The organism is Halosegnis sp. (genome assembly GCF_042216475.1).
Taxonomy (GTDB): Archaea; Halobacteriota; Halobacteria; order Halobacteriales; family Haloarculaceae; genus Halosegnis.
The window spans coordinates 1-55151 of sequence record NZ_JBDGTV010000014.1 but is presented as its reverse complement, the minus strand read 5'-3'; the positions used below and the strand labels follow the sequence as shown (position 1 = coordinate 55151).

General features: G+C 66.6%; 55 protein-coding genes and 2 tRNA genes (1 of these 57 running past the window's edge). 32 read left to right on the top strand and 25 right to left on the bottom strand.

Going from position 1 to position 55151, the window contains the following annotated elements:
• The 4 genes from infB to ABEJ63_RS09915 form a co-directional block, all read left to right on the top strand.
• Positions 1-984, top strand: the 3' portion of a protein-coding gene (gene infB / locus ABEJ63_RS09930) for a translation initiation factor IF-2 (RefSeq protein WP_375796210.1). The gene continues 831 nt to the left of window position 1, outside the view; only the last 984 of its 1815 coding nucleotides appear in the window; its start codon lies off the left edge, out of view; it ends in the stop codon at positions 982-984.
• 226 nt (positions 985-1210) lie between these two features.
• The gene (locus tag ABEJ63_RS09925) at positions 1211-2980 is read left to right on the top strand and encodes a nitrite/sulfite reductase (RefSeq protein ID WP_375796209.1); all 1770 of its coding nucleotides are present in this window, start codon (positions 1211-1213) and stop codon (positions 2978-2980) included.
• A gap of 24 nt (positions 2981-3004) precedes the next feature.
• Positions 3005-5089, top strand: a complete 2085-nt coding sequence (gene nasA / locus ABEJ63_RS09920; protein ID WP_375796208.1) for an assimilatory nitrate reductase NasA — start codon at positions 3005-3007, stop codon at positions 5087-5089.
• 25 nt (positions 5090-5114) lie between these two features.
• Positions 5115-5282 (top strand): hypothetical protein, encoded by a 168-nt coding sequence (locus tag ABEJ63_RS09915; protein ID WP_375796207.1) that lies wholly within the window; start codon positions 5115-5117, stop codon positions 5280-5282.
• On the opposite strand, the gene ABEJ63_RS09910 is transcribed toward ABEJ63_RS09915, so the two are convergent.
• Both ABEJ63_RS09910 and ABEJ63_RS09905 read right to left on the bottom strand, forming a co-directional pair.
• Positions 5283-5606, bottom strand: coding sequence for a DUF5811 family protein (locus ABEJ63_RS09910; protein WP_375796206.1), 324 nt, complete (start codon positions 5604-5606; stop codon positions 5283-5285). It lies immediately after the preceding gene.
• A 61-nt stretch (positions 5607-5667) separates the two neighbouring features.
• A complete protein-coding gene (locus ABEJ63_RS09905; RefSeq protein ID WP_375796205.1) occupies positions 5668-6144 on the bottom strand; it encodes a pyruvoyl-dependent arginine decarboxylase in 477 nt (158 codons plus the stop codon).
• 86 nt (positions 6145-6230) lie between these two features.
• On the opposite strand from ABEJ63_RS09905, the gene ABEJ63_RS09900 reads away from it, so the two are divergent.
• Entirely contained in the window at positions 6231-6530 is a 300-nt protein-coding gene (locus ABEJ63_RS09900) for a hypothetical protein (RefSeq protein ID WP_375796204.1), read from the top strand.
• A gap of 6 nt (positions 6531-6536) precedes the next feature.
• On the opposite strand, the gene aceB is transcribed toward ABEJ63_RS09900, so the two are convergent.
• From aceB to ABEJ63_RS09880, 4 genes are all read right to left on the bottom strand, one after another.
• On the bottom strand, positions 6537-7838 hold the full coding sequence (aceB, locus tag ABEJ63_RS09895; RefSeq protein ID WP_375796203.1) for a malate synthase AceB: 1302 nt from the start codon (positions 7836-7838) through the stop codon (positions 6537-6539).
• Positions 7839-7945: 107 nt separating this feature from the next.
• Positions 7946-8956, bottom strand: coding sequence for an isocitrate lyase (gene aceA, locus ABEJ63_RS09890; RefSeq protein ID WP_375796309.1), 1011 nt, complete (start codon positions 8954-8956; stop codon positions 7946-7948).
• Positions 8957-9193: 237 nt separating this feature from the next.
• Positions 9194-9265: transfer RNA gene (locus ABEJ63_RS09885), tRNA-Thr, on the bottom strand.
• Between the two features lie 29 nt (positions 9266-9294).
• Positions 9295-9933, bottom strand: a complete 639-nt coding sequence (locus ABEJ63_RS09880; RefSeq protein WP_375796202.1) for a hypothetical protein — start codon at positions 9931-9933, stop codon at positions 9295-9297.
• A gap of 60 nt (positions 9934-9993) precedes the next feature.
• On the opposite strand from ABEJ63_RS09880, the gene ABEJ63_RS09875 reads away from it, so the two are divergent.
• The 4 genes from ABEJ63_RS09875 to ABEJ63_RS09860 are packed head-to-tail and all read left to right on the top strand — an operon-like array spanning position 9994 to position 12442.
• Positions 9994-10695, top strand: a complete 702-nt coding sequence (locus ABEJ63_RS09875) for an enoyl-CoA hydratase/isomerase family protein (protein ID WP_375796201.1) — start codon at positions 9994-9996, stop codon at positions 10693-10695.
• 26 nt (positions 10696-10721) lie between these two features.
• A complete protein-coding gene (locus tag ABEJ63_RS09870) occupies positions 10722-11333 on the top strand; it encodes a hypothetical protein (RefSeq protein ID WP_375796200.1) in 612 nt (203 codons plus the stop codon).
• Positions 11334-11384: 51 nt separating this feature from the next.
• On the top strand, positions 11385-11924 hold the full coding sequence (locus ABEJ63_RS09865) for a hypothetical protein (protein WP_375796199.1): 540 nt from the start codon (positions 11385-11387) through the stop codon (positions 11922-11924).
• A gap of 38 nt (positions 11925-11962) precedes the next feature.
• On the top strand, positions 11963-12442 hold the full coding sequence (locus tag ABEJ63_RS09860) for a DUF5812 family protein (protein ID WP_375796198.1): 480 nt from the start codon (positions 11963-11965) through the stop codon (positions 12440-12442).
• Positions 12443-12448: 6 nt separating this feature from the next.
• Here ABEJ63_RS09860 and ABEJ63_RS09855 read toward each other — a convergent pair whose 3' ends face one another.
• Entirely contained in the window at positions 12449-12763 is a 315-nt protein-coding gene (locus ABEJ63_RS09855) for a hypothetical protein (RefSeq protein ID WP_375796197.1), read from the bottom strand.
• Between the two features lie 75 nt (positions 12764-12838).
• Between ABEJ63_RS09855 and secF the strand changes: the two genes are divergently transcribed.
• Together secF and ABEJ63_RS09845 are read left to right on the top strand one after the other, a co-directional pair.
• On the top strand, positions 12839-13696 hold the full coding sequence (secF, locus tag ABEJ63_RS09850) for a protein translocase subunit SecF (RefSeq protein ID WP_375796196.1): 858 nt from the start codon (positions 12839-12841) through the stop codon (positions 13694-13696).
• The gene (locus tag ABEJ63_RS09845; protein ID WP_375796195.1) at positions 13693-15231 is read left to right on the top strand and encodes a preprotein translocase subunit SecD; all 1539 of its coding nucleotides are present in this window, start codon (positions 13693-13695) and stop codon (positions 15229-15231) included. Before secF ends, ABEJ63_RS09845 begins: the two co-directional genes overlap by 4 nt.
• Here the strand turns inward: ABEJ63_RS09845 and rnhB are convergent.
• The 3 genes from rnhB to ABEJ63_RS09830 form a co-directional block, all read right to left on the bottom strand.
• The gene (gene rnhB / locus ABEJ63_RS09840) at positions 15228-15857 is read right to left on the bottom strand and encodes a ribonuclease HII (protein WP_375796194.1); all 630 of its coding nucleotides are present in this window, start codon (positions 15855-15857) and stop codon (positions 15228-15230) included. The two genes, ABEJ63_RS09845 and rnhB, sit on opposite strands and share 4 nt — an antisense overlap.
• A gap of 125 nt (positions 15858-15982) precedes the next feature.
• Complete coding sequence (locus tag ABEJ63_RS09835; RefSeq protein ID WP_375796193.1) at positions 15983-16201, bottom strand: hypothetical protein; 219 nt, start codon at positions 16199-16201, stop codon at positions 15983-15985.
• Positions 16202-16308: 107 nt separating this feature from the next.
• Positions 16309-17604 carry a tRNA pseudouridine(54/55) synthase Pus10 gene (locus ABEJ63_RS09830; RefSeq protein ID WP_375796192.1) on the bottom strand — a complete coding sequence of 432 codons (1296 nt, stop codon included), beginning with the start codon at positions 17602-17604 and terminating at the stop codon, positions 16309-16311.
• An 81-nt stretch (positions 17605-17685) separates the two neighbouring features.
• Between ABEJ63_RS09830 and ABEJ63_RS09825 the strand changes: the two genes are divergently transcribed.
• The 4 genes from ABEJ63_RS09825 to glmS are packed head-to-tail and all read left to right on the top strand — an operon-like array spanning position 17686 to position 21788.
• Entirely contained in the window at positions 17686-18489 is an 804-nt protein-coding gene (locus tag ABEJ63_RS09825) for an undecaprenyl-diphosphate phosphatase (RefSeq protein WP_375796191.1), read from the top strand.
• 59 nt (positions 18490-18548) lie between these two features.
• Entirely contained in the window at positions 18549-18773 is a 225-nt protein-coding gene (locus ABEJ63_RS09820; protein WP_375796190.1) for a hypothetical protein, read from the top strand.
• 40 nt (positions 18774-18813) lie between these two features.
• A complete protein-coding gene (locus tag ABEJ63_RS09815) occupies positions 18814-20001 on the top strand; it encodes a sugar phosphate nucleotidyltransferase (protein WP_375796189.1) in 1188 nt (395 codons plus the stop codon).
• Positions 20001-21788: a glutamine--fructose-6-phosphate transaminase (isomerizing) gene (gene glmS / locus ABEJ63_RS09810; RefSeq protein WP_375796188.1), complete on the top strand. Its 1788-nt coding sequence runs from the start codon at positions 20001-20003 to the stop codon at positions 21786-21788. Before ABEJ63_RS09815 ends, glmS begins: the two co-directional genes overlap by 1 nt.
• On the opposite strand, the gene ABEJ63_RS09805 is transcribed toward glmS, so the two are convergent.
• Positions 21789-22025 carry a UPF0058 family protein gene (locus ABEJ63_RS09805; RefSeq protein WP_375796187.1) on the bottom strand — a complete coding sequence of 79 codons (237 nt, stop codon included), beginning with the start codon at positions 22023-22025 and terminating at the stop codon, positions 21789-21791.
• A 57-nt stretch (positions 22026-22082) separates the two neighbouring features.
• Positions 22083-23390, bottom strand: a complete 1308-nt coding sequence (locus ABEJ63_RS09800; protein WP_375796186.1) for a cobyrinic acid a,c-diamide synthase — start codon at positions 23388-23390, stop codon at positions 22083-22085.
• Positions 23391-23685: 295 nt separating this feature from the next.
• Between ABEJ63_RS09800 and ABEJ63_RS09795 the strand changes: the two genes are divergently transcribed.
• Together ABEJ63_RS09795 and ABEJ63_RS09790 are read left to right on the top strand one after the other, a co-directional pair.
• Positions 23686-23913: a hypothetical protein gene (locus tag ABEJ63_RS09795; protein ID WP_375796185.1), complete on the top strand. Its 228-nt coding sequence runs from the start codon at positions 23686-23688 to the stop codon at positions 23911-23913.
• A 38-nt stretch (positions 23914-23951) separates the two neighbouring features.
• Complete coding sequence (locus tag ABEJ63_RS09790) at positions 23952-25256, top strand: cytochrome P450 (protein WP_375796184.1); 1305 nt, start codon at positions 23952-23954, stop codon at positions 25254-25256.
• Here the strand turns inward: ABEJ63_RS09790 and coxB are convergent.
• Complete coding sequence (gene coxB, locus ABEJ63_RS09785) at positions 25253-26020, bottom strand: cytochrome c oxidase subunit II (protein WP_375796183.1); 768 nt, start codon at positions 26018-26020, stop codon at positions 25253-25255. The genes ABEJ63_RS09790 and coxB overlap by 4 nt on opposite strands.
• A 116-nt stretch (positions 26021-26136) precedes the next feature.
• Here coxB and ABEJ63_RS09780 point away from each other — a divergent pair, with 116 nt between their 5' ends.
• Positions 26137-28422, top strand: a complete 2286-nt coding sequence (locus ABEJ63_RS09780; RefSeq protein WP_375796182.1) for a DUF6789 family protein — start codon at positions 26137-26139, stop codon at positions 28420-28422.
• Positions 28419-28934 carry a hypothetical protein gene (locus ABEJ63_RS09775; RefSeq protein ID WP_375796181.1) on the top strand — a complete coding sequence of 172 codons (516 nt, stop codon included), beginning with the start codon at positions 28419-28421 and terminating at the stop codon, positions 28932-28934. Before ABEJ63_RS09780 ends, ABEJ63_RS09775 begins: the two co-directional genes overlap by 4 nt.
• Before the next feature lies 1 nt (position 28935).
• Here the strand turns inward: ABEJ63_RS09775 and ABEJ63_RS09770 are convergent, their stop codons facing one another.
• The gene (locus ABEJ63_RS09770) at positions 28936-29733 is read right to left on the bottom strand and encodes a heme-copper oxidase subunit III (RefSeq protein ID WP_375796180.1); all 798 of its coding nucleotides are present in this window, start codon (positions 29731-29733) and stop codon (positions 28936-28938) included.
• Between the two features lie 90 nt (positions 29734-29823).
• Between ABEJ63_RS09770 and ABEJ63_RS09765 the strand changes: the two genes are divergently transcribed.
• The 5 genes from ABEJ63_RS09765 to ABEJ63_RS09745 all read left to right on the top strand — a co-directional run bounded on the left by ABEJ63_RS09765 (position 29824) and on the right by ABEJ63_RS09745 (position 35882).
• On the top strand, positions 29824-30990 hold the full coding sequence (locus ABEJ63_RS09765) for an NAD-dependent epimerase/dehydratase family protein (protein WP_375796179.1): 1167 nt from the start codon (positions 29824-29826) through the stop codon (positions 30988-30990).
• Complete coding sequence (locus ABEJ63_RS09760) at positions 30987-31922, top strand: NAD-dependent epimerase/dehydratase family protein (RefSeq protein WP_375796178.1); 936 nt, start codon at positions 30987-30989, stop codon at positions 31920-31922. Before ABEJ63_RS09765 ends, ABEJ63_RS09760 begins: the two co-directional genes overlap by 4 nt.
• Positions 31915-32895 (top strand): NAD-dependent epimerase/dehydratase family protein, encoded by a 981-nt coding sequence (locus ABEJ63_RS09755; protein WP_375796177.1) that lies wholly within the window; start codon positions 31915-31917, stop codon positions 32893-32895. The genes ABEJ63_RS09760 and ABEJ63_RS09755 overlap by 8 nt, the downstream gene beginning before the upstream one ends.
• Before the next feature lie 72 nt (positions 32896-32967).
• Positions 32968-34392 (top strand): carotenoid oxygenase family protein, encoded by a 1425-nt coding sequence (locus ABEJ63_RS09750; RefSeq protein ID WP_375796176.1) that lies wholly within the window; start codon positions 32968-32970, stop codon positions 34390-34392.
• A gap of 38 nt (positions 34393-34430) precedes the next feature.
• Positions 34431-35882: a carotenoid oxygenase family protein gene (locus ABEJ63_RS09745; protein ID WP_375796175.1), complete on the top strand. Its 1452-nt coding sequence runs from the start codon at positions 34431-34433 to the stop codon at positions 35880-35882.
• On the opposite strand, the gene ABEJ63_RS09740 is transcribed toward ABEJ63_RS09745, so the two are convergent.
• The gene (locus ABEJ63_RS09740; protein ID WP_375796174.1) at positions 35879-36628 is read right to left on the bottom strand and encodes a hypothetical protein; all 750 of its coding nucleotides are present in this window, start codon (positions 36626-36628) and stop codon (positions 35879-35881) included. The two genes, ABEJ63_RS09745 and ABEJ63_RS09740, sit on opposite strands and share 4 nt — an antisense overlap.
• Positions 36629-36769: 141 nt before the next feature.
• Here ABEJ63_RS09740 and ABEJ63_RS09735 point away from each other — a divergent pair, with 141 nt between their 5' ends.
• Positions 36770-37420: a hypothetical protein gene (locus ABEJ63_RS09735; protein ID WP_375796173.1), complete on the top strand. Its 651-nt coding sequence runs from the start codon at positions 36770-36772 to the stop codon at positions 37418-37420.
• Here the strand turns inward: ABEJ63_RS09735 and ABEJ63_RS09730 are convergent.
• On the bottom strand, positions 37404-37757 hold the full coding sequence (locus tag ABEJ63_RS09730) for a hypothetical protein (protein WP_375796172.1): 354 nt from the start codon (positions 37755-37757) through the stop codon (positions 37404-37406). The genes ABEJ63_RS09735 and ABEJ63_RS09730 overlap by 17 nt on opposite strands.
• Positions 37758-37870: 113 nt before the next feature.
• Between ABEJ63_RS09730 and ABEJ63_RS09725 the strand changes: the two genes are divergently transcribed.
• Positions 37871-38785, top strand: coding sequence for an SDR family NAD(P)-dependent oxidoreductase (locus ABEJ63_RS09725; protein WP_375796171.1), 915 nt, complete (start codon positions 37871-37873; stop codon positions 38783-38785).
• Here ABEJ63_RS09725 and ABEJ63_RS09720 read toward each other — a convergent pair.
• Positions 38782-39591 (bottom strand): aldo/keto reductase, encoded by an 810-nt coding sequence (locus ABEJ63_RS09720; protein ID WP_375796170.1) that lies wholly within the window; start codon positions 39589-39591, stop codon positions 38782-38784. The genes ABEJ63_RS09725 and ABEJ63_RS09720 overlap by 4 nt on opposite strands.
• Positions 39592-39635: 44 nt before the next feature.
• The gene (ppcA, locus tag ABEJ63_RS09715; RefSeq protein ID WP_375796169.1) at positions 39636-41114 is read right to left on the bottom strand and encodes a phosphoenolpyruvate carboxylase; all 1479 of its coding nucleotides are present in this window, start codon (positions 41112-41114) and stop codon (positions 39636-39638) included.
• Between the two features lie 149 nt (positions 41115-41263).
• On the opposite strand from ppcA, the gene ABEJ63_RS09710 reads away from it, so the two are divergent.
• Entirely contained in the window at positions 41264-42805 is a 1542-nt protein-coding gene (locus ABEJ63_RS09710; RefSeq protein ID WP_375796168.1) for a hypothetical protein, read from the top strand.
• Here the strand turns inward: ABEJ63_RS09710 and ABEJ63_RS09705 are convergent, their stop codons facing one another.
• Positions 42806-43582, bottom strand: coding sequence for an MOSC domain-containing protein (locus ABEJ63_RS09705; RefSeq protein ID WP_375796167.1), 777 nt, complete (start codon positions 43580-43582; stop codon positions 42806-42808).
• A 78-nt stretch (positions 43583-43660) separates the two neighbouring features.
• Here ABEJ63_RS09705 and ABEJ63_RS09700 point away from each other — a divergent pair, with 78 nt between their 5' ends.
• Entirely contained in the window at positions 43661-44347 is a 687-nt protein-coding gene (locus ABEJ63_RS09700) for a haloacid dehalogenase type II (RefSeq protein WP_375796166.1), read from the top strand.
• Here the strand turns inward: ABEJ63_RS09700 and ABEJ63_RS09695 are convergent.
• Entirely contained in the window at positions 44344-45822 is a 1479-nt protein-coding gene (locus ABEJ63_RS09695; protein ID WP_375796165.1) for an amidase, read from the bottom strand. The genes ABEJ63_RS09700 and ABEJ63_RS09695 overlap by 4 nt on opposite strands.
• Before the next feature lie 95 nt (positions 45823-45917).
• On the opposite strand from ABEJ63_RS09695, the gene epsC reads away from it, so the two are divergent.
• Positions 45918-46790 carry a serine O-acetyltransferase EpsC gene (epsC, locus tag ABEJ63_RS09690; RefSeq protein ID WP_375796164.1) on the top strand — a complete coding sequence of 291 codons (873 nt, stop codon included), beginning with the start codon at positions 45918-45920 and terminating at the stop codon, positions 46788-46790.
• Between the two features lie 34 nt (positions 46791-46824).
• Here epsC and ABEJ63_RS09685 read toward each other — a convergent pair whose 3' ends face one another.
• The 3 genes from ABEJ63_RS09685 to ABEJ63_RS09675 all read right to left on the bottom strand — a co-directional run bounded on the left by ABEJ63_RS09685 (position 46825) and on the right by ABEJ63_RS09675 (position 50918).
• Positions 46825-47571: a polysaccharide deacetylase gene (locus ABEJ63_RS09685; RefSeq protein WP_375796308.1), complete on the bottom strand. Its 747-nt coding sequence runs from the start codon at positions 47569-47571 to the stop codon at positions 46825-46827.
• Between the two features lie 98 nt (positions 47572-47669).
• Positions 47670-49430, bottom strand: a complete 1761-nt coding sequence (locus ABEJ63_RS09680; RefSeq protein ID WP_375796163.1) for an ATP-binding protein — start codon at positions 49428-49430, stop codon at positions 47670-47672.
• Between the two features lie 63 nt (positions 49431-49493).
• Positions 49494-50918: an amidase gene (locus tag ABEJ63_RS09675; RefSeq protein ID WP_375796307.1), complete on the bottom strand. Its 1425-nt coding sequence runs from the start codon at positions 50916-50918 to the stop codon at positions 49494-49496.
• Between the two features lie 101 nt (positions 50919-51019).
• Here ABEJ63_RS09675 and ABEJ63_RS09670 point away from each other — a divergent pair, with 101 nt between their 5' ends.
• Positions 51020-51769, top strand: coding sequence for a beta-ketoacyl-ACP reductase (locus ABEJ63_RS09670; protein WP_375796162.1), 750 nt, complete (start codon positions 51020-51022; stop codon positions 51767-51769).
• A gap of 339 nt (positions 51770-52108) precedes the next feature.
• Here the strand turns inward: ABEJ63_RS09670 and ABEJ63_RS09665 are convergent, their stop codons facing one another.
• The gene (locus ABEJ63_RS09665; RefSeq protein ID WP_375796161.1) at positions 52109-53416 is read right to left on the bottom strand and encodes a hydroxyacid-oxoacid transhydrogenase; all 1308 of its coding nucleotides are present in this window, start codon (positions 53414-53416) and stop codon (positions 52109-52111) included.
• A gap of 252 nt (positions 53417-53668) precedes the next feature.
• A complete protein-coding gene (locus ABEJ63_RS09660; RefSeq protein ID WP_375796160.1) occupies positions 53669-54514 on the bottom strand; it encodes a hypothetical protein in 846 nt (281 codons plus the stop codon).
• A 93-nt stretch (positions 54515-54607) separates the two neighbouring features.
• Here ABEJ63_RS09660 and ABEJ63_RS09655 point away from each other — a divergent pair.
• Positions 54608-54680, top strand: a tRNA-Pro gene (locus ABEJ63_RS09655).
• Positions 54681-54933: 253 nt separating this feature from the next.
• On the top strand, positions 54934-55151 hold a 218-nt coding region (locus tag ABEJ63_RS09650), incomplete at its 3' end, for a hypothetical protein (protein WP_375796159.1).

Sequence of the window (55151 nt, the reverse complement as noted above, 5' to 3'; positions counted from 1 at the left end):
ATCGGCGGCAAAAACGAGCCTATCGTGACCGATGTGCGCGCGCTGCTCCAGCCGGAGCCGCTGGCGGAGATACGCACGGAAAAACAGTTCGAGAAGGTCGACTCTGTCGCCGCGGCGATCGGTATCAAAATCGCCGCACCGGATATCGACGATGCGATGGCGGGTGCACCCGTCCGGGTCGTCCGCGACCGGCCCGTCGAGGACGTCATTGAGGAAGTGCGGGCGGAACTCTCACAGATTGACGTGGAGACGGCCGAGAACGGTGTTGTGGTGAAGGCGGACACACTTGGGTCGCTGGAGGCCATCGCAAGCGCCCTCGAGGATGCTGAGGTCCCAATCGTCCGCGCCGAGGTGGGCGATGTTGCCCCCCGAGACGTGGCTGTCGCTTCGACGGCCGACGAGCCAACTAACGAGGCGATTCTCGCGTTCAACGTCGACGTCCTTGACGACGCCGAGCGGCAGGCCAACGAGCAGGGCGTCCGGGTGTTCGCCGATGATGTCATCTACCAGCTGGTCGAGGAGTACGAGGAGTTCGTTGCTGGGATCGAAGAGGCTCAGCAGGAGCAGGTACTCGACAAGATTGCCCGCCCATGCCGGTTCCAGATACTGCAGGACCACACGTTCCGTCAGTCTGACCCTGCGGTCGTCGGTGTCGAGGTGCTTGCGGGGACGCTCAAGCGCAACTCGCGGGTCGTCAAGTGGGAAAATAGCGAGACGGCGCGGATTGGCTCACTGAAGTCGATTCAAGACGAGGGCGAGGACATCGACGCGGCCCGCGCCGGTGACCGGGTGGCCGCCTCTATCGACGGGCCCACCGTCGGCCGACAGATCGAGGAGGGCGACGAACTGTGGACGGAGTTGCCGGAGAAACACGCAAAGATTCTCGAGCAAGAGGTCACCGACGAACTGCCGGCCGACGAGCGGGAAGCGCTCTCGATGTATCTTGAGCGCAAGCGCAACCGCGACCCCTTCTGGGGAAAGTAACGAATTTCATATTCTAGATGAGATGTGCGGACGCTCGTCGTGTGAATCTCCGACATCAATCCTAGTACTCCTTCTATCTGCCCGAAGGATAGAAGGATGATCGAATCCCTTCGAGTGGGTTAGGCTCTACCAGCACTAGCCTTTTGTACATCTGTTCGTCCACCACAGACAGAGAAAAGCAGATAGTCGTGGTTTGGACTCGGCTATCTGTGACTAAACGACCACTATGGCACACGAGAAGGAGACGGTCAAGGAGGAACTGTACGGCGACCCAGTCCGGGAGAAGCTCTTGGAGTTCGCCGAGGCAGGCTGGGCGTCCATCCCCGAGGAAGAGCGGGCGGAGTGGTTCTCTCGCTTCAAATTCTGGGGGGTGTTCCACCAGCGCGAGGGCCAAGAGAGCTACTTCATGCTGCGGCTGACTACCTGCGGCGGCGTCCTCGAGCCGGGCCAGCTTCGAGTCATCGGAGAGGTGGCCCGCGAGTATGCCGACGGCCCCGTCGAGAACCCCGAGTTCGGTGACACGTGGGTGGACTTCACCACGCGCCAATCCGTCCAGCTTCACTGGATCAAGCTTGAGGATATCCCCGACATCTGGGAGCGACTCGAGTCAGTCGGGCTCTCGACCCGCTCTGCGGGTGGCGACACGATGCGCAACATCTCTGGCTGTCCGCTCGCCGGCAAGGCCGAGGAGTACGTCGAGACGCGCGACCTGCTCGACAAGATTCAAGCAGGCATCCGCGACGATGACGCACTCTGTAATATGCCCCGGAAATTCAACATCAGCGTGACGGGGTGCAAGCAGGGGTGTGCACAGGACGCCATCAACGATATTGGGCTCGAGCCCGCACATACGTTCCTCGGAGGCGAAGAGGCACGAGGATTCAATGTTCGCGTCGGCGGCGGGCTCGGGAGTCGAGAGCCCCGTGAGGCGCGACCGCTCGACCTATTCGTACGCCCGGAGCAGGCCTACGAGACGGTACGCGCATTCGTCGAACTCTACCACGAGGCAGGCGACCGCGAGAACCGCTCTAAGAATCGTGCGCGCTTCTTCGTCGACGAGCGTGGCACCGACGAGATACGCGAGCGGCTCGTCGACCGACTCTCCTTCGACCCGGCGCCGGCTGGGACGGATTTCCGTGGCGAATACACGTACAACGCCGGCCGACCGAGTGGGCGGGGGGCTCACGACCATGTCGGCGTTCACGACCAAGCGGACGGCCGCAACTACGTCGGCCTCTCGGTGGCTGTCGGTCGGCTACCCGCTGACGAGGTCATCGAACTTGCGGATCTTGCAGATGCATACGGCTCTGGTGAGGTACGGCTCACCCGCCGGCAGAACCCCGTCATCGTTGACGTGCCCGACGACCGGCTCTCGAATCTGCTGACCGAGCCGCTCCTGCAGAAACACCCGCCGGAGCCGACCCCCTTCGAGCGGGGCGCGATGGCGTGTACAGGCACGGAGTTTTGCGGCCTGGCGCTAACAGAGACCAAAGCCCGCACCGCCCGGATGCTCCGCTGGCTGCGAGCCAACACGGACCTCCCACCGGACGTGGACCGCATCAAGATACACTACTCCGGCTGTACGGCCGACTGCGGGCAGGCGATGACAGCTGATATTGGCCTTCAGGGAATGCGTGCCCGCAAAGACGGCGAGATGGTCGAGGCGCTGGATGTGGGCGTGGGCGGCGGGCTTGGCGAAGAGCCGGCGTTCATCGAGTGGGTCCACCAGCGAGTCCCTGCCGACGAAGTGCCTGGTCTCATCGCGAATCTCGTGGAAGCGTTCGCGGCGCTCCGCTCGGATGGCCAGACGTTCCGAGAGTGGGTCGATGCGACGGGCCATGCCGCACTCATCGACCTCGCGGAGCCGGCGGAGACGGACTACGAGGACCCGTGGCTCACCGACGCGAAGCAGTCGTGGTACCCGTTCGACGACGGCGAGAGTCCCGCTCCGACAGCCGCGGATGGCACGCCGCTGGAGGGCCAGGGTGACGACTGATTGGCTGGCGATGAGGGCAGACCGGTGAGTGAACACGTCCGGACCACGTGTATGCGGTGTGCGGTCGGCTGTGGCCACATCCACGAGGGCGTCGACGACGGCTACGGTATCGCGACCGTCCGCGGGGACGTGAGCCACCCAGCCAATCGGGGACTGGCCTGTGCGCGCGGCATCGAAGAGACGCAGACCCCCGACGGGGAGTGGCTCACCCAGCCACTCGTGCGCGAGCGCGGCCGACTCCGCGAGACAACCTGGGATGTGGCGCTCTCGCGAGTCTCCGACGAGTTCCGACGAGCGCTCGAGCGGAGCCACGATGCCGTCACGGTCCTTGGGAGCGGCCAGCAGACCAACGAGGCAGCCTACGCGCTCGGCAAGCTCGCCCGTGGCGGCTTCGGCACCCGCTACTACGACGCTAACACGACGCTGTGTATGGCGAGCGCAGTGACGGCGTACACGGATGCGTTTGGCAGCGACGCGCCCCCATGCACGTACGACGACATCGACGACGCTGACACGCACATCGTCTGGGGTGCCAACCCCGCGGTCGCACATCCCGTGATGTTCCAGTGGATTGCAGCGAGTGCCGACAGCGCCGGCAGCCGACTCATTGTCGTTGATCCCGTCGAGTCAAAGACGGCCGTCGCGGGTGATACGCACGTCCAGCTGGATCCGGGGACGGACCTCGCGCTCGCGCGCGGTGTGCTTGCCCGGGTCTGCGAGCGCAATGCGGTGGATCAATCGTTCGTGACGGCGGCGACGACTGGCTTTGAGGCCCTCCGTGGACGGCTTCCCGAGCCGGCGGCCGCTGCGGCGACGGCTGGCGTCGACGTGGCGACGCTGGACGTGCTGGCGGATGCGCTCGCGGCACCGACGCTCCTCTACTGGGGGATGGGGGTCAACCAGAGTACGCAGGGAACGGCGACAGCGGGCGCCCTCGTAGACCTCTGTCTGGCTACCGGGAACCTCGGCCCGGGGACCGGCCCGTTCTCGCTCACCGGGCAGGCGAATTCGATGGGGACGCGTGTCTGCTCCTCGAAGGGGTCCTGGCCGGGGATGCGCGCGTTTGCCGACCCCGACGAGCGGGCGGTACTTGCTGATGCGTGGGATGTGCCCGCCGCGCGGCTCCCTGATGATTCCGGTCCGGGCCCAGTCGGCCTTGTCACAGCCGTCGAAACCGGGCCCGTCGAAGCGGTGTGGACGGTGGCGACGAACCCCGCCGCGGGGCTCCCGGATGCCGCTCCTGCCCGCGAGCGGCTCGAAGATGCCTTCCTCGTCGCACAGGACGCGTTCCATACGGAGACGACCGAACTGGCGGACGTGGTGCTGCCGGCGGCAACATGGGGGGAGTCATCGGGGACGGTCGTCAACATGGAGCGGCGGGTCTCCCGTGTCCGCCCCGTGATGGCGCCGCCGGCGGGCGTCCGCACCGACTTAGACATCATTGCGGCGGTGGGCGAGCGGGTCGTCCCCGGCTTGCTCGGCGACCTGACGCCGGAGGCAACGTTCGATGAACTGGCCGCGCTCACCGCCGGTACGACCGCGGACCTCTCGGGCGTCAGCTACGCGCGGTTAGACGAGGCTGGTGCGGTCCGGTGGCCTGCCCCCGACGCTGTCTCCGAGGCGGACTACCGCTATCTCGAGGACGGCGAGTGGGCGTTTCCAACACCGTCGGGACGCGCACGCTTCTCGACAGGTACCCACGGCGAACTACCAGAGCCGCCCTCTGAATCGTACCCGCTCACGCTGACGACCGCCCGCGAGCCAGACGGCTACAATACGGGCGTCCGGTCGCGCGACGCTGGCACCCCTGAGCGCCCGCTCGCTCGAGTCGCTCCGACAACGCTCGTCGACGCGGGACTGGCCGAGGCCGACCGCGCCCAAGTCGGCTCCCGGCGTGCGACTGTCGAGGTCCGGCTCAGCTCGGATACGGCTATCCCTGCCGGGCTCGTCTGGCTCCCCATCCACCATCCAGCGACGAACGACCTAACGCTCCCAGAGACGGACCCCCGTTCGGCCGAACCCAATTTCAAGCAATGCGCCGTGTGGCTGGCGGCTATCGACGACTCGACGCCTGAACAGCGTCGGCCAACACCGGGTAATAACATTTAATTAGCGGACGTGTGTTTGATTTGGTGTGCCGACCGACCGCCACGACGCCGTGCTCACAATCCTGCCAGCACCGCTGCTGGCGGGACTCGCCTGGGCGTGGCTCACGAGCGTCGGGACCGCAGTCGCGCTCGGCGCGGGCAGTCTGTTCGCGGTTGCGCCGCTCGCGTACGCGCTGTTCGTCCGGCCGCCCTGATTAGCTGCCCGCTGGCCGGTGGCGGGTGGGCGTTGTCATCGCCTCGAGCGCCGCGCCCGCCGCAATCTGTGTCGCAATGTCTGCGGGGTCGCTCTCGTCGACCTCTGAGAGTGCGAAGCCAGCCGAGACGACGGTGCCGGCGGGCGGTCGCACGGCGACCGTCGCCTGCACGCCATCGTGGCCTTCGACCAGTTCCGTCCCGACGACGAACTCGTCCGGCAGGAGCTCTCGGGTGCGCGCCGCCACCGCTGTCCCCCCAGCGCGGAGCCGGCGGCGCTGTTCGTTCGTCAGTTCGGGACCGTCGTCGAGTGGGTCACGTTGCATCTGGACGGCCTATCTTGCTGAGCAGCCGGCAAAAACCCGTCGGCGCTCCCACGAGATGGACTCAGAGCAGCGACTCGCCGGAGCCGTAGACAGCCAGCACAGCTGCTGCCCGGTGGTCCGTCGAGTCAGCTTCGGCGACGGCGACCCGGTCGTTGCGCCGCTCGATGGGCCAGTCGCGTAGCCGCTCACCGGCTGCCAGCCCATCTTGGACGGTTGCGCGCACGTCTGCTGGGTTCGTCCCCGATGCCTCGTAGAATAGCCCTCCCTCGCGGCCAACCGCCCACGCAAGACCCGCACACGCTGGCTGCTCGTCGCCGGGCCTCGTCGCCGCCCGCGCCTGCACGACGGTGAGCCGGTCGCCGACGGCCCCCAGTTCGGGCGCGGTCCCGACAGGTTCGACGCTTGCGCCCGCGGGCACGACCGACGATACGGTGACGAGATTGTAATCGGCAACGCCGGCATCCGCGAGCGCGGCATCGTATGCTGCCATCGCCGTCGGGGCTGCTCCCGTCCCCCACACGACCCGAATTGGTTCCATATGGACGGTGGGCGACTCGCGGAAAAGCGGGTTACGATTCGCAAGGATCGTAACGCACAGAAGGTCGCCGACCACACCCCACGAGCATGAGCGACGATCTCGAGACGACCCTTGCAGACGCATTCCAAGACCATGGGGCAGACGAGGAGACAGCGGCGGCCGCGGCTGCCCGTGTCGCCGCCCTCCGCGAGGATCACGACGAGGAGTTGACCGCAGCCAAGTTCCTTGACCTGTTCGCAGATGCCGACGCCTACGAGACGTTCGAACATCGGTTCGACCTCGCGGTTGGCGACCTCGCGGCTGCCACGGAGGGGTGTACCGACTCGCGGGCTTACCGACTGTCCGGCTTCGACGAACTGGCTGCAGACCCAGAACAGGGTGGGTAGGGCCGGTTAGTTTCCGACGTTCGTCGCCCGCTCGACGACGTCCTCACTGTACAGCTCCGCCAAGTCCTCGTGCTGGTCCGGGCGGTGCTCGTAGACGTCCTGGAACAGCGTGATGGGCGTCTGGACCGCTTGGTAGGTCGCCTCGTCCCACATCCGGTCGTTGGAGACTTCGACCTCGATGCCATCGATACGGACTGTCGCCGCGCGCGTGATGGCGATGGCACCGCGACCGGCCTCCTTCGCCGCCTCGAACTCTTCCATCGAGTCGACGATGTCGTCCATACTTGGGACATACGACAGCATGTCGAGCAGCTCGTCGGCGAGTTCGTCCTCGTCGAGGTGCTGTTCGTCGCTGCCGACCGTCAGGACGTAGCCGTCGGCCGTCTCCTCAAGGGAGACGCGGTCCCCCTCGTACACCTCGACACCGTCTTCGGTGGTGAGTTCGACCTCGCGGCCGTCGGCCTCAAGCAGCCAGCTTCCCTCCGCGGGCGGGAGCGGGCTCTTGTTCGCCTCGACGACCTGGCCGGGCGTGAGCGACCAGATGCCGGTCATCCCCTTTGCCTGGTTGTCGGTCATCCGCTCGTGGTAGCCCTCGACATCGCGGATGTCGTCGTACGGGCCGTCGACGGCAATACAGCCGGCGGCGCTGGCTCCGCGCGAGGTGTTGTGGCGCAGTTCCGGCCACGGCGGGAGCCCGCCGGTCGGCGTAATGGCGCGCATGTCCTTCGTGTAGTCGACTTCGCCGTCAACCAGCAGGAACAGCCGCTCGAGGGTGTTGTCGGGCTTGCCCATCTCGTCGCGGAGCTTCCGCATGGCGAGCTCGGCCGCACCCGACTCGATGATGACCGACATCGCGAGACTCCCCTCCTCAAGGCCGTGCTCGGCCTCGATAATCTGGAAGAACTCGTCGGCCTTCTTCCAGTCATCGATGCCGCCCACCTCGGGAATGACGAACCCATCAAGATGGTCGACGGCCCCGTGGTCGGGGTCGGCCATCTCGAGCATCCGCTGGAACCCCTGGTGACGGGTGGTCGGGCTATCGCGGTGCCAGACGACCCGCGGGTGGATTTCGCCAGGGAAGTCGGCGCCGTGCTCGCTCACGACGTCGATGATATTCTGTGCCCCCTCGTCGCGCATCGACGGCGCGGTGGCGTCTTCGTTGTCCGGCACCCACACGTCGGGCGCCTCCATCCCGCGCAGCTGTGCTGCGCGGCGAATCATCTTGGCGGAGTCATCTTCTCCCTCGACGGCCGTCGGCGAGGTGAAGAACGTCCGCACGAACTTGCGCGTGTGTCGTCGTTCAGTCATGTGCGTCTGGATTGGGTACTGGGTCGGTAATAAGGTACGGTGAAAGCGGTCAATGCTCAGCCCGACGGACGGCCCAAGCCTGACCGCTGGCAACCTTGCAGCGCGGGTCAGTCGTCGTCCTGCTCGGAGGAGAGCACCGTCTCGCCCTCCTCGGTGAAGCCCGCGGAGTCTTCCATCCGCGACTGGGCCTCGGGGTCGAACTGCCCCTCGATGTCCTGGAACCGGGGGACGAACGAGAGCTGGTGGTGGCTCTCCGTCTCGTGACCCAGGTAGCGGTCCTCGAGGTCGAACTGCGCCTGTTCGTCGTTCTCGGCGATGTTCTTCATGTCCTCGTAGACGGCGTGGGCGCCCGAGTGGAGCGCGTACAGCGTGATGAACTGGTAGACGTACCCCAGGTCGCCGAGCTCCTGGAACGTGAGCGGATTCTCCTCCTCGGACCACGCGAAGCTCGAGGAGTAGTTGAACGCAAGGTCGATCTCCGGGTGCGTCTCGTGGAGCGTCTCCGCGTAGTTGACGGCGTCCTCACGGGACGGGTCGGGCATCTCGGGCCAGACGAGGTCGACACCGGCGTCGGCGTAGATGCGGCCGCGCTCGAGGTGTTCCTCCCAGTCACCGTTGGCGGAGCCGTACGCGTCCGTCCGGGCGATGATGATGGTATCCTCGCTCTGCTTGGCGTCGACGGCAGCCTCGAACCGGGAGCGCGCCTCCTCGCGGGAGACAATCTGCTTGCCCGCGATGTGGCCACACCGCTTGGGCGAGGTCTGGTCTTCGATGTGGACGGCAGCCACGCCGGCCTTCTCGTACTCGCGGACCGCCCGGCGGACGTTGTGGACGCCGCCGTAGCCTGTGTCACAGTCAGCGACGACCGGCAGGCTTGTCGCCTCGACGATGCGCTTTGCGTTCTCGACCATCTCGGTCATCGTGACCATCTCGAGGTCCGGGAAGCCGAACTGGCCCAGCACCGTCGAGTAGCCGGACATGTAGGCGGCGTCGAGACCGGCCATCTCGGCCAGTCGAGCGTCCAGCGCGTGGTAGAGACCGGGCGCGAAGACGAAGTCCTGCTCCTCGAACTTCTCCCGAAGCTCGCGGGCGGCGGGGTTGTCGACGTCGCGGATCATCGTATCCGTCGTTCGGACGTTGTCCGCGACGGGGTCGGAGTCCTTCTGGTGTCCCATAGCAACTCAACCCGCGACGAGGAGGGATAAGTAGTTTATGAACTATAATGATAATATATTTTTATGCCTTCAGGTGCCCTCAAAGTCCGGGTATACCTTAAACACCTTAGTGTGGGGTGCGACACCACGCCACGGGCGATGACGACGAGGCGGTCCCTTCTGGCTGTGGCGGTCGGAGGAAGCCTAGGCCGGAATTTGAATCCGGGGTCTCGTCCTTACCAAGGACGCGCTTTACCGCTAAGCTACCCAGGCTGGCAGCCGTTCGTAGCCCGGTGTCGTCTTTAGTCGTTTCGATTCACGGGACGGGCGCCGCCGGCGACGGCTGCGATTCGCTCGCGGGCGGTCGGCTCACGTAGCGCGTCCGGCGCCGGGAGGCCGGCAGCCTCCTCGGCGAACGCTGCCGCGGCTGCCTCCGGGTCGTGGGGGGTCGCGCCGCCGGCAGTTGCGCCCGCGACCAGCGCTAACTCGAGCACGTCCGCCTCAAGCTCGCGGTCGACCGGTGGGTCCTCGGTCTGCTGGCGGTGCGTCTGTGTCCGGCCGAACGACTGGACCACGTCAACGGCTGCGGTTGCCGCGGCCGTGTCGGCAAGCAGGTAGAAGCCGCGGGCCACGAGCGCGTCCGCTGCAAGGATGTCGACATCCGCCTGCTCGCGGGCTGCCGAGTCCTCCCCAACCCACGGCGGATTATCTGCCAGCCGCCGGGTCAACCGGAGCCCGCCGTAGATGAGCTGGACGCCGACGGCCCGGTCGGTGTGTGTAGCCGGCTCTGCACCGGCTGCCTCCGCCGCGAGCAGGGTCAACACCCCAGGCGTGGGAGAGCCCGTCACGACGAACCGCTCGATCTCGTCGCGGAAGGACGCCGGGACGATATCGTCGACGGCCTCGCGGGCGGCCCCCTGGACCGCGGCGGCTTCATCCATCGCGGCGAGATAGGCGAGCGAGGGGCAAAGACCTTTGGAAGCGACGGGTGAGCCGTCGGTATGGTCCGGGTCACCGACGACGAGGGACTCCGCGTCGTCACGCTGGATAGACCCGACGCGCGCAACGCGCTCACGCCCGAGATGCTCGACGACCTCGCGGCCGCCGTTACCGGTGCGGACGGGCCAGTTGTGCTCATCCGCGGAGCCGGCGAGGCGTTCTGTGCCGGCGCTGATCTTCCAACCGTTGCGGAGGCGGCTACCGACGAGCCGAGCGCCCGCGCGTTCGTCGAGCACGGCCAGGAGACGATGACACGCATTGCCGAGGCAGACGCGGCTGTTATCGCGGGCGTCGACGGGGCGGCCCGCGGCGGCGGCGTTGAACTCGCGCTGGCGTGTGACATCCGTGTTGCCACGCCGGACGCGACATTCGCCGAGCCGGGGGTCACGTTCGGACTGTTCGGCGCCTGGGGAGGTACTGTCCGGCTCCCCGCGGCCGTCGGGACGAGTCACGCCGCCGATCTCTCGCTGTCTGGCCGGGTCGTCGACAGCGAGACAGCCCGCGAGATGGGGCTCGTCTCCCGGGTGGTCGCCGACCCCCGAACGGTCGCGACGGAGCTCGCCAGCAACGACGCCGACGCCCTCCGGGCGGTCGCGAGCCTTGCGGGCGTCGACCGTACCGAGCGGGAGGCCGCAGAGCGGGAGGCGTTTGTCGACCTGCTGGTCGAGCGGGCCGACGCGCTCGCGGAGCACCGAAAAGGGTAGAAGGCTCGGCTGACCTACTTTGGGCGATGCCCCACTGCGACCATTGTGGCGCCTCGTTCGACGACGAGGAGGCGTATCTCTCTCATCTCGGTGCCGACCACGCCGACGAACTCGGTCGCATCGAGCAGCGACGCGTCGACGCCCTCGAGGACGATGGGGTAGGCGTTGGCTCCGCACCGCTCGCTATCGGCGCCGTTGCCGTCGTCGCCGTCGCGCTGGTCGCGTATCTCGTCTTCTTTACCGGGGGCTCCGCAGGTGTCCCTGACTCCGTCGAGCAGGTCACGCAGACACCCTCCGAGGTTGGCTCCGTTCACTACCACGGGACGATGACCGTCCGTATCGACGGCGAACGGATCGACTTCTCGCAGGACCGCTACCAATTGGCCGACCGCGCGTTCCACTTCGAGGGCGGCGACGGTGAACGATGGCACGCCCACGCCCGTGGTATCACCCTCGAGTACGCGCTGTCGACGCTCGAGATCGGCGTCACCGCCGATTCCGTCTGGTACGACGGCACCCGCTACACCGATGGGGAGAATGCCAACGTGACCGTGACGGTGAACGGAGAGCCGGTCGACCCGACGACATACGTGCTCGAGGCCGACGACACGGTGCGGGTCATCGTTGAGACGGGCTGAGCCGCGCCGGCTTCGGCGTTCTTTTGTTGTCCGCCCGTGAATCGCGGGCAGATGGGCGACGCCACGGCGACCGAGGGGGACGAGACGGGCAGCTATGGCGGGCTCCTCGGCGCGTTTCCGTATGCGTTCCGCCACAGCAAGTCGACCGTATTCCGCGTCTACGTCGTCGCCGGTGGGCTGCTCGCGGCGCTCGTGGCCGTCCTGTTCGGGCTTGGGACGGTCGTCTCGATTGCCAACTCTACCGGGCTGGCAACCGGCGGCACCTCCTCGTTTGTGCGCACCTTCGTGCTACTGGTCGGGTTCCTCACCGTGCTCCCGCTGGTCGCACCGGTCCTGCTGGTCGCGCGTCGCCACCGCCGCACCGGCGGCAGTCTCGCCTATGATCGCGCGCTCGCGCTCGCCGGATTCGGCGTTGCCATCGGCCTCTACCTCTCGCTTGTTGTTTCAGTGCCGGAGAGCCAGCAGGAGCCCGTGACCGGGCTTCTTGGCCCTGTCGTCGCCGCGCTGTACGCTCTCCCGGCGCCGCTGGCTGTCCTCCCGCCGCTCGTCGCCGCGGTGCTCGTCTATCTCGCGCACCGCCGCTACCAGTGACCGACGAGGTAAAACCGCCCGAGCCACACGACCCGGACATGACTGAGACGGACGGTACCTTCCTCGTCACGCATGCCGACGCTGAGTCAGCCGTCCTGCGCGATGTCGACTCCGGACAGGTCCACACGCTTGGCGCCGACGACGATCTGGACCTGGCAGCCGGCGACGTGCTAGAGGCGACACTGACGCCGTCGCCGCCGCTGGAAGTGCAGATGGAGGTGACAAGGGTTCGGGCGCGCCGCCGGGTCACTGTCGAGGAGAGCGAGGAGCCGCCGACCACGCAGGAACGAACGATTGCTGCCGAGCAGTCGGTGGGAGAACTCACCAGACGCGAACGAGCCGGCGACGGCGAACTCCACGTCCTCACTGTCCCGTCAGAGGAGACGACGGCAGCCGTCGAGGACGTCCTCGATGACGAAGAGACGCTTGCCCGAGCCGCTCGGATGCCAACCGTCTCGCGGGTCGAAGTGCGCTCGGACGCCGAGGCGGGTGTCGTCTCCGTCCGGTATCTCCCCTGAGCCGGGTCAGGGGCCGGCCTCGCTCTGGACCGCCCAGCCGTCGGCGAGTCCGCAGGCTGCCCGCTCCTCGTAGTTGATGTGCGTCGGCTCGCCGACAGCGTCGCCGCCAACCACGCGCTCGACGCGCAAGGGGACCTCCAGCGCCGAACCACAGCAGCCCACGTCGAGGAATTCCTCCCAGATGTCGCCAGCCTCGGGCTCCGGGTGGGCCCGCTTCAGCCACGCCCGGAAGTGGCGCGTGTCGAGCTGGTCGCGTCCCCACGTCGAGAGGTCCGCAGGGTACGAGACAACGAGTCGATTCGCAGTGGCCACGGTCGACATACTGGCTGACGACGTGAGTGCGTTTCGCCGCCGCAGTTGAGAAGGCTTATTCGGCGGGTGGGACACACGACGGGTATGGTCGAGTTCGAGGTACCGGATGTCGACTACACCCGGTACTCCAACCGCCAGCTCGCGGCCGTGCCGCTCGCGATACTCGCGCTGGCGCTGCTCATCATCGCCGGCCACTTCCTCGTCACGGGGACGCCCGTCTCACTGGGGCTCGCGTTCACCGGCGGGACGGAACTCCGCATCGCGACGACGGACGGGCCAGCCGAGATCCGCCAGACGTTCGACGCCGACGTGGAGTCGATTAATCCCGTCGGCTCGACCGGCGACGAGTACATCGTCACCTTCCAGCCGACCGACGCCGATATCGAGGGACAGGCACGAGCCGCAGGCTACGAGGTCATCTCTAACCAGCAGCGCTCTGCCTCGTTTGGCGCGGGTTCACAGCAGCAGGCATTTATCGGGCTTGTCGTCGCCTTCGCCGGGATGAGTCTGCTCGTGTTCCTGCTGTTCCGGACGTTCGTCCCCTCGATTGCGGTCGTCGCCTCCGCTTTCTCCGATATCATGATTCCCGTCGCGCTGATGGATGTCTTCGGCATCGAGTTGTCGCTGGGGACTGTCGCCGCCCTGCTGATGCTCATCGGGTACAGCGTCGACTCGGATCTACTGTTGAACAATCACATCCTCCGGCGCCGAGGCGACTTCTACGAGTCAACGTATCGGGCGATGCGCACCGGCGTCACGATGACGCTTACGTCTATCTCGGCGATGACCGCGATGACAATCGTGGCGACGTTCTTCGGCATCGAACTGCTGTCGGCTATCGGGCTCATCCTCGTGTTCGGGCTCGTCGCTGACTTGATGAACACCTACCTGCTCAACGTGAGCCTGCTCCGCTACTACAAATACGAGGCGATCGGCTCGTGATTCGCGAGAACTGGCGTATCCTACTGTTGGCTGTCCTCGTCGTTGCGTCGACCGTGGCGCTGTTCGGCCCTGTCGGTGGCGGTGCCGCCGACTCGCCGACCAACCTCCAGTACGGCATCGAACTGTCCGGCGGGACAACCGTCCGCGCGCCGCTCGTCGGCTACACTGCACAACCGGTCGACCTGCAGGGGACCCAACCAGGTGAGGTGCAACGCACCGTCGCTGCTGAACTGAACGTCTCTCTGTCGACTGTCCAGGTCCGCCCGCCCAGCCGCGAGGGACTCAGCGAGGGAGCCGTCGAGGTGTACACGGAGAACGTCACCCAGCAAGAGGTGGCTAACGCGCTTGCGGCCGCTGGCCTCCAGGTCAGTACTGACGATATCCGTGAAGGTGTCACCGAGCCGACGAGACAGGAGACGGTGCGCGTGCTCAACAACAAGATAAACGAGGGGGGACTCACCGGCGGCCAGGCCGTCATCACACGGTCCGCCGGCGGGCAAGCGTTCGTCCTCGTGGAGGTGCCGAACGCGAACCGCTCTGAGGTGCTGAGTCTCATCGGCGACCCTGGCCGCGTGCAGGTGGTCGCGCTTTACCCCAACGCGAACAACACCGGTTTCGAGGAGACGGCACTGTTCGACCAGAGCGACCTCGATGTCGGGACGGTCAACCAGCAGCGCGGTGTCTACCAGGTCGGCGTCACCATCACCGACCAGGAGGCCGCCCAGCGGTTCGCGGACGTGATGCGCGACGAGGGGTTCACCAGTTCTCGCGGCCGGGGCAACTGTGATTACGTCCTCGGTGAGGGCCCGCAGGACTCCTCCGAGTACTGTCTGCTCACCGTCACCGACGGCGAAGTGGTGTATGCGGCCTCGATGGGGAGTCTCGCCGAGACCATCAACAACGGCCAGTTCGTGGAGAACCCCACGTTCTTCATCGGCGCTCCCAACCAGTCGGCGGCCCGAGACCTGGAGATTGACCTCCGGGCCGGCGCGCTTCCGACCACGCTCGATATCGACAGCGGGACGACGTTCTTCCTCCAGCCGTCGCTGGCCGAGGAGTTCAAACTGCTCTCGCTGGTGACCGGGCTCGTGGCCGTCTTCGCGGTCGCCGGCGTCGTCTTCCTGCGCTACCGCGAGGCCGGCGTGGCCGTGCCGATGGTATTGACAGCCGCCGCCGAGGTGTATCTCCTGCTTGGCTTCGCCGCACTCGTCGGGCTCGCTCTTGATTTATCACACATCGCCGGCTTTATTGCCGTCATCGGGACAGGGGTGGACGATCTCATCATCATCGCCGACGAGATACTTCAGGGCGAGCGGGTGACGACCGGACGCGTCTTCGACTCCCGATTCCGCAAGGCGTTCTGGGTCATCGGCGCGGCCGCCGCCACGACGATCATCGCCATGAGTCCGCTCGCGGTCCTCTCGTTAGGTGACCTCCAAGGGTTCGCTATCGTCACCATCGTCGGCGTCCTGCTGGGCGTGCTGGTGACCCGGCCGGCGTACGGCAACATCCTGCGCAACGTCGTGTTAGACTAGAACTCCTCCAAGCGTGACTGCGCTTGTGCCGCGAGCACATCCTCGGCGGTGGCCCACGATGCTCGCGCACATGCCGGCAAGTCGCCGTGTGTGTCGACGTACTCGCGGAGAAATGCGCGCGTGGTCGGGTCAGAGGGGTAGCCGCTTCCCACGTCGCCGTAGTCTTCGGCTAGCCGCTCGACGTGGGCGTCGCGCGCCACCTTCGCGACGACAGAGGCGGCCGCCACCAGCGGGTCAGACTCGTCAGCGCCGTGGGCTGCCGCCACGTCGACGTTGACGCCACATGCTGTCTTTACCCGGCGGGCAAACCGCGCCTCCGAGACGTCGCCCGCGTCACACAGTCCTGCGTCGCCGGCCTGTATGGCCGCCTCGATAGCTGCCGCGTGGGCCGCGACGGTGAGTGTGTTCATGTCCTCGTCGCCGTCGATGCGCGCGACAGGAATCTCTGCGACACCCACCTCGCAGGTCGCTCGAATCGCTCCGTCGAGGTGCTCACGGCGTCCCGGCGAGAGTTGTTTCGAGTCCGCGACGCCGTCTGGGAGTGCGTCGGGTGCCCCGCGGACGCAGGCGGCAAACATCGAGCCGAGCACTGGCCCCTTGCCAGCCTCATCGACGCCAAAGCGCACGCTCGTCGGTTGTGGTGGTAGAACAAAAGGGTGAGTGAACTGCGACTCGAGCGGCCTGGCCGCTCAGTCCGTCGGTCAGTGACCCCGTCGGTTGTCGTCAGCCGTTCGGCAGTCGGCGACTGCTGTCAGTCGTCGCTCGGGGTCGCGGCGGGTCGCTCGGTCTCGTCGTCCGCGAGTTCGGGCGTCTCGACCTCGCTGTCCTCGAACTCGGGATCAGCCACCTCTGGCTCATCAACCTCGCGACCCGTCAGGTCCTCGGCGTAATCGGGGTCGTCGACGGACTCGTCGTCTGCACGCTCGTTGAGCCGCTCGGAGTACCAGTCGCTAGTTCTGTGGTGACACATGGGTTGACACCAAGTAACACTACGGCTCGGGCGGGAAAAGGGGCCGGCCGAGCCACACGAGAGTAAACAACCGTGAAGGTTCTGTGCCGGTTTCGGGGCGAACGCCCTCACTCCCCGTCGGCTTCCCGGAAGAATGCTGGCTGCTCGAACGGCTCGTCTTCGCCCTCGACGGCCAGCACGTCGAGCGCAGTGACGACACTCTCGACGCCGAGTAGCCCCGCTAGCGACGGCTCGGTTCGCCCCTCGTCGCCGGAGACGAGTTCCTTCACGTAGAGCCCACCTGCGCCGTCGACCACCAGCGTCGCGTGGGTATCGTCGGTGGTCGATCCCGAGATGTCGTACACCGCCCGCTCACGAACGAGATCAGCACGCCGGTGGTCCACGCGGTTCGGCGTCCGTTGCTCGATTGTGGTTCCTCTGAGCTCCTCGAGCGCGGCCGCGAGTTCATCGTCAGAGACAGGCTCGGCGAACTCGACTGTCATCCGGTAGGTCTTGGAGGCATCGTGGCTCTTCACACGCTCTATCATGTCGTTGGTCGCAAAGCGGAGCCCCTCAACCTCGACGACATCACTCGCCTCGGTGATTTCCTCTGCAAGTGCGGCCAGATCGACTGTCCGCCGATGGGGATGTTTCACCTCCAGCACGAACGGCCGCCCCTCCCCGAGCATGAGCGCGTCCACATCCTCGCGGCCAGCGCCGTGGAACACCCCCTCATCACCCCTGAGTGCAGTGACGAGTGTCGGCGCGATTTCCTGTTCGACGCTCGTCCAGTAGCGGTAGCCGGTCCCATCACACTCCGGGCATGGGCCAACGCCGTGGAGTCGCCCGGAGCCGCCACAGTTCGAGCACGGCCACTCGGTCTGCGGGACGTCACGCTCCACCTTGCGGTAGCGGCCGTAGACGGCCACGGAGTTGATAGTCACTGATACCTCGTCCGCGTCCAGGTCAACCAGCAGTTGCACGTCTGGCCGCTCGAAGTCAACCTCGGTGTCGGTACGCGCGCCGAAACGGCGACCCACTTCGCGGTTGAACTCCTTGCGTAGCGGCTCGCCTGCGTCAGCAGCGAACCCCGCCTCTTCGCGGAGCAAGTCGCCGTTCTCCTCGACCAGCGGCGGAACCCGTGTTCCAACCTGGTATGTGACATAGTCAATTCCCTCGACGGCGTCGACAGCCCGGTCGGCGAACTCGTCGTAGCGGCCACAGAGCCCCTCACAGACCCAGCACTCTGCGGGCTCGGTCGACTCGTACGGTTCGTCAGCCTCAAGCGCGAGACTCGTCCGGAGCGCGCGGCCCCGATCGGGATTCGTCAGGCCGAAGCTCCGCTCGGCGAACGGCCGACCAAGACAGGCGTCACACAGCGGGCCCGTCGCCAGCAGCCGCCGGGCATCCTCAAGGACAGTCATTGTCATTTATGGGCGCGCCCGCGGCAAGTGCGTGTCGGGACAGACCGCCGCGGTAAAGCCCCGCCGTCACGCCGACCGGATATGGACCGGCTGTGGCTGGCGGTCGTCGTCGGGGTGCTGCAGGGAGTTTTCGAGTGGCTCCCCATCTCCTCGGAAGGAAACATTGCGCTGTACCTGACGACCGTCGAGGCGCTTCCTCCAGGGACGGCTACGGAATTTGCGCTGTTCCTCCACGCGGGCACTGCCATCGCAGCCGGTGTGTACTACCGTGGCGAACTCCGCGAGTTGATGACCGACATACCGGCCTGGCGGCCGTCGACAGCGCAAGTGACGCCTGACCTCACGTTTCTGGCCGTCGCGACGCTTATCTCTGGCGTCGTCGGGCTTGCGGCGTTCGCAGCACTGGAGCAACTCTTCTCTGCGCTGGCCGGCGGGGCGTTCGTCGCACTCGTCGGGGTCCTGCTCATCGCGACAGGACTGCTCCAGCGGTTCGCGGCCGCCCGGCTGGGCGACCGCACGGAGCCAACACTCCCTGACGCGCTGCTCGTCGGTGCCCTCCAGGGGCTCGCCATCCTGCCGGGCATCTCGCGGTCGGGGACGACGGTCTCTGCGCTTCTATTACGCGGCTACGACGCCGAGGCGTCGTTCCGGCTCTCGCTTGTCCTGTCGATTTCGGCCGCCGCCGGGGCCGGCCTGCTCGTGCTTCTGGATGGTGTGCCGACGCTATCGGTGAGTGCCGCCACAGTCGCTGTCGCCGTCAGCGCTGTCGTCGGCTATCTCACGATCGACGCGCTACTCCGCGTGGTGGCGCGCATCGACTTCTGGGCGGTGTGTCTCGGGTTGGGAACGCTCGCCGTGCTTGGCGGGGGCGTGGCGGCACTATGATATCGGTGATGGTCGCTCCGGACCGGCGCGCGTAAGAGGCCGGCTCCCGAACGGCGGGTATGCAGGACCCGTTCAAGGAGCTCATGTTCCGCTCCTTCAAGGACGCGATGGATGTCGCCGCAGACTACAACGCGTGGGCTGACGAGGCGTTCGACGAGCCGATGCCCGTCCAGCCGAACGCCATCCCGCAACTTGCGATGTTGCTGTACCGGAGCCGGGTGCAGGCGCGACTCGGCGAGGGCTCAATCGATTTTCCAGAGGTTGACGACCGGATGTACGACTAAGGCCAGTAGGTTTACTACGCGTCCGAGTAACTAACACTCTATGACAGTCACTACGGGGGTTGTGCTTGCGGCCGGAGAGGGGACGCGGCTGCGCCCACTCACGCGCAACCGCCCGAAGCCGATGCTCCCGGCCGCGACACGGCCGATCCTCGAGTACGTCCTCAACGCGCTCGTGGATGCCGGCATCGAGAAACTGGTCATCGTCGTCGGCTACCGGCGGAATCGGGTGCAGGAGCACTTCGGGTCGACGTACCGTGACTGCCCTGTCGAGTACGTCCGGCAGGCGAAACAGCTGGGGAGTGGTCACGCACTGTTGCAGGCCCGCGACGCTGTCTCGGGGCCGTTCGTCGCGGTGAACGGCGACCGGGTTATCGACCCGGAGACGGTGGCGGCGACGCTCGATCGGTTCGACGGGTCGACGCCAGCGGTGGCGGTGCGGGAACACGCCCACACGAGCCGATACGGTGCGGTCACCCTCGACGGCGACCGTGTCGTCGACCTGGTTGAGAAACCCGACGAAGACGCCCATGGGTTCATCAACGCCGGCGTCTACGCCCTCCCGGCCGACTGGTTTGACCAGCTGGCGGAGACGCCGCGGCGCGACGGCTCGCTTATCGTCACCGACGCCTTGACGCCAGCTATCGAGTCTGGCGGCGTCCCAGCTGTCCGGACGGAGGGCATCTGGGTCGATGCCACCTACCCGTGGGACTTGCTGGCGGTGACACAGCGGCTGCTTGTAGCCGGCTGGATTCGGGAAACCCAGCGAGCCCCAGATGTCTACGTCCACCACACTGCGACGGTCCACGAGGAGGCAACGCTCCAGCCACCGGTCGTTGTCGGTCCGGACGCGGAGGTGGCCGCCGGCGCAGTGGTCGGTCCGGAGACGGCGCTGGGTCGGAACGCGACCGTTGGCGCCAATGTCTCCCTTGAGCAATCCGTCCTTGACGCGGATACCCGGGTTCAGGCGGGCGCGACAATCCGCGACGCCGTTACCGGGACCGGCGTCGTCGTCGGGCCGGGTGCCGTCGTCCCGGGCGGCGAGGCGGACGTCCGCGTCGGCGACCGAGTATTTCGCGGCGAGCGGCTGGGGGCCGTCCTCGCCGATCGGGCGGAACTGGGTGGCGGCGCCCGCTGTGTGCCGGGGACCCTTGTCGGCCCTGATGCCCGCGTCGGTGTCGGCGCTGTCGCCCGCGACTGGGTGCCCGAGGGGAGTGAGGTGGTCCGCTGATGTGCGGTATCATCGGCTGTGTCGGCCGCGAGGACACGCTCGCAACGTTGCTCGCCGGGCTGGACGCGCTGGAGTACCGCGGCTACGACTCCGCCGGCGTCGCGCTGGCTGGTAACGGACTCCAGATGGCAAAACGGGCGGGCGAACTCGACGCGCTGCGCGGGGCACTTGAGGAACGGTCGCTCGCCGGCTCCGTAGGCATTGGCCACACCCGCTGGTCGACCCATGGTGCGCCGACGGACGCGAATGCCCACCCGCATGTCGACTGCACCGGCGAGGTAGCCGTCGTCCACAATGGCATCATCGAGAACTACCAGTCGCTGCGCGAGGAGCTGACCGCTGACGGCCACGAGTTCGCCTCCGAGACGGACACGGAGGTGCTGGCCCATCTCGTCGAGCGAGCGCTAGCCGGCGGCGCTGCCCCTGAGCGGGCCGTCCGGGACGCCGTCGCCCGCCTCGAAGGGAGTTTCGCCGTCGCCGTCGTCGTCGCGGGCGTCGAGGCTGTCTTCGTCGCCAGACAGGACTCGCCGCTCGTGCTCGGGATTGGCGACGACGCCACCTACGTCGCGAGCGATGTCCCCGCCTTCCGGGAGCACACCGCCCGCGTCGTCTACCTCGACGACGGCGAATTCGCCCGGCTGGACGCCGACGGCTACGCGGTAACTACCCTTGCGGGCGACCCCCGCGAGAAGCAGGTCAACACCGTCGAGTGGGACGCCGAAGAGACGGGCAAGTCGGGATACGACCACTACATGCTCAAGGAGATCCACGAGCAGCCACGGGCGCTTCGGCAGTGTCTCCGCGGCCGGGTCGACGAACTCGGCGGCGCGGCGGGCGTTGAGGCGGATGTGACTGCCGACCGTGTCCAATTCGTCGCCTGCGGCACCTCGTATCACGCGGCGCTGTACGGTGCGGCGCTGTTCCGTGCCGCGGGCGTCCCCGCGCAAGCCTTCTATGCTCACGAGTACGCCGTCAATACCCCACCTATCGAGGATGATCTCGTGGTGGGCGTCTCCCAGTCCGGAGAGACGGCCGACACGCTGGCGGCGCTCCGGGCTGCCCGGCGCCGCGGCGCCGCCACGCTTGCCGTGACGAACGTCGTTGGCTCGACGATGGCCCGCGAGTGCGACGAGACGCTGTTTATCCGCTCGGGCCCCGAGATTGGTGTCGCCGCTTCGAAGACATTCTCTGCCCAGTTGTGTGCGCTCAACCTGCTCGTGTTGGATCTCGCGGGCGCTGGTGATACGGATGTACGCGACCTTGTCGCGGCCCTGCGTGACCTGCCGGGCGACCTGCAGGCGCTACTCGACAACACAGACGCGGGTGCCGTTGCCCGTGAGTATGTCACCAGCGACGCGTTCTTCTTCATTGGCCGGGGGCTGAATCATCCGGTAGCGATGGAGGGGGCTCTGAAGCTGAAGGAGATTTCGTACGCCCACGCCGAAGGATTCGCGGCCGGCGAACTCAAGCACGGGACGCTCGCGCTCGTGACCGAGGAGACTCCCGTCGTCGCTGTCGTCACCAGTGACGGCGAGGCGGCGCGCAAGACCATCGGGAATGTGAAAGAGGTTGAGGCGCGCTCGGCACCAGTCATTGCTGTCACCGACGGCGTGAGCGACGTGGGGCGATACGCCGACCATGTCCTCGAGATTCCGGCGACCAATCCACGGACCGCCGCGGTGCTCGCGAACGTCCAACTCCAGCTGTTCGCCTACCACGTCGCCAATGCGCTGGGGCGGCCAATCGACAAGCCGCGCAACCTCGCGAAGTCTGTCACAGTCGAGTAGCTAGCCCGCTGTGACCGCTGGCGACCCTTCGTCCTGCTCGGCGCGTGTGTCGCCAAGAGCCGCCGCGAGTCTGAACACCGCTGTTTCGTGGCGCCGCTTCGAGGCGTATACCGCGCTCGGCTCGACACTCAGCGCCTCGTAGCCCGGGGCCTCGACACGGACGCTGCATTCGCGCTCGAGAAACGACCGGACAGCTACGAGTAACTCGTGGACGTGAATCAACTCCTGTTTCCGCATACTCCCATGTGGGGGCGTCACATACTCCAATGCGGAGCCGAACCGGTTCGTTCGCTTTCAACCTGTCATCCGGTCGAGGAACGCGTCGAATGCGCCGGTCGCCGGGTGGACGTGACAGTAGGTGCCGAGCGTCGCATGCTCGAGGAGTCCCTCTCGACCGTCCGTGATGCTGTCGCCTCGAACCACCTCGAAGGCGAACCGGGCATCCGACGCGACCTCGGGCGATGAGTAGTGAAACTCGTGACCGCGCAGCCGGTCGCCAGCTGCCGCCGTGAGCGTCTGGGCGTCTGCGCGCAACTCGACGTGGTCGAGCGCCTGGTAGCGATCGCACATCTCCGTGGTGACGGGCAGGACGCCCGCCATCGCGTGGGCATCGCCGTCGACGGTCAGCGTCTCTCCCAGCGTCATCAGCCCCCCACACTCACCGTAGACGGGGAGGCCGTCAGCCGCCCGCCCCGCTAGTGTCGCAAGCGCGTCGGCATCTGCGAGTGATTCCGCGTGCAATTCTGGGTAGCCGCCCGGCAGGTAGACGCCGTCACAGTCGGGCAGTGGGTCGCCCGCGACAGGGTCGAATGTCTGGACCCGTGCCCGCTGGCGCAATCGCTCTATTGTCGCGGGATACCGGAACGCAAAGGCCGGGCCTGACGCGACGGCGACAGTTGCCCCCGTCGCCGGCCGTCCGTCTCTGCCGTCGTCCGTCGGTGCTGGTGGCATCCGCGCGAGGTCGACCAGTCGCTCGGCGTCGAGGCCTGCGGCCGCCTCTGACAGTGCTGCCTCCGAGAGTGTCGCCTCCTCGCCCATCTGCAGGCCGAGGTGGCGGTCGGGAATCTCCAAGCGGTCGTCTGGCGGGACCCGACCGAGGTACGTGAGGCCGTCAGGAAGCGCCTCGCGAATCCCGTCAGCGTGGCGACCCCCGTGGGCCCGCTGGGCGATGACGCCTGCCACCTCGATGTCGTGGCCGGCTTCGGCGGCGTACTCGCGGAAGCCGAGCGCTGTCGCGCCGACGCTCTGCATCCCTGCCGAGGCGTCTACGACGAGGACGACCGGTATATCGAGCGTCTCGGCGACGTCAGCGGTGCTGGCGACGGAGCCATCGTACAGCCCCATCATCCCCTCAACGACACAGACATCACCCGCGCCGCGGTGGTAGTTGCGCCGCAGCCCCGACTCGCCCTGTAACCATGGATCCAGCGTTCGAGACGGGCGGTCGGTCACCTGCTCGTGGTGGCTCGGGTCGATGAAGTCCGGCCCGGCCTTCGCTGGCTGAACTGTGTATCCCGCCGACTGAAGCGCGCGCACGACAGCCAGTGTCGCCACCGTCTTTCCCGTTCCCGAACTCGTTCCCCCGAGCACGACACCGCGCATTGGCTACCCGTCGGTCCGCGGCCTCAAAAGCCTTACAATCAGAGTTGGGTTCTACACAATGGGGCTTGTTTGGTGTCGCGCAGCTGCACCCTCACGTCACGGCCAGTCCTGCCATCCTGCCACGTACAAATGACGGGCGCTCGTAGCTCGATAAAACTTTTCGGCGGCGCTCAATTGCTCGTAAAACGTTGTAACCCCTCCAGGCGCGCCTTGTTCGACGCGTGAAACGGCACGAAACGAGGCTGAGTGTCTGGCTGGTATATGTGGGTCCGGGGTATAGCTGGGGGTAGCCCTCATGTCCACCGCAGACTCCCCCTCCACATCCGCGACGGCCCTCCCCGGACCCGCCCGTCGGCTCGGGCAGGTGGTTCGCGGTGTCGCCTTCTGGAGTGGCATCCTGCTGGCGTTCGCGCAGGTGCCGCTCTTGGCGGCTGGCGTCACCGCCAAGCGCCCCATGCTGCTGGTCGCGCTGCTCACTGTCAACGTCGCCGCGATGGCGGTCGGCAGCGGTTACCGGGCCTGACACGAACCCCTTTGTCCCAGGGCTGCCACGGGCCGACGATGGCGACACGCCGCCGCCCGCCCGGTCCCGACGGACTCCCTGTACTCGGCAACACCCACCAGTTCGCGCGCGACCAGTTTGATTTCGCGGAACAGCTCACAGAGTACGGCCCGGTCGCGTACTACGAAGTGCTTGGCCGGCCGTTCTACCAGCTCAACGACCCAACAGCCGTCGAGCACGTACTCGTTGACAACGCCGAGAACTACGTGAAAGGCGAGTTCGTCCAGAGTCTGCTCCGGCCGCTGGTAGGGACTGGCCTGCTCACGAGCGAGGGCGACACATGGCGCAGCCAGCGCCGCCGCCTCCAACCGTCATTCACGCCGGATCAGATACAGACATACGCCGACTCCATGGTCGGGTTCACGGAACGAAAGCTGGAGACGTGGCGCGACGACGAGGTCCGGAACGTCCACGAGGATATGATGGAGGTGACGCTGCGCATCATCGCGGACACGATGTTCGGGATGGATGTCGACGAGGAGGTCAGGACTGTCGGCGAGGCGCTGGAGACGGCGATGCGCCAGACGGAGAAGGTGTGGGAGGGGTTCGTCCCGCGACGTATTCCCACGCCGGGCCGCCGCCGCTATCGGCGCGCGCTCGAGCAGCTCGACGAGGTGGTGTACGGTATCATCGACAAGCGGCGCCGCGACCCGGCCGACGGTGTGGTGACGGCACTGTTAGCAGCCGAAGAAGATGTCGACGACGAGCAGCTTCGCGACCAGGTGATGACGATTCTGCTGGCGGGCCACGAGACGACGGCACTCACGCTCACGTTCACGCTCCACGCGCTCTCCCGCCACCCGGATGTCGCGACCCGGCTCCGCGCCGAACTTGACGCCATCGAGGGGCGGCCAACGGCGACTGACGTGCTCGGGCTGGAGTTTCTCGATAACGTACTCACGGAGTCGATGCGGCTCTATCCACCCGTTCACACGATCAACCGTGAGGCAACGGCGCCCGACGAGATTGCGGGCTACGAGATTCCCGCCGGCGCGACGGTGTCGATGAGCCAGCGGGCGATGCACCGCGACGAGCGGTTCTACGACGACCCGCTGAGCTTCGATCCGGATCGGTGGGCCGACGGGCTCCGTGAGGCGATTCCACGGTTCGCGTACTTCCCGTTCGGCGGCGGGCCGCGTCGCTGTATCGGCGACCGGTTCGCACGCTTGGAAGCGAAGCTCGTGCTCGCGACGGTGCTCCCCGACTGGGAATTCAACCTCATCGGCCCGGAGGAGTTCGACCTGCTGGCGTCTATCACGGCTCGCCCAACACAGCCGGTCGAACTACGCGTCCGCCGACGCTAACCGGTCGTATTCGTCGGCGTCGGCACTGTCCGGACGTTCTGTTCGCCGGCGTGCGTCGCCAGCCAGGTCTCGTAGACGGCTGGCGAGACGGCCGTCGCGTTGCCGGTCATCCGGGAGTGGCCCGCGCCACACAGCTCCGTACAGTAGAGGCGGACCTGGCCTGCCTCGTACACGTTCGTCCGGACGTACGTGTGTGTCTCGGGGAACAGGTCCTGCTTGATGCCCCATTCGGGGATGTACAGCGAGTGAAGCACGTCCGCCGAGGTCATGTTGAGATACACCTCGCGGTCTGTCGGCACGACCAGTTCGCCCTGTGTGGTGAGGTTTGCCGACGGATAGCGGAACTCCCAGCCGTACTGGTAGGCGAGTACACGCACCTCGACAGCGTCATCGGGCGCGGCGTCGGCCTGTGTCGTCGCCGCGGCCGCGCCCGTCGCTGACATGTACGGCGACGCGAGCACGGTGAAGGCCGCAACGAAAACGAACAACAGGATGATGGCCGTCGCCGCTGTCCATGTGATTTCGAGGGCGGGATCCTTCGAGGTGGGCAGCGGGTCGTCATTGTTGCGGAACTTCACCACTGCGTAGACGAGAATCACCTCGACGAAGACGGTGAGCGGGAGCGCAACGTACAGCAACTGGCGGTTGAGCCCCTCGAAGAGATCTCGGTTGACCGACTGGGCGGCCGCCGGCTCGGCGAGGACGAGGACGCCGCCAAGCAGTGCGGCAATCCCCGCCAGCGACCGACGGCCGAGACGGCGCATACTCCGCCTGTGTGTATCGACAGAAAAATACCCACCGACACGGGTGGATTTATATTTGCCGGTTCCTACCGGGGGCGCATGGCCCGTCGCAACCCCCCTCGCCGGGTGGTCGCCTTGTGGTAGCTCCCCGGTATCTGTTCACGGCCGCTGGCTTCGCCCTGCTCGCGACCGCTGGCCTTGCCGTTCTGCTGGTCTCGAAGCTCCGCGGTGAGCGGGCCGCACTCGCTGACGGCGGCCAAGCGGTTGACGCCTATCCGGGAAGCCGCGACACCACTGTTGACCGCTCACGGCTCGTCAACGCGGCACTCCGGTGGACGACGACGACCGATCACAAGGATATCGGCATTCTCTACATCGTCTTCGGGACGCTCGCGGCGCTGTGGGGCGGGATGGATGCGATGATGCTTCGACTGGAGTTGTTGACCCCGCCTGCGGATGTCTGGAGCGAGGCAACCTACAACGCTCTCTTCACTACCCACGGACTGACGATGCTCATCTTCTTCGTTCTCCCCGTCTTCTTCGGCATCGGCAACTACTTTCTCCCGCTGCTGATCGACGCCGACGACATGGCGTTCCCGCGGGTGAACGCCATCGGCTTCTGGCTGCTCCCGCCGGCGCTGCTGCTTGTCCGTGCAGGCATCTTCTTCCAGGTAGGTGGACAGGTCCTCGGCTTTGTCCTCCCGGAAGAGAATCTGCTACTCCTGCGGTCGGTCGAGGAGGTGGGTGTCGGCTGGACACTGTATACGCCGCTGTCCGTGACGAGCGACAACCCACAGGTAACGACGCTACTGCTCGGTCTTCACCTGTCTGGAATCGCCACCACCGTCGGCGCTATCAACTTCATTGCCACCATCATCCACGAGCGGGCGCCGGGCATCAACTGGGCGAACCTCGATATCCTCTCGTGGAACCTGCTTGTGACGAGCGCGCTCATCCTGTTCGCGTTCCCACTGCTCGGAAGCGCGCTTGTGATGCTCATCCTTGACCGGACGTTCGCGACAGCCTTCTTGACCGGTCGCCCCGTCCTGTTCCAGCACCTGTTCTGGTTCTGGGGCCACCCAGAGGTGTATATCCTCTTCCTGCCGGCGACCGGACTCCTGAGCACAATCCTCCCCAAGTTCGTCGGGCGGCGACTGTTCGGCTTCCGATTCGTCGTCTACTCGACGCTCGGTATCGCCGTCATGTCCTTCGGTGTCTGGGCCCACCATATGTTCGTCTCCGGCGTCGACCCGCGCGTGAAGGCGTCATTCATGGCCGTCTCGCTGGCAATCGCCGTCCCCTCTGCCATCAAGACGTTCAACTGGCTCACCACGATCTGGGACGGGAACGTCCGGCTGACGGCCCCGATGATCCTCTGTGTCGGCTCTATCGGCACGTTCGTCGTCGGTGGCGTCACCGGCGTCTTCCTCGCGGCCGTTCCTGTCGATATCGTTTACCACGGCACCTACTACGTCGTCGGCCACTTCCATCTCATCGTCATGGGCATCATCCCGTACATGATGATGGCTGCCGGCTACTACTGGTATCCCATTCTGACGGGCCGAATGTACGACCGCCAGCTCGCACGCTTCCAGTCGTGGCTCATCCTCCTTGGGACCACCGTCACGTTCCTCACGCTCGTGGTCGTCGGGCTACTCGAGTTACCACGGCGGTACGCGAACTATCCCGCCGAGTTCGCCTCCTTCCAGCAGGTCGCCTCCATCGGCGCGTTCATCATCGGGATGGCGGTCATCCTCTGGCTGTACAATATGGTGTGGTCCTACTGGAACGGCGACCCGATTGCAGACGCGGACCCATGGGACCTGAAGGAGACGAACCAGTTCACCCGCGAGTGGCAGTGGTTCGAGCGCAAACTGGAGACCGAGTACGGGGTCGAGCCGTCGACGCCCGCACACACCCGCCCGTCGGTGACGACCGATCCGGAGGCGGGGAGCCCGAAGTTCTCCAAAGGCGTCGGCTCGCTGGCCGAGAACACCGGCCGAACTGTCGCCAGCGGGATGCTCGCCGGCTTCGTCGGCACGCTCCTCATGTCGGGGACGCTGTTCGCGGCGGTCGTTATCGGTGTCTTCGAGACGAGTACGTTCGCCGACCTCGCGGCGCTGGCGGGCTTCCCGGCGTCGGTGGCACTCGGCTACGCGCTGTTTCTCGCGGGCGGGACGACCACGTGGGCGCTACTGTTCCTCGCGCTTCAGGAGTACCTGCCCGGCCGGCTCCGCGTCGGCACTGGCATCGCGTACGCGACCATCATCTCGCTGGGGTTCATGATTGCCTTCTATTCCGGGCAGACAGGGCTTGCGCTGGTCGGCTTCGTCGGCATCTCACTGGTCGCCCACTGGTTGTACGGGTTCGGGCTGGCCGTCGTGCTCGAGTTCCTCGAACTGCGGCGCAAGAGGCGACTATGACCGACGCTGACGAGCCGTGGGTCGTCACGTACGCCGCGCCGTTCCTCGGCGTGCTGCTCATCGTCGTCGGCATCGCTGCGGGCGTGATGGGCGGTTACAGTGTCGTCCAGACGGAACTGGACCTGTGTGGCGACCCGACGATACAGGTCGCCGATGAAGCGACCACCGCCGAGTACACCGGTGCGGACGCGCCTGCGCTTGAGCGGCTGACCGTCGCGGAGCTGTCGCCTGCCGAGCGGCGTGCCTTCGAAGAGGCGCTGGCTGCGCCCGACGGCGAGGCGACCGTCGATGGGGCGTTCCCCCACCGCCCGCAGTTCGACGCCGGCGTCCTCATCGAATACGAGGGCGGTGAGCGGTACGCTGCGCTCGTCTCGCTCAACGAGTGTGTCGCCGTCCCGTCGCTGCTGTTCCCGCTCGGCGTCGTCTCCATCCTGCTCGGCATTGGGGGCGTCGTGACCCCGCCGCTGTACCGGCGGCTGGCTGCCTTCGAAGAGGACGTCGCCGCCGGCTGACTCAAACTGTCGCGCCGACGTAGACGGCCGCGACGAGGAACAGCCAGACGGCATCGACAAAGTGCCAGTACAGCTCGACCGTCTCGACGGAGGTGTCACGTTCGGGTCCGTAATCACCCCGCAGCCCCCGGGCAAGGACGATGCCGATGAGCACCGCCCCCAGCGCGACGTGGAGCCCGTGGAGCCCGGTCAGCCCGTAGAAGACGGCTGCGAAGCCGCCGTTTGTCGGAAGGAATCCCTCGCCGAGCAGTTCGCCGTACTCGATGGTCTGGCCGGCCAGGAACATCGTCCCGAGCAGCAGCGTGCCGGCGAGCCACCCTTGGAACCGCCGGTCGTCACCCGACTCGAGGGCCGACACTGCGAGGTGGAAGGTGCCGCTGGAGACGACCAACAGGACCGTGTTGACGGCCACGAGCGTCCCGAGCAGCCCGTGAGGCACCGCCATGGGCGTCCACTCGGCCAGCCGGAGGTAGAAGTACACGACGAACCCTGTCCCGAACGTCGCCACGTCTGTGTAGAGAAACAGCCGCATCGTCCGCATGTACAGCGGCTTCCCCCGCCCGGAGACGCGGCTGGAGAGAAACGCCTCGTCGAGCCAGCCGAACAGCCCGACCACGAGCACGAGTGCGCCGCCGACGGCCCCGAGTAGCCCGAGCCATCCCGGAAAGTAGCCGGTCGCTCGCGCCAGCATGTACGCCGCGAGGCCGGCGTACAGCAGTCCGGCGCCACCCGCGGCGATGATGGGCCACCGGCTCCGGTGCTCGTGCCCTGCCTCGTGGCCGGTGGCTATCTCCGTCATACCCCCTGTGTTCGCGGCCACATGCAAGAAACTGTCCGCGAACTAATGCCGGAAGATTGATACTCCTGGTTACTCACTCTCTGAGTAACTGTGAGTATCATCGTCACTGGCGGGGATGGCTACATCGGGTGGCCAACCGCGCTCCGAATCGCCGATCGGACCGACGAGCGCGTGCTGGCCGTCGACAATCTCGCCCGCCGGGGCTGGGTCGAGGAGGTGGGCGCGACGAGCGCTACCCCCGTCGCGAGTATCGACGGCCGCCTCGAAGCTGCCCGCGAGGTGCACGGCCTTGCGAACCTCTCCTTCATCGAGGGTGATCTCACGGAGCGATCCTTCGTCGACGAACTGCTCGCGGTCCACGAGCCATCTGCCATCGTCCACACCGCTGCCCAGCCGTCGGCGCCGTACTCCCAGATCAACGGCGAACGGGCCAACTACACCCAGCACAACAACATGCAGGCCACCCGGAATCTCGTCTTCGGTCTGCACGAGCACGACCTCACTGACACCCACTTCATCGAGACGACAACGACCGGGGTCTATGGCGCCCCCGAGTTCCCCATCCCCGAAGGTGGCGCCACGATGGAACACGACGGCCAGCGCGACGAGGTCCCCTTCCCCGCGATGGCCGGCTCCTGGTATCACCTCTCGAAGAGCCACGACGCCGCCAACCTCCGGCTCGCACACGACCAGTTCGACATCCCCATCTCCGACGTCCGGACCGCCATCACCTACGGGACTGAAACCGAAGAGACACGCACAGATGACCGGCTGAAGACGCGGCTCGACTTTGATTACTACTTCGGCGTCGTCGCCCACCGCTTTGCCGCACAGGCGGTCGCGGGCTACCCACTGACCGTCTACGGCAAAGGGGAGCAGCGCAAGCCGTTCATCGCGCTGGAAGATGCCGTCGAGGGGCTCGCACGGCTCGCGCTCGTGGACCCCGACGACCGACCTGACTCCCATACGGTCTACAACCAGGTGACCCGACCGGTCGCCATCGTCGACCTCGCGGAGACGATTCGCGATGCAGCCGCCGAGCAGGACCTCGACGTCGAGGTGACACACGTTGAGAATCCCCGCGACGAAGACGAAACCCACCAGATGGAGATCGACAACGACCGGTACCTGTCGCTGATCGGCGAGCAGCGCACGACACTTGCCGAGGGGCTCGGTGATGTCCTCGAGACGCTTGTCCGCTACCGCGACACCATCACCACCCACGAGGACCGCTTCCTCCCCGACGCGCTCCAATGACGCACGTACTCGTCACCGGCGGCTGTGGATACATCGGGAGCGTGCTCGTCCCCTTGTTGCGCCGCGACGGCCGCGTCGACCGGGTGACCGTCATGGACGACCTCTCCTCGGGAACCCCCCGTGCGCTGGCAGGCCAGCTGGGCGACGAGACCGTCCAGTTCCGCCAGGGCGATGTCCGCCAGTACGGCGACGTGGAGGCGGCCGCCCGCGAGGCCGATGCCGTCATCCACCTCGCAGCCATCACGGGCGCAGCCAGCACCCACGACCGGCGCGAGGCGACGATCGCAACCAACTATGATGGCACTGAGAACGTCTGCACGGCCGCCGGCAAGACTGGCGTCGACACGCTCGTGTTCGCCTCCTCGTGTAACGTCTACGGACGGGCACCAACGACCGATATCGACGAGACGGTCGCTCCCGAGCCGATTAATCCCTACGCGGAGACGAAACGCGACGCCGAGCAACTGGTCGCAGAGACCGGTGAAGAGTTCGGCGTTGATACCGTCTCGCTCCGACTCGCCACCAACTACGGCGACGCCCCCGGCGTTCGGTTCAACCTCGTCGTGAACAGCTTCGTCTTTCGAGCGCTCACCGGCCGTCCGCTGACGGTCTACGGTGATGGCTCGAACTGGCGGCCGTTCATCCACGTGCGGGATGCTGCTCGTGCCTACCGGGCGGCCGCGCTCGCGCCGGCCGACTGGCCCCAGAACGTGTACAACGTGGGCGCGACCGACGAGAACTACCGCGTGGCCGACGTTGCCCGACTCGTGAGTGAGGAGGTGGCGCCCGTCGATATCACGTACCTCGAGGACGAACACCCGGGCCCTTCGTACCACGTCAACTTTGACCGCCTCGACGAGACGGGATTCGCGCCCGAGTGGACGCTCTGCGAGGGCATCCGTGACCTACAGGAGGCGTTCGTCGATGAGTGACACTCCGCACGTCGCGGTCACCGGCGCCGCGGGCTTCATCGGCAGCCGGGTGGTCGGTGATCTCGCGCGTGCTCATCCTGACTGGACGCTCACCGCGCTCGACAACTTCTATCTGGGCGAGGTACGCGAGGTCGAGGGCGTCCCCGTCGAGCACGTCGATATCCGTCATCGGGAGGAGCTCGCGGAGGCACTCGCGGACGCCGACGCAGTCGTGCATCTTGCGGCTATCTCGGGGGTGGACGACTGTGAGCAGCACCCCGACCGCGCCTACGAGGTGAATGTCGCCGGCACGGCGAACGTCGCCTACTGCTGTCGACAGACCGGTGCGGCGCTGGCGTTCCCGTTCTCGATGGCCGTTATCGGTGATCCGCCTGGCTTCCCGATTACGGCCGATACGCGTCGTGACCCGCTGAACTGGTACGGCGAGACGAAGGTGCTCGGCGAGCGAACAATCGAGACGATGGCAGATGGGGCCTTCCCCGCCCACCTGTTCATGATCTCGAACCTCTACGGCGAACACACGGTGGGCGACCGAACGGTCTCGAAGAACACCGTCATCAACTTCTTTGTCGAGCGGGCGCTGGCCGGCAAGCCGCTCACTGTCTATGAACCGGGCTCGCAGGCGCGCAACTTCATCCACGTGAGGGACGTATCAGCGGCGTTCGTCGCCAGCGTTGAGCAGTTACTCGCTGACCGCACAGCCGGCGAAACTGGCGCCCGGGCCTTCGAGGTGGCCAGCGACGAGGACCCCAGCGTGCTGGCCGTCGCCGAGATGGTCCAGCGGGTCGCCAACGAGAAACGCGACATCGACGTTGACGTTGAAATCGTCGAGAATCCTCGGAGCGGCGAGACACTCGTCGACGAGTTTGGCGTCGATACGAGCACAATTGAGCAGGAACTCGACTGGCGCCCCGAGCGATCAGTTGAGGCGTCAATCAGAGAGCTGCTTTCGCCTGCCGACCACGAAATGTGACATCCTCCTCGGTGTACACGGCGGGAGTCTCTCCTCGAAAATGATAGGCCGTTCGCGACCCAACGCTGCTTGATGACACGCCCCACGACTGATGGGCACGAGCGGCTCGGGTTTCACTCACTGCAGACAGAGACAATCACCCAGCTCCCTGTCGAAGGCGACCTCCCGGGCTGGCTCTCCGGAAGTCTCGTGCGCAACGGTCCCGGTTCCTTCCGGGTCGGCAACGACAGCGTTGACCACTGGTTCGACGGGCTTGCGATGCTCACCCGGTTCACCTTCGACGACGGTGTCCAGTATGCGAACCGGTTCCTGCGGACGGATGCGTACGAGGCCGCGCAGGCCGGCACCTTCGAGGGGGGCTTCGCCACCGGCGAATCGACACTACGCGACCGGCTATGGAATGCTGTCCGCGGTGATGCCTACGATAACGCCAATATCATCCTCGAGCGAATCGGCGACGAGTATCTCGCGCTGACAGAGAGTCCGCGGTGGGTGCAGGTCGACCCGACGACACTCGACACACTCGGTCACCGCCAGTATGACGGTCCCGTGCCGAGTGGCGATCTTGCGTGTGCCCATCTGAAATACGACCCCGAGCGTGACGTCCACGTCAACGTCGAGACGGCCTTCGGCCGCCAGAGCCATTACCACATCTACGCGATGCGGGCCCCTGACCGCCGGAAGCTGCTCGCGTCCGTCCCAACCGACCGCCCGAGTTACATGCACAGCTTCGCGCTCACACCCAACTACGTCGTCCTCACGGCGTTCCCATTCGACGTGAACCCGCTTGCTTTCTTCAAACCCGGCCGACAGGGGCCGTTCGTCGAGAACTTCCAGTGGCGGCCCGATGCCGGCATGACCATCTACGTCGTCGACCGACGGGGTGGCGGCGTCGTCGGCGAGGCGACCGCCCCGGCCGTCTTCGGCTTCCACCACGTCAACGCCTTCGAGGACGACGGGGACGTGGTGTTCGACCTCGAGACGCTGCCCGACGCCGACGCTGTCGACAGTCTTGATCTCACGGCACTCCGTGCCGGCGAGCTTGAGGCCGTTGCGGGCCGGCTCGACCGCTATCGAATCAGCGACCCCGAAGGCAACCTGTCAATCGAGCGGACTGACCGGTTCGCCACCGGAACAGGTCTCCCGACCGTCTCACCGGCGACGTGGCTCGCCGAACATCGGTACGTCTACGCACAGGGGACCAACGAACCGGTGACCGAGTGGCCCCGCGCCGTCCGCAAGGTCGACACGGCTGACGGCGAGACGACCGACTGGACCGACGGGGGGCCCGTGAGCGAGCCCATCTTTGTCCCCCGTCCCGACGGCGACGCGGAGGACGACGGCGTTGTGCTGACGGTGATGCTCGACCCCGACGCTGAGCGGTCGCTGCTGGTCGTCCTCGACGCCGCCACAATGACTGAGCGGGCACGCGCCCCACTGCCTCACGCGCTCCCGTTCGACTTCCATGGCCGCTTCTTCCCCGAACTCGGCGGCTGACGGGCGACACTTACCTCCCTGCCGCCCGAACGCAACGCATGGCCAGCGACCAGCGCGCTGAGGGGATTTCGCCCGGCTACCGGCGCGGCTTCGAGACACAACCCGAGGAGCGACACGACGTACGACTCCCCGTCGAGGGGACACTACCTGACTGGCTGCAGGGCCGCTACATCGCGAACGGGCCGGGAGCGTTCGAAGCCGGTGACACCCCCCTCCGCCACTGGTTCGACGCGTTTGCGATGCTCCGCTCGTTTGTGTTCGCAGACGGCGAGATACGGTATACAAACCGGTTCGTCCGCAGCGACGACTATCGGTACGCCAGCGAGCACGGCGGCGTTCGTCGAATGCTCCCCGGTACGCCCGCGGACCGTTCTGTCCCGACGCGACTTCTCCAGGCGCTCGGTGGGCAGTTCCAAGACAATCCCTCCGTCGGTGTCGTCCGGTTTGGCGATCAGTGGCTTGCAGTGACGGAGTCGCCCGTCGGTATCCAGTTTGATCCCGAGACACTCGAGACGACTGGCCGGATCGACCTCACGGCCGGCCTTGAGTGTGATGTGACGCTCGGCCACCTCCATCGCGACGGCGATCGCTTCTACAACCTGGGTGTCTCCTACGACCGCACGGCGACGTACACGCTATTCGAGCGATCGAGCGACGGCGGCGCGCCGTCGCCACTCACCCGACTGCGTTTCGAGACAGCACCGTACGTCCATTCGTTCGCGATCACCGAGCGATACGCCGTCATCACGGTGAACCCCGTCGGACTCGACACGACGCGGCTGCTCACCGGCGCCGTCACCGGTGATACGTTCCTTGACGCCCTCGAACCGCTTGACGCGCCGCTGCGGTTCGTCGTTCTCGACCGCACGTCTGGCGACCACGTCCAGACCGTCGCCGCCCCCTCAGCATTCGTCTACCACCACGCTAACGCCTACGAGACGGCCGCCGGCATCGTCGTCGACTGCGTTGCCTACGAGGGCAGCGTCCGGCCGCTGACCGCGCTCTCGCTCTCGAATCTCCGGGCCGCGGACCCGGACCTCCCGACTGGTCACCTCGTCCGCTACCAGCTCCCACTCGACGGGAGCGACGCGACTCGACAGCGCATCCTCAAGGGGCCGGTTGAGTTCCCGACAATCGACTATGCCCACGATAACGGCCGTCCGTACAACAACCTCTACGCCGCTGAGACGGCCGGGACCGCAAGTCTCCCGACTGGGCTAGTGCGAGTCACCCCCGACGACGGTGATACGACTCGCTGGTCGGAGCCAGACACCTATCCCGGCGAACCGGTGTTTGTTCCCGGGCCAGACGGCGCGTCGGGCGTCCTGCTATCGGTCCTGCTTGACCCTGACGCTGAGCGGTCGCTGCTGGTTGTCCTTGATGCGGCGGAGATGACCGAACTGGCGCGGGCGCCGCTCCCGCATCGACTCCCGTACGGATTCCATGGCCAGTTCTACGGGCCGATCGCTCCTGGCCGGAGCATGAATTAGCAGACAGCGATGGTTACGTAGGCTTGGCCGTCCTGAATGGCGACGCCAATGCCAAGATGCGATGCGCCATCGAGTTCGAGCACGCGTCTGTCGTGAGTATCGAACAGCAGCGCATCTGCCAACGCTTGGCCGACATCCTCGGTAGACGAACTCGTCACGGTCGTCTGTGCGAGCCCTTCCATCTCCTCACGCTCTAGAACGTACGTGTCGCTGTTGTCACGGACGGCACAGTCCGTGAGGGTGGGGTCGCGCTCGTAGCGGTCGTCGGTCGTCACGCCGTCGATTGTGTGTGCGACCCGGTTGACGTCAGCCATCTGCGCGCTATGGTTCCGGGCCATCTCGGACAGTGCGGATGCGATGGTGCCGTTCGTCGCCATCGACTCGTCAGCCTGCGTCTCGGGGTCGTCTTGGTAGGCGGTCAGTTCGGACTCAACGACGGCTGCGACGGCAGATGCGTTGGGCGCCTCGACTGACGCCGGCGTGGGCGTCGGCGTAGCCGTCGGGGTGGCTGTCGGCGTCGGTGTTGGAGTTGCGGTTGCCGTTTGCGTGGCTGTCGGCGTTGAGGTCGGTGTTGCCGTCGGTGTGGGTGTCACAGTGGCTGTCGGTGTCGACGTGGCCGTGGTTCTGGGCGTCGGCGTGGGCGTCGTATCCCCGCCGCCGAGCGGCAGCCCCACGAATGCGGCGGCGCCACCGACGAGCAGGAGCAGCACCACGACGCCGATTGCGACGAGGTTCCTGTTTACCACGCGAGCCCCCCGTCGGACCGCCGAACGCAGCGTGGCGTGGCTGGGCGACCCGACATCTTACCGGTGTCTCTCGACACGCGCTAATAAATCGTCGGGCGACGACCCCGATAGCTCTTTGATGCTACACCGCGAGTGGCCGGTATGATGAATCGCCGGGACCTGCTGCGCCGGGTGGCGCCGGCGCTGTCCGGCGGGGTGTTCTGCGGCGTCGCGACCAATGCGGGGCCGTGGCTCACGGACGGGTCGACCGACGGAGGGGTCCGATCGCTGGCCGAGACCGGGGAGAAGTCGGCGGCTATCGCGGACACCAGCGAGACGAGCGGCGAAACGGCCGCCAAAGACGCGCTCGTCACTGTCGAGGAGTTCGAGGAGGAGTTCACACTCGGGCCCGGGGACCGACGGACGTGGTCGTTCCAGTTCTCCGCAGAGACGACGCTCACCTACGACCTCGTCGTCCGGTGGGGGCCCGCACAGCCGGGTGCGGATCTCATCGCGTTTGGGTCGACCGAGGAGTTCCGCGCCTACCTCGACGACCGCCGAGCGCGGTACCTCTCTGAGGGAAGCATCTTCGGGAAATTGAATCTCGATGTTGTGAACTATACTGTCCCTCCCGGAACATACCATCTCGTCGCAGACAATACCGACTGGATTAAGGGGTTTACTGATACCGCTGACGACGAAACAACCACTCCTGACGACACTACGGAGGTGCCGAACGGGTCACCACCCAACGACTCCTCGGACGGCTCGGCAGCGCTCGGCATCGACTTTGAGTTTACTGCGGAACAGTAGCCTCGCCCGCTCGCTCAATTGCGTCGGCGACTGCCGTCGCGTCTGACTCGGATGTGAGCTCGTACTCGTCGGTCTCGAGACCGTGGATCAGCCGAATGCTCGGTCCCTGAACAGTGACGTCGTTGAGCCGCGATAGCTTCACGCCACGGACGCTCGACTCGAAGAGCACCTTCCGAATCGCGAGTACCCGGTGGGTGGTGACTACGAGCCGGGTCGCCCAGCGGTCGACGAGCCCGTCCGTACAGCGGGCGGCGGCGACGAACTCCTCACCAGGCATCAGTGCCCCGCGGAGGAGCGTCGCAATGCGGTCTTCGAGCGCCTCCCCGCTGTCGTACACTGTCGGGGGGATACGCGGCCGCCTAATGAATGTTGGCGCCCTCGGCCGCAGCCGGTCGCGGCGGGGACGCCCCCGACCCCGGGCGTTTTGTCAGGTCCGCCCCATGCACTGTCATGGGCAGCCGACCGGAGACGCGGGCAGGAGTGGCCGATGTCGAGTGCGCAGACACAACGGCGCTCGTCACCGGGTCGACCAGCGGCATCGGTCGGGCGACAGCGCTCGCGCTCGGGCGGTTGGGCGCGGACGTCCTCGTTCACGGCCGTGATGCCGAGGCGGGTGCGTCGGTCGTCGACGAACTGTCCGCCCTTGGCAGCGACGCTCGGTTCATCGCCGCCGACTTCGCCGAGGTCGACGCTGTCCGCGAGCTTGCGCAGACAGTCCGGGCCGAGACGGATACGCTCGACCTGCTGGTGAACAACGCCGGTGGCCTCTTTCGGGAGGGTCGGCTGACCGACCTCGGCGTCGAGTACACCTTCCACGTCAACCACCTCGCCCCGTACCTGCTCACGACCGACCTGATTGACCACCTCTCGCCAGGCGCGCGGGTCGTTACCACTGCCTCGGCTGCCCACCGCGGCGTCTCGTTAGATATCGACCGGGCCACCCATGTCGGCCGCCACGTCGGGCTGTGGGCGTACAGCCACTCGAAGCTGGCAAACGTGCTGTTCGCGGCCGAACTCGCGCACCGGCTGTCAGCCGCGGACCGTGTTGTCGTCTCCAACAGCGTCCACCCTGGTGCCATCCCTGGCTCGGGATTCAGCCGCTTTCTCCCCGGCCCGCTCCCCTCACTCGTCCAGGCGTTCGAGACTATACCAGGGGTCACTGATGTCGCGGACGGCGCCGCCGAACTGCTCTACGTCGGTCTCGCCGACCAGACGGCCGACGTCACGGGTCGCTATTTCGCGAACCAGCGGCCAACCCAACCGTCGATGGCCGCGCGCGACACCGAGAACGCCCGGCTGCTCTGGCGGCGCAGCGCCGACCTGCTCGATATTGAGGAACCGCTTGCCGATGCGATCTCCGCTTAGGTCGGCGTAGCCCACGGCGCGCCGTCGGGGTCGAACCGCCGGTACCGGCGGTCGATGGCGTCAATGCGTGCGAGTTCCTCGTCCGTGAGGTCCACCTCGAGTCCGGCGTAGTTGTCGCGGATGTGTGCACCACCGGTCGCCTTTGGAATCGGTGCGACGCCCTGTTCGAACAGCCACGCGAGACACACCTGTGCCGGCGAGATGCCCCGCTCCTCGGCGACGGTCTGGACGACGGGGTTCTCGAGTGCCTCTCCCCGACAGAACGGCGCGTATGCCACGAGGTCGATATCCCGCTCGACACAGGCGGCGACAAGTTCGTCACGCGGCGGCAAGAGCGGGTGGATCTCGACCTGGTTCGCGACGATCGGCGCCTCAAGCAGGTCGTCGGCCTCCGCGAGCAGGGCGGGCGTGAAGTTGCTCACGCCGACGTGGCGCGTCAGGCCGGCCTCATGGAGAGCGTCGAAGGCGGGCAGCGTCTCCGCCGGTTCGTAGGCACTCAGCGGCCAGTGAACATACAACAGGTCGACGTACTCGAGGGCCAGCCGGTCGAGCCTCGCCTGGGCGGTATCCCGAACGTCTGCGGGCGCGAGGTTCTCGGGGTGAATCTTCGTCGCCACGAACACCTCCTCGCGGTCAACGTCGGCGGCGGCGATTCCGTCACCGACCGCGCGTTCATTGTCGTACATCTGTGCTGTATCGATGTGACGGTAGCCCGTCTCGAGAGCCGTACGGACGCTCTCGGCGCACTGCTCGGGGTCGTCGTTGCCCGAGGTGCCCAACCCGAGGCGGGGAACGATATCGGTCACATCGGAGGGTGACGCGACCGGGCAAAGAACCCTCCGGGCCGGCCTCACCCGAGGAACTGCCGCTGGCGGGCCGCCCGCGTCACCTCCGAGCGGACCGTCTCCTCGTCGTCCGTCTCGAGCGCCTCGAGTACGGCGGTCGTCGCTGACTCGTGGACAGGATCGGTCTCGACGTCGACGTACTCGAGGCCAGCCTCCAGTCGCTCACGGTTGAGGTCGAGCAGCTCGGTACACTGCGGGTTGTAGTAGCGAGCAGCATCAGCAAGCAGGTCGAAGAACGCGGGGAACGCGTCCTCGACGAACTCGACGTCGGCGGCCGTGAGCCCGTCCAGCCCGAGGAGGGTCGGCGGACATCCGACCGAGTAGAGCGCGGCCGTGTAGCCGATAGCGCGGGGCAACTGATTCTCCCCCACCTCCCGCGAGTAGCCGAACAGGCCGACGTGCAGTTTCCGCGCCCGGCGGTCAGGCACATACCGCGAGAGCCGGTTCACCGTCGGTGCAATAGCATCCACCTGCTGGGCGTACGCCTCGGCGGTGCGGTCGACGACCGCAAGCGCCCGCTCAGCGTCGATGCCGTCCGGCGGTCTCCCAAGGTCGGCCGCTTTCACCTGGTCGAGAGCGGCGGTCACCTCGTCGACAGGGTAGTCATACTTGAACGCCGACTGGACGGTGAACGTCTCCACCTCGGGATAAGCGTCGACAGTCCGGTCGACGGCCGGCGGGGCGAAGCCGCCGCGGAACGGCGCCGGGCCCGCCCCCAGCATCGGGTGGATGTCGATGGCTTCGGCGTCGGCCATCCGGTAGAGCCGCGCGAGTGCTACCTTGTTGATGAGGTCGGCCGCAAGCGAGCCGTAGTTCAGCGCGGGGTCGGACCGCGCGAGGAACACCCGCACCGACGATTGGTCACTGGTGCGGGCGTACTCGCGGACGATATCGTCGGCCGACAACAATGCTGCCCGTTGCTCGATAAGAGGGATGACGCCCACCGTATCGGGCTGGAAGCTCCCCACCCAGTCGGCGACTGTCCGGCCGTCGCCGATTTCGCGGTCGGTCTTGCCGGCGACGAACTCCTCGTAGTAGCGGTGGACGGCATTCACCTGCGCGGCATCGGTCACCATCGGGACGATAACCTCGTGGATGGGCGCGACCGTGGACAGGTCGAACTCCTCGGCGTACCGTGCGGCTGCGTCGTACGACCGCGGGATGGACTCCAGGATCTCCAGCAGAATCTTCGCCTCCGACTCCTCGACGGCCGGGTTCGGCCCGCGCAGCGTGAGCCGAACATCCTCGCCGAGTCGCGTGGCCCGGAAGTACTCGTCGTACCGCGAGAGCAGCTTCTTGACTGCGTACTCGTCGCCCTCTTTCCCCTCGAAGTCCCACATCTGCTCGTCACAGCCGAGATGTGAGTAGACGTAGTACGCCTCCTGTATCTCGTCGTCCCCCTCGATAACGTCGCCCTCTGCGAAGAAGGGAAGCGTCGCGTTGTCCGGGTGCTGAGTGCTCATCAGCCGCGGCACGTCTGCCATACTCGTAATACGGCACCCGCGGTGAAAAGCGACGGTGGCGGCCCGTCGGTGTCTGTGTCGAGCGTTATCGCGGCGCATACAGCCGCACACGGCCGAACGCGGCCTGTTCGGGGCTGGCCTTATCGTGGCCAGGTGCCTACCTGCCAGATATGTACGCCGGCGGCGACCCCGTGGCCCGGCTCCGTGAGTGGCAGACTGTTTCGCGTGACCACTTCGACGCGCAGGTCCGTGAGGAGGCCGCCGTACTCAAAGAAGAGCTGGCCGCCGGGACGTTCGACAACCCCGGGACGACACTCGGGCTCGAGTACGAGCTCTACGGCGTCGACCGCGGGGATGCCCAGCTCCGCCGGCTGCCCCGCTCGCTGCTGGGCTATCGTCGCGTGATGCCGGAACTCGGACTCCACAATGCCGAACTCAACAGCTGTCCCCAGCCGTGCAACGATTTCGGCCTGCGAGCGCTCTCGCGAGGCGCGGCTGCAGCGTATCGCCGGGTCGGGCGCGCTGCCGCCGCCGAGGACATCCGGCTCGTGAGCGACGGGCTCTGGACGGTGCCACCAGCCGACCGAACGGCGCACGAGTACCTCACGGCAGCCACCGAGGCCGAGGGACTCACGCTCGGCGTCAACGTCACCAACAAAGCCCGGTACCACGGGTTCGCCAATACGGACCGCGGCATCGGCGGCCACCTTGATGTCCCCGGCGTCTCCCTCGAGGCCGACTACCCCGCATTCGTCGCGCTGACCACGTCGATCCAGCCACACTACCAGTGTCGGTCGGCAGCGGACCTGCCGAGCCAGTTCGGCTACGCGCTCCGCGTTGCGGGTCCGCTGCTCGCGTTGGCGGCCAACTCGCCCGTCCTGCCCGCTGACCTTTACGACGGTACCCCCGACCGGGCCGTTCTCCTCGAAGAAGGATGGGCCGAACACCGCGTCCCTATCTACGAACAGGTGATCAACGGTGGGAACGGGCCGGGGAAGGTGCGCTTCCCCGATGATATCGACTCGGCGGCCGCAGCCGTCGATGCGATTGTCGAGGACACGACGCTCGTGCCCGCCAATCCCGACAGGGAGGGCCGGTTCGACGACGCGTTCGCCCACCTCTGCCACAAACACGGCTCATACTGGCGGTGGATCCGGCCTGTCTTCGAGGGAGCTACCGAGGGCGACGCAAACGTCCGCATCGAGTTCCGGCCGCTGCCCGCCCAGCCCACTGTCCCGGACACGGTGGCGCTGGTGGCCGCCCTCGCCGGCCTGCTGACCGAACTCCACGCCCAGCAGCACCCCGTCGCAGACCTCTCGTGGGACCGGGCTCGTGAGAATTTCTACGCGGCCGCCCGAGACGGCCTCGAGGCCAATCTGGAGTGGATTACGACGACAGGCGACCGCACCACCGATTCCGAGCGGCTGTTCGAGGATCTGCTGACGGCGGCGACCGATGGGCTCGAACGGCACGGGGTCGCGCCGACGCGGGCAGCCGCGTGGCTTGCACCCCTGCGCGCTCGGGTGACCGCTGGCCGGACGCCCGCGGGCTGGAAGCGCGGTGCCATCGCGGCCCGACTCGACGCCGGGGCTGACCCGGCGGCGGCCATCCGCGACACCCAGCGACGCTACGTCGACCGACAGACGGAGACGCTGTTCGGCGGCGCACTCACTGACTGGCCCGCGCCGGCGCCGGTGGCGGTCGACGCCTAACTACGACTGGACAGCGACATCGTCGCCGACCGTGAGTCGCGTTCCGCGGTCGGCTTCGGGGATTCGGGCGATGAGCGTCAGCGTGTAGTGGTGGTCGAAGGCGTCAGCGTCAGCCCACGCAGGGAACGTCTCGCGGCGCCGCTCGACAAACCGCTCACGGAACTCTGGCGTCGGCTCGCCCGTATCGGGGTCTCGCTCGGGGACGACACACCGCCCGCACGGCGTGACGCACTCGAACTGGACGCCGCCGATTGAGAACGTCGGTGCGTCCGCCCCGGCGAAGCGATCCTCCCAGAACGCCGGCACCCCCGCGACCTCGACGTTCGTGCGGAGCCGCCGGCGCACACTCTCGACGGACAAATCGTCGAACCACGAGGCCACCTCGCGCAGTGTCGCCGTACTGACGACCGACGGGCCCGCCGAGGGACGGTCTGGGAACCCCTGTGTCCCGTCCCGGGCCAGCCGTAGGTCCAGCTCGAAGAACTCGCCGAAGAAGGCCGCGGCTCGCTCGCGGTCCGCCGGCAGGTCGAACGCGTGCCGCTCGCCGGCGGGCGTCTCGACGCTGTATGTCCCCGTCGCTGGGTCGAAGTCGGTCGCGAGGTCGTGGACCCGGGGAGTCCGCTTCCCGTTGACCACCTCGTCAGTGGCGTCGAACAGCGCGTACTCCCGGTCGAACGCGAGCGTGCCGCCCTCGCGGACCGCCGCCGCGTCCACCTCGATGCCATTGAGCCCCTTCACCGGGTATACCCGCAGTCCGGCGAGCCGTGGATGTGTCATACACTGGCTTCGACCCGCGGGGGCGTAGGCGTTTGCGTTGCCCCCAAGGCCGAAGCCGCCGCGCCGCGACCCCTGGGTATGCCAGCGTTCGACCCCAGCCGCGTCGAGGCAGTCACCTTCGACTCGTACGGCACGCTCGTCGATACTGCGGCCGCCGCGTCGGTACTCGAGGGAACCGTTGCTAACCCGGACGCGGTCGCCCGTGAGTGGCGTGAGAACGCGCTGTTCATGTCCGTCGTCGCTGGCCCACTGGACACCTACGAGACCTACATGGAGCTCCACCGGCTGGGGCTAGCAGACGCGCTCCGGGCGGCCGGCCGCGACCCGACCGACGAGCGACTGCGCGAACTGAACGCCGTCTACCACGAACTGGCGCCCTACGACGACGTCGCCGGTGCCTTTACCCGACTGGACGCGGCCGACTACGCGCCGTCAATACTCTCGAACGGCGATCCGGCAATGCTCACGTCGCTCGTCGAGACGACGGGCATCGAGACGACGGTCCACGAGCAGGTGAGCGCCGACGCACTCGAGACGTTCAAGCCAGCCCGCGCGCTCTACGAGTACGCCGCCGACCAGCTGGACGTGCAGCCGACTCACGTGGCCCACGTCACCGCCCACTGGATGGACGTGCAGGGCGCCCAGAACGCCGGTATGCAGGGAGTGTGGCTGGACCGAGGAGACGCTCCGTGGACCGCTTACGGTGGCGAGCCTCACCTTACGGTCGACTCACTCGCAACGCTGTGTGACCGACTGTTCGACTAGAGCGGCCCGAACCGCGCTGGCGGTCGCCGATGATCGCTCGCCTGCTCGAACGCGTACCCGAGGTCAAACAGTCGCGACTCGTCGAACGCCCGCCCGAGCAACTCGACGCCGACGGGGAGGCCGTTGTCGGTGAACCCGGCGGGGACGACGAGGCTTGGCAGGCCGGTGTGGGCCGACAGTTCACAGTTGAGTTCCTCGAACGGTTGATGAGCCGGTATCTCGACGGGCGGCACCCGCGAGGGCGGGTAGGCGAGCGCGTCGAGGTCGTGCTCGACGAGACACGCGAGTGTCTGCTCGCGGAGCGTCTCCCGGCGGCGGAACCGGCGGAGGTAGTCGACGTTTCGATCGACGACGTCGGGATTGACATCGAAGATGCCCGCCTCGTCGAACCGCTCGGCGACCGATGGCGTAATCTCACCGGTGTCGTAAATCTCCCGGAGCGTCTCGTGGGGGGGGTCCTCAAGTTCGGCGAGATACGCGTTCACGTCGCGGGCAAACTCGTAGCCGAGTACGCGCGCACTCGCCAGATAGTCGGGGTCGACCGGCTCGCAGTCGACCAATGTGGCGCCCGCCGCTGCCATCTCCGACAGCGCCTCCTCCACGACGTCGGTAACGGCGGCAGCACCCGCAGCGTCGTTCGATTCGTCGGCGAGCCCGAACGCACTGCGGACAACGCCGATACGGGCGTCGGCGAGTGCGTCGGCATTGAGCGGCCGGTAGCCGTCATCCGGGACTGCGTCTGCCCCGCGGGCCGTGACCGAATCTGTGGGGTCGTAGCCGGCCATGACCTCCAGCAGGCGGGCGGCGTCTGCCACCGTCCGCGCGATAGGGCCGGCAGTGTCCTGCGTACTCGCCAGCGGAACGATGCCGGTCCGGCTCACCAAGCCCCGGGTCGGCCGGACTCCCACGCAGTCGTTGAATGCCGGCGGCGATCGCACCGACGAGCAGGTGTCCGAGCCGGTCCCGAGCAGGGCGAGGTTGGCGGCGACGGCCGCCGCGGTGCCGCCACTCGACCCCGATGGCCGGTGGTCGAGATCGTACGCGTTGCGCGTGGCCCCGCCCAGTGAACTGACGGTGTCGACGCCGAAAGACAGCTCCTGCAGATTCGTCTTCCCGAGGACGACCGCGCCCGCCGCGCGAAGCTGCTCGACGACGAACGCGTCTCGGTCTGGCTGGGAATCGGCCAGCGCCGTCGAGCCAGCCGTCGTCGGCATGTCGTGGGTGTCGTGGTTATCCTTGAGAAGCACCGGTACGCCGTGGAGTGGGCCGACAAACCCGTCTCGCTCGCGGGCGGCATCCAGTTCGCGAGCCCGCTCCCGAGCGGCGTCGTTCACCGTGAGGACGGCGTTGAGCGTGTCGTCGTACGCCTCGATGCGCGCGAGATAGCCGTCGACGAGCGCCTCCGCCGTCAGCGTCCCGTCTCGCATTGCGGCGTGGACATCGGCGATGGTTGCCTCCGTGAGGTCGAAGCTCATGTAGACGCTCGTACCACGCGCCGACTGGGCCGTGAATCTACCGCCGCGGCTGCGGTCGCAAATGCATTTGCCCGCCCGGGCATAACAACGGACAGATGGCCTACGAGTACACCGGCGACGCGGCAAGCGAGCTTGTGGCGGCCTACCGGGCCGACGAGTCGCCGTTCCCGACCGACAACGGCCGCACGTACCCACGCCGCGACTATCTGCGTGACGAGCCCACGCTGCTCAAGCAGCTGCTGTTCCCGCGCTGTTGGAACGCGACCGACCTCGTCGGCGACGAATCGGCCGTCCGCGAGCGACTCTCCCAGCTCGGTGACTGCATGCACAAGGGCGTCACCGCCGCGAGCGGCCGCGGGCCAGCGGCCGCCCGGCGGCTGGTCGACGACCTGCTCGACGGACTGCCGGCGGTGCGGCGGACGCTCAAGAAGGACGCGGAGGCCGCTTACAAAGGCGACCCCGCGGCCAAGAGTTACTGTGAGATCATTCGCTCGTATCCGGGGTTCCACGCGGTCATGACCCACCGGGTGGCTCACCGCCTCTACGAGGCGGATGCCCCCGAGTACGCCCGGGAACTCACCGAGTACGCAAAAAGCGAGACAGGCATCGATATCCATCCCGGGGCGACGATTGGCGAGTACCTCTTCATCGATCACGGGACAGGCGTGGTCATCGGTGAGACGGCGACGGTGGGCGACTGGGCGCGCATCTACCAGAACGTCACGCTGGGCGCACTCCACTTCGAGGAGGCCGAAGGCGACGACCACGCGCTGGCGAAGGGGTACAAGCGCCACCCAGACGTGGGCGACCACGTCGTTATCGGCGCCGGGTCGAATGTGCTCGGCGCTATCGAGATTGGCGACCACGTCAGCATCGGCGCCAACTCCTGGGTGACCGATGACGTCCCTGACCACACCAGCGTCTACGTCGCCGACCACCCCAAGCAGACGCGCAAATCAAACGATTGAGGCTGATTCCCCCGACTTTAGGCGCGGGAGGAAGTCAATACCCCGCGAACTCGTCTGCGACGGCACCCGCCTCGCGGAACTCCGCCCCCGTTTCCTGCGCGTGGCCGATGAACTCCCCCAGCCGCGCAAGCCGGTCGGGGCGGCCGATGACCTGTGGATGCATCGTGAGTACGAAGACGCCGTCGTCGGGCGCATAATCGAACTGGGCGCGCCAGTCGTCGAACACCGCTTGTTCCGCGGTGTAGCCCCGCTCGCTGGCGAACGCCAGCGGTGGGTAGTCGTCCCGGGCCCACGATACCGGGAGTTCGACGAGGTCGGTCGCCTCGCTGGGATCGTAGGCGCCGGTCGACTCGGGACTGTCCTGCCGGACCCGGTAGGGCGTGAACTCGCGGGCCATCCCCGAAGAGGAGTACTCGAAGCCCAGCTCACAGAGCAGCTCGACCGTATGTTCGGAGTAGTCCCACGAGGGCGAGCGGTAGCCCGCCGGGGCTGTCCCGGTCAGCCGCTCGATGCTCGCAATGCCACGCTCGATATCGGTCCGCTCCGCGGCACGGCTGTCGTAGGCACCCGGCGGTGTGTGACTCCAACCGTGGTGGCCTACCTCGTGGGCTGCGGCCACCCGCTCGCAGACATCGGGAAAGCTGTCGATTGTATGGCCCGGCACGAACCACGTCGCGGGCAACTCGCGATCGGCGAGAAAGTCGAGGACGTTCGGTGCGCCAACTTCCGCGCCATACAATCCCCGCGAGCGGTTGGTCGGTGTGTTCCGGCCGTCGCCCATATGGAGCCACGGCGAGACGGCATCGAAGTCGAACGTGAGACAGACGGTCGGTGGCACACCACGGGGGCGGCCGCAGGCCACTAAAGTGTAGCCGCGGGTTAGTCGTCGCTCACCGCGCGGCCGGCCGACGCCGTGGCTGCCGCCGGCGCTGGCCCGTCAGCAGCTGGCAGACGAATCTGGACGACCGTCCCTCGCGGTGTGTTCTCGGCAAAGGAGAGTGTCCCGCCCATCCGGGTGACACCCCACTTGACCGTCCACAGCCCGAGCCCCTGCCCGTGCTGGAGTGGATTCTCCGTGCCGGCCGCGAGTACGCCTGTCTCCATGTCGGGGATGCCGGGGCCGTTGTCGCTGACGGCGAGTCGGAGCCCCTCGTCGGTGCGGTCGACCGACGCGACGACGACCGGTGAGGCGGCGTCATTGTGCTCGCAGGCGTTCTCGAGGACATTCCGGGCGACCACCGTGAACACACGCTCGTCGACAGCTGCGACGGCGCCGTCTGGTACCGCGACGGTCACCTCGACCTCAGGATATGCCACCCGGAGGTCCTCCGCAACCGACTCGAGTACCGCGCCCACCGCAGTCTGCGGATCCGCGGGCACGTCGAGTGCCATCACGCGTTGTGTCTCGCGGGCCCGCTCGCTGAGCGACAACAGGTCGTCAGCCAGCGACTGAATGCGCGCGGCTTCCCCGGAATCGTCTCCTACGAGATCGGCGTATCCGCGAATGGCGTTCAACTCGTTGCGGTAGTTGTGCCGGAGCACACGGTTGAGGACGGCCAGTCGTTGCTCGCGCGTCCGTCGCTGGGTGACGTCCCGCAGGACGACCGCCGTCCCGGCGATGTTCCGTCCATCGTCGATTGGGGCCAGTGTCGGGTGGAACTGGCGTTCGCCCTCAGCAGTCGCGAGCGCGACCCCTTCGTCGCCGGCCTGACGGAGCCTGTCGGCATTCACGCCAAGGACCGTCTCGACCGTGGTCCCTACGGCCGCCCGCTCGCTCGTCTCGAAGCATCGCTCGGCGGGGGCGTTCAGCCGGAGCACGCGGTCCTCGCGGTCGAGGACGAGCACCGCTGCCGGCATCGTGTCTAAGACGGTCTCCGGGCCGATGGTTCCGGCCTGCGGCTGGGAGTCGAACAGCCCGTAGTGGCCGACGGCGACGATAGCGCCGGCCGCGCTCACGGCGTAGCCGCCTGCAATCACGGTCAGTGCCACGTTGCGAGCGACACTCGCCGCGAGCGCCGGCATCCCCACGTACGCCGCCCACGGCCAGACGCCGGTTCCGGCGAGCGACAGCCCGAGCCCGGCCGCGAGATGGCGGTAGCGGCCCACCGCGCTCGCGATGACGCCGACAGCTACCAGTGTTACCCCGCTTGCGTAGTAGATGCCGAGGTCACGGACTGCCCCGAGCAGTGTCGACGCGACAGGGCCGAGCGAAAGAGTGGTGAACACGGGACGACCGCCCGTCATCGCGCCCTGCATCATCCCCGACATCGCGCCGCTGGTTGAGGCAGAGGGGACGACTGAGAGCGCTGTTCCGGCAGCCGCCGCGAGGATGGCCGGCGTGAGGACAGCTGCTTGCTGAATCCGCGTCCGTGGGACGGCAAGGCCGTAGTACTCGAAGCAGAACAGACCGAAGACGACCGGGATCGCGAACAGCGCATTCAGCCACAGTAGGTGGTAGGCTCCCGGCGACGGTGCGACGGCGGCGAACACAAGTGCCGACCCGCCGACCACGCCGAGCAGCCAGCCGAACAGCCGCTCGGCCGGCGTCGGTCCGTCTCGTAGCCGCCAGGCCAGCGCCACAAACACGATTCCGGTTAACCCGGCGACCGCCTGCGAGAACAGCGTCAGCGACTGGACCATACTGGGTGACGCGGCACCATCAGAAAAGCCGTTGTGCAAACTCGGTGTAAAGTTCCCTCAGAATCAGGCGGGATACGCGTCGTGCCATGGACAGACGCGCTCGTAGGCGGCCGCCGCGGCGACGACATCCCGTTCGGCGAGCCGCGGACCGACAAGTTGGAGCCCGACCGGCAGCCCGTCGTCCGTTTGGCCCGCAGGCAAAGCGGCGACGGGCTGGCCAGTCATATTGAACGGTTGGGTGAGTAGCCAGCCGCGCCGCGGGTCGATCTCCATCCCCTCGATTTCGGTCGGGTGCTCGCCCACCTCGAACGGTGGCACACACAGCGTCGGACAGACGAGCAGGTCATACTCGTCGAACAGGTCGGTCATCGCCGAAAGCACCTCGCTCCGGGTCCGCTGGGCAGCCGTCAGCTCCCGCGTCGATACGTCCTCAGCCTTGAGGATGGTCTCGACGGTGGAGTCGGCAAGCCGGTCTCGGTCCGCGCCCCGCGGGTCGTAGCCCTCCGTCTCCAGCCCGTCGAAGAGCCCCTCCCAGAGCACCGTCGCGAACGTGTAGTAGGCGTCGAGGATTTCATCCTGTGTCAGGTCGAGCGCCGGGTCCGCCCGGTCGACGGTCGCGCCCGCCGTTTCGAATGCGTCGACGGCCTCGCCGACCACCTCGCGGACTGGCGTCGCAACCGGGTAGGTGTCGAGTGCGGGGCTGTAGGCGACCTGCAGGTCGTCGACCGGCTCGTTCACCGCGTCGACGAACCGAGTCGACGGGGCCGGTAGCGCGAACGGGTCCGCGGGATGAGGCCCGGCGAGCACGTCCAGCGTGAGGGCGGCATCCTCGACGGTGCGGGCCAGCGGGCCGAGGTGGCTGAACGGCGTGTGAGCGCTGAAGGCGTTGCGGTCGTCGGCCATCGGCACCCGACCGAACGTCGGCTTCAGGCCGACGACGCCACAGCAGGCGGCAGGCGTCCGGATGGAGCCGCCAGTGTCCGACCCCTGTGCGATGGGAACTAGCCCGTCCGCGAGCGCCGCGGCCGCTCCACCCGAGGAGCCACCGGAGATGTGGCCGGGCGCGAGCGGCGACTCCGTCGGGCCGACGACACGGTTGTGGGTCGTACAGCCGAGGCCGAACTCTGGCGTGTTCGTCTTGCCGACGATGATTGCGCCTGCCTCGACGAGCCGGTCGACAAACGGCTCCGATTGGTCGGCGACGTACTCCTCGAACAGCAGTGAGCCGTTGGTCGTGCGGACGCCCGCGACGTCGTCGAGATCCTTGATCGCGATGGGCACACCGTGGAGCGGCCCGAGCGGCTTGCCCTGCTCGATGGCCTGCTCGGCCGCGCGAGCCTGCTCGCGGGCGCGATCAGCGGTCACGGTGACGAAGGCGTTCGTCCGGTCGTTGCGGGCCTCGATGCGGTCAAGCGTGGCCTCAACGACGGCGACGGGCGACAGGTCACCCTCGCGGATACCGCGTGCGATACTCGCCGCCGAGCGCATGTGAAGTGGTGGCACGGCAATTCGTCGCGGGGGCGTGAGCAAAAACCCCTCGGAGCGCCGACAGGGGGTTTGATTGTCACTCGTTTGCACAGCACAAGCGTATGTCGACGCTACTCGACGGGCGGACCTGTCTCGTCACGGGCGCATCACGCGGTATTGGGCGCGGTATTGCGGAGGAACTCGGGCGGCGCGGCGCGAATGTCGCGGTTAACTATCGCTCCTCGGAGGGGGAAGCCTACGATGTCGCCGAGACCATCGAAGAGGAGGGCGGACGGGCAGTGCCTGTCCAGGCGAACGTGGCCGACCTGGAGGCCGTCGAACGGATGCACGAGCAGGTTCAGGAGGCGTTCGGCTCCGTCGAGGTGCTCGTCAACAACGCGGGCATCACCGTCGACCGGAAGTTCGAGAACATGACCCGCGAGGACTGGGACCGGGTCGTCGACGTGAACCTCGGTGGCCTGTTCAACTGCACGAAGGTCTGCTTCGAGGACATTCGAGAGGCTTACGAGGGCCGGCTCATCAATATCTCGTCGGTCGTCGGCCAGCAGGGCAACTACGGGCAGGCGAACTACGCGGCCACCAAGTCAGCGATGTTCGGCTTTACGCGGACGGTGGCGTTGGAGCTCGCTCGGGAAGGATCGACGGCCAACTGCGTCGCGCCCGGCTTCGTGCTGACGGACATGCTTAAGGATGTCCCAGAGCGCGTCCAAGAGGGCATCCTCGAGCGCATCCCATTAGAGCGGTTCGCCGAGGTGGAGGATGTCGTGGGCGTCGTCCGGTTCGTCGCCAGCGAGGAGTCGAGCTATATGACCGGCCAGGTGCTTGGCGTCAACGGCGGCATGGAGTGGTAGTTTCGCGCGCTGTCACAGCCGAGACGAAGCAGTGTACCGTCGTTTCTACTGTACGCTGCCGTGATTACGACCCAAGGGGGAGGGGTGCGGCTCGACTGCGCTCGCTCCTGGAAGACAAGCCGGAAATGCTCATCAAAGTGGTCCGGCCGTTCATCTTCGCCTCACTGGTTCGACCGGCCTATCGAACTCGATGCGGATGAATTTGTTCTCGGCCACAAGAACAAACTCTACATCAGCCGCTGGGGGGTTCCAGTCTCGTACCGTCACCAGCGCGAATCGGCTACTCGGCAGGCGTAGAGCCTCATCGACGCCGGCAACTACGCGCCGCCTCGGAGCGAGTTACCAGTTGTACAACGCGTCCTCAAATATATCGTACACGTCGCTTTCGGTGACAGGGCGTGGATTGCACCGCAACAACCGCTGCTGGCTCTCGTAGGTCCGCTCGGCCAGCCAGCCGAGGTCGTCCTCGTCGATGCCTGCCAACTCTGCCAGACCGCTCGGAAGCACGTTTAGATCCCGTTGTAGTTGGACGTACTGCGCTTTGGCGGCGTCGGCGGCCTCGCGGGTGCTCATTCTAGCCGTATTTACCCCGAGCAGGTCGGCAATCTCAGCGTACCGGTCCGGATCGGAGGCGGCGTTGTAGCCAAGCGTGCTCGCGGGCGTCAGCACGGCAATCGTCTCGCCATGATACGTGTGATACCGGTTGCCGACGGGGTAGGCCATCGCGTGGGCGAGGTTCGCGCCCGCGGTGAGGCCGGCGATAGCGCCGAATAGCGCCCCTTGGAGCATCTTCGAGCGCGCCTCTAGGTCGTCGCCGTTGTGGACGGCCCGGCGGACGTTCCCCGAAAGCAGTTCGATGGCGCGCTTCGAGAACAACTCGGTGACGGGCGTTCGCCCGGCGTAGACCGGCCGTTCGCTCGCCTCCGTCGCCTGGAGCATGCTGTCGAACTCGTGGGTGGTGTACCCCTCGATGGCGTGACCGAGCGCGTCCATCGCGGTCCGGGCTGTCTGGGCCGCCGGCAACGTCGTCGTCAGCGTCGGATCCAGCACTGCGGCGTCCGCCCGGACGTGGTGACTCGAGATGCCCTCCTTGATCTCCTTCTCCGGAACCGAGAGGATGGCGAGCGGTGAAATCTCAGAGCCTGTGCCAGCCGTCGTGGGCAGACAGACGAGCGGCGCCCCCGAGTCGGTGAGCGCCTCACCACTCCCGGTCGGTTCGGCGACGTAGTCGAGCGGGGCACCGCCGTTCGCTACCACTGCACGCGTGGCTTTCGCGGTATCCATCACGCTGCCACCGCCCACACCGACGTAGAAATCGTAGCCGTCGGGTCCTTGTTCGTCGCGGACGAACGCGATGCAGTCCTCGATAGCCGCCACCGACGGCTCGCGCTCACAGTCGTCGTAGATGTCTACGGTGTACTGATCGGCCAGTGCATCGGCCACCCGGTCGGCGTGGCCCACGTCTATGAGCGTCTCGTCGGTGACGAGCAGGCCGGTCGCGCCTTCGTCGACGCCCAAATCCGCCAACTGGAAGCCGAGTTCGTCAACGGCGCCGGCGCCAAACCGGACCGCCGGCAACTGGAACGTCCAGACGCTCTCGGACAGCAGGCCGTGGTCGCCGGCCGATACCGAGCGGTCGTAGCTCACGCCCACCACCCTGTCGTCGTGTGCATACGCGTCAGTTGCCGACGGGGCTGTTAAAGTTAGCCGTGTGTGTACTCGTCCCTCGTTGCTATGTCACACGACGGCCCGTCATGGCGAGCCGACGGGCTTGCGGCTGGCCACGTCACGTACCGATGTCAGACCGAGTGAAAACGGGGTGAGCGGACAGAGGGTCCAACCAGTTCCGCTCAAGTTGCGCTCGGGTACTACTGGTTATGAATCTTTCGGGGGTTCGTGTTAGCCAAGCACACGCTCTCGGTAGGCCGCCTCCGAGAGGTCGCCGGCTGCGTACGCCTGGGCCGTCTCACGCGCCACCGTGACGGTGGCGTCTCCACGGTCGGTGGTGACGGTCACCTCCAACGTTCGGGCTGTGCCGCCGCGGTCGACGTAGGCAGCGTACAGGCGGGCGACACTCATCGCCTCCTCGACGACCGCGGCGTTCGACGCGGCTGGCGCATCGACTGTCACCTGCAGTCCCGTCCCGATCCAACGCATCCCGGTAACGGCGTGGTCCGGCTCGAGAGTCGCCCGGAACTCGCCGGCCGTCAGCTGGCCGTCTCCATCCGGTGGCGTCGCGGTGACGCTCCCGAACCGGTAGGTGCCGGTCGGGTCTGCAAGGACGAACGCGCCGGTCCAGGCAAGGCCCGCGGCAACGACAACGAGGACCAGTACGACGCTGGCACCCGCCAGCAGCGGCTCCTCGCGGGCCAGCGCGAGTGTCGTCGGCGCAGACGCCTCATCCTCGAAGTCGCTGGCCCGCACCTCCACTGGCTCAAAATTGTACCCCCCGCACCGATCACACGGGGGCGTGTTCTTCGGCGTCGCGTGCCCACAGTTGCGACACTGGTACTCGGTGTACCGCATCTCGTCGGCCTCCTCGCTCACGGCAACCCTCCGCGCATACCCATACGAGGCGTCGCCACTACTTCCATCCGACGGCTCGCGGCGCGCCACAGGGTCGGCGCGCCAGTCACAGATAGCGAGCAGTTTGTCGCCCCCATCGGAGTGGACGGCAAGGTAGTCACACGCGAGCGTCCACTCAGCGGTCGGCACCAGCACCGAGGTAGGTTCGCGTGACCCCATCCGCAACGAGTTCGACGGCCAGCGGTATGGCCGCCTTGCCCGCGGCGAGTGAGTCGCAACCGTTAAACGCGCAAGCCCACAGCATCTGGATGCGGGCCGATGGGGTAGCTTGGTATCCTTCGAGGATCGGGTCCTCGGTACATCGGTTCAAATCCGATTCGGCCCATTCTTGACGACTACACGGATATTGGTCGATAATTATTCATATGTTCAGTAGTACGCACTCCTCCAAGAGCTTATGAATAAAACAGAGTCATCAACAGTGTGGCGGACGAGTACCTATCTTTTTGCGAGGAGAGAATCCCGCCGTTCACGGCGGGAGTGAATCCGACAACTCCTACACAGACCACCGCCGATGGCAGGCCGGATATTCCACGCTAATCTACACCGTTAAGTAGGCTTGTCTATGTAGGCTATGTATGGCGATTGAGGTCACTCGTACCTACGTTGGTTCCATCCAGAACCACCGAACGGTACGCGATGGCCTTGACTCGCTCGGAGACTCCGCCTCCAAAATCTGGAACGTTGCACGATGGACAGCCGACCGCATCTGGGATGAGACCGGCGAAATCCCACATGAAGGCGTGCTGAAATCCTACATGAAGAACCAGTCCTGCTGGAACGACTTGAACGCGCA

What these genes read in the sequence shown, in the direction of transcription:
- ABEJ63_RS09825 (WP_375796191.1), top strand. Translation starts at nt 17,686, where the DNA reads ATGGACCGGCTGTGGCTGGCGGTCGTCGTCGGGGTGCTGCAGGGAGTT.
- aceA (WP_375796309.1), bottom strand. Translation starts at nt 8,956, where the DNA reads ATGATCCGCGACGTCGACAACCCCGCCGCCCGCGAGCTTCGGGAGAAG.
- ABEJ63_RS09815 (WP_375796189.1), top strand. Translation starts at nt 18,814, where the DNA reads ATGACAGTCACTACGGGGGTTGTGCTTGCGGCCGGAGAGGGGACGCGG.
- ABEJ63_RS09910 (WP_375796206.1), bottom strand. Translation starts at nt 5,606, where the DNA reads ATGCAACGTGACCCACTCGACGACGGTCCCGAACTGACGAACGAACAG.
- ABEJ63_RS09670 (WP_375796162.1), top strand. Translation starts at nt 51,020, where the DNA reads ATGTCGACGCTACTCGACGGGCGGACCTGTCTCGTCACGGGCGCATCA.
- ABEJ63_RS09805 (WP_375796187.1), bottom strand. Translation starts at nt 22,025, where the DNA reads ATGCGGAAACAGGAGTTGATTCACGTCCACGAGTTACTCGTAGCTGTC.
- ABEJ63_RS09710 (WP_375796168.1), top strand. Translation starts at nt 41,264, where the DNA reads ATGTACGCCGGCGGCGACCCCGTGGCCCGGCTCCGTGAGTGGCAGACT.
- ABEJ63_RS09790 (WP_375796184.1), top strand. Translation starts at nt 23,952, where the DNA reads ATGGCGACACGCCGCCGCCCGCCCGGTCCCGACGGACTCCCTGTACTC.
- ABEJ63_RS09680 (WP_375796163.1), bottom strand. Translation starts at nt 49,430, where the DNA reads ATGGTCCAGTCGCTGACGCTGTTCTCGCAGGCGGTCGCCGGGTTAACC.
- ABEJ63_RS09900 (WP_375796204.1), top strand. Translation starts at nt 6,231, where the DNA reads ATGAGCGACGATCTCGAGACGACCCTTGCAGACGCATTCCAAGACCAT.
- coxB (WP_375796183.1), bottom strand. Translation starts at nt 26,020, where the DNA reads ATGCGCCGTCTCGGCCGTCGGTCGCTGGCGGGGATTGCCGCACTGCTT.
- ABEJ63_RS09905 (WP_375796205.1), bottom strand. Translation starts at nt 6,144, where the DNA reads ATGGAACCAATTCGGGTCGTGTGGGGGACGGGAGCAGCCCCGACGGCG.
- ABEJ63_RS09750 (WP_375796176.1), top strand. Translation starts at nt 32,968, where the DNA reads ATGACACGCCCCACGACTGATGGGCACGAGCGGCTCGGGTTTCACTCA.
- ABEJ63_RS09795 (WP_375796185.1), top strand. Translation starts at nt 23,686, where the DNA reads ATGTCCACCGCAGACTCCCCCTCCACATCCGCGACGGCCCTCCCCGGA.
- ABEJ63_RS09865 (WP_375796199.1), top strand. Translation starts at nt 11,385, where the DNA reads ATGGGCGACGCCACGGCGACCGAGGGGGACGAGACGGGCAGCTATGGC.
- ABEJ63_RS09770 (WP_375796180.1), bottom strand. Translation starts at nt 29,733, where the DNA reads ATGACGGAGATAGCCACCGGCCACGAGGCAGGGCACGAGCACCGGAGC.
- glmS (WP_375796188.1), top strand. Translation starts at nt 20,001, where the DNA reads ATGTGCGGTATCATCGGCTGTGTCGGCCGCGAGGACACGCTCGCAACG.
- ABEJ63_RS09675 (WP_375796307.1), bottom strand. Translation starts at nt 50,918, where the DNA reads ATGCGCTCGGCGGCGAGTATCGCACGCGGTATCCGCGAGGGTGACCTG.
- ABEJ63_RS09820 (WP_375796190.1), top strand. Translation starts at nt 18,549, where the DNA reads ATGCAGGACCCGTTCAAGGAGCTCATGTTCCGCTCCTTCAAGGACGCG.
- ABEJ63_RS09660 (WP_375796160.1), bottom strand. Translation starts at nt 54,514, where the DNA reads ATGGGGTCACGCGAACCTACCTCGGTGCTGGTGCCGACCGCTGAGTGG.
- ABEJ63_RS09725 (WP_375796171.1), top strand. Translation starts at nt 37,871, where the DNA reads ATGGGCAGCCGACCGGAGACGCGGGCAGGAGTGGCCGATGTCGAGTGC.
- epsC (WP_375796164.1), top strand. Translation starts at nt 45,918, where the DNA reads ATGGCCTACGAGTACACCGGCGACGCGGCAAGCGAGCTTGTGGCGGCC.
- ABEJ63_RS09875 (WP_375796201.1), top strand. Translation starts at nt 9,994, where the DNA reads ATGGTCCGGGTCACCGACGACGAGGGACTCCGCGTCGTCACGCTGGAT.
- ABEJ63_RS09800 (WP_375796186.1), bottom strand. Translation starts at nt 23,390, where the DNA reads ATGCGCGGTGTCGTGCTCGGGGGAACGAGTTCGGGAACGGGAAAGACG.
- secF (WP_375796196.1), top strand. Translation starts at nt 12,839, where the DNA reads ATGGTCGAGTTCGAGGTACCGGATGTCGACTACACCCGGTACTCCAAC.
- ABEJ63_RS09830 (WP_375796192.1), bottom strand. Translation starts at nt 17,604, where the DNA reads ATGACTGTCCTTGAGGATGCCCGGCGGCTGCTGGCGACGGGCCCGCTG.
- ppcA (WP_375796169.1), bottom strand. Translation starts at nt 41,114, where the DNA reads ATGGCAGACGTGCCGCGGCTGATGAGCACTCAGCACCCGGACAACGCG.
- ABEJ63_RS09855 (WP_375796197.1), bottom strand. Translation starts at nt 12,763, where the DNA reads ATGTCGACCGTGGCCACTGCGAATCGACTCGTTGTCTCGTACCCTGCG.
- aceB (WP_375796203.1), bottom strand. Translation starts at nt 7,838, where the DNA reads ATGACTGAACGACGACACACGCGCAAGTTCGTGCGGACGTTCTTCACC.
- ABEJ63_RS09685 (WP_375796308.1), bottom strand. Translation starts at nt 47,571, where the DNA reads ATGGGCGACGGCCGGAACACACCGACCAACCGCTCGCGGGGATTGTAT.
- ABEJ63_RS09760 (WP_375796178.1), top strand. Translation starts at nt 30,987, where the DNA reads ATGACGCACGTACTCGTCACCGGCGGCTGTGGATACATCGGGAGCGTG.
- ABEJ63_RS09735 (WP_375796173.1), top strand. Translation starts at nt 36,770, where the DNA reads ATGATGAATCGCCGGGACCTGCTGCGCCGGGTGGCGCCGGCGCTGTCC.
- ABEJ63_RS09775 (WP_375796181.1), top strand. Translation starts at nt 28,419, where the DNA reads ATGACCGACGCTGACGAGCCGTGGGTCGTCACGTACGCCGCGCCGTTC.
- ABEJ63_RS09925 (WP_375796209.1), top strand. Translation starts at nt 1,211, where the DNA reads ATGGCACACGAGAAGGAGACGGTCAAGGAGGAACTGTACGGCGACCCA.
- ABEJ63_RS09870 (WP_375796200.1), top strand. Translation starts at nt 10,722, where the DNA reads ATGCCCCACTGCGACCATTGTGGCGCCTCGTTCGACGACGAGGAGGCG.
- ABEJ63_RS09860 (WP_375796198.1), top strand. Translation starts at nt 11,963, where the DNA reads ATGACTGAGACGGACGGTACCTTCCTCGTCACGCATGCCGACGCTGAG.
- ABEJ63_RS09835 (WP_375796193.1), bottom strand. Translation starts at nt 16,201, where the DNA reads ATGTGTCACCACAGAACTAGCGACTGGTACTCCGAGCGGCTCAACGAG.
- ABEJ63_RS09880 (WP_375796202.1), bottom strand. Translation starts at nt 9,933, where the DNA reads ATGGATGAAGCCGCCGCGGTCCAGGGGGCCGCCCGCGAGGCCGTCGAC.
- ABEJ63_RS09700 (WP_375796166.1), top strand. Translation starts at nt 43,661, where the DNA reads ATGCCAGCGTTCGACCCCAGCCGCGTCGAGGCAGTCACCTTCGACTCG.
- ABEJ63_RS09705 (WP_375796167.1), bottom strand. Translation starts at nt 43,582, where the DNA reads ATGACACATCCACGGCTCGCCGGACTGCGGGTATACCCGGTGAAGGGG.
- ABEJ63_RS09695 (WP_375796165.1), bottom strand. Translation starts at nt 45,822, where the DNA reads ATGAGCTTCGACCTCACGGAGGCAACCATCGCCGATGTCCACGCCGCA.
- ABEJ63_RS09745 (WP_375796175.1), top strand. Translation starts at nt 34,431, where the DNA reads ATGGCCAGCGACCAGCGCGCTGAGGGGATTTCGCCCGGCTACCGGCGC.
- ABEJ63_RS09755 (WP_375796177.1), top strand. Translation starts at nt 31,915, where the DNA reads ATGAGTGACACTCCGCACGTCGCGGTCACCGGCGCCGCGGGCTTCATC.